Source organism: Brevibacterium sp. LS14 (assembly GCF_012027885.1).
Taxonomy (GTDB): Bacteria; Actinomycetota; Actinomycetes; order Actinomycetales; family Brevibacteriaceae; genus Brevibacterium; species Brevibacterium casei.
This window is the reverse complement of record NZ_SJXG01000044.1, coordinates 169730-227103: the sequence shown is the minus strand read 5'-3', so window position 1 is coordinate 227103 and position 57374 is coordinate 169730. Positions and strand designations below refer to the sequence as shown.

Below are 57374 nucleotides of genomic sequence, written 5' to 3'. Positions count from 1 at the left end.
AGTTCCCGGATGACGCGCAGCAGCTCCCAGCACAGCTTCGCCGGGTTGAGCATCGCGACCTCGCGGGAGTCCCAGAGCGCTCCTTTGTACGTGGGGGAGCGGACGAGGTCGGCGAGCTCCTGCTGCGAAAAGAAGATGAATCCGGCCTCGGGGTCGTGGCCTGCGCGGAGGTCGGCGACCTGGTAGTCCTCGGTCGCGACGTCGAGTTCGCCGGTGCGTTCGAACTCGCAGTCCATGCCGTACTTCGCGACAGCGGCCTCGATCGCGTCGAGGTTCTCCCGGCCGAGCGCGGCGAGGCGCTCGTTCTCCGCCGGCAGGTGGGTCTCACCGTTGTCGTAGCCGTGGGTGAGGCTCGCGGCGCAGAAACCGCCGTTGCGTCCTGAGGCCGCCCACCCGACGGTGTTGGCCTCGACGAGGATGACCCGCCGATCGGGGTCGCGCTCCTTGGCCTGGAGCGCGGTCCACAGCCCGGTGAACCCGCCGCCGACGACGACGAGGTCGGCGTCGGTGTCTCCGGTCAGCGGCGGCAGGGGTGCCGGGCGCTCATCGGTGTCGAGCCAGAACGGAACGGTTGAGGCGTCGGCCAGGGCGGCTTTGACGTCCATGTCACTTCGCTTTCTGCCTTGCGGCAATGCTGGTGCTGGGTGGGTCAGTGGGGTCCCCACCGTCATCCTGCCATCGTCTTGATGATCTCGGTCGAGTTGCTGCCGGCCCTGCGCAGCACGAAGCCGACGAAGGCCAGGGCCGCCAGGGTGAGGACGAACATCACCGTTGAGATCGCCGCGACCTCGGGGCGCAGGGCCACGCGGACGGCGGAGAAGATGTAGACCGGCCACGGGGTGTAGCCGGGCTGCTGGACGAAGCTCGAGAGGATCGTGTTGTCGAGGCTGACGGTGAAGGACATGAGCGCACCGGCGAGGATGCCGGGTGCTGCGATCGGCAGGGTGATGTCGCGGAACCGCCGCCACGGGGTGGCGCCCAAGTCGGCTGCGGCATCCTCGAGCTGGGTGTCGATGCCGGCCAGGCGGGCCCGGACGATGAAGGTGACGATCGCCATCGAGAACATCGCATGGGAGATGATGAGGCGCACCAGGCCGTTGTTGATCGGGGTGATGCCCCAGTCGACGCCGAGGGTGACGAACCACGGCAGGAACGAGATGCCGTCGACGATCTCCGGGGTGACGAGGGTGAGGGCGAGCAGGCCGGTGAGTCCGAGCGCCCACCACGCGCCCTTCGGCGCCCGGGCCAGCGCCACTCCGCCGAGGGTGCCGAAGACCGTCGAGACGATCGCGGCACCGACGGCGGCCTGGAGGCTGGTGACGACCGAGGAGATGATGATGTCGTTGTTCAGCCCCGTGATGTAGGCGTCGAGGCCGAAGCCGCGGAAGGCCGCGAGCACCCGTCCGGTGTTGAACGAGTAGGCGATGATCACGGCGATAGGGATGAAGAGGTAGATGAAGACGAGGATGCCCCAGACGTTGAGTCCGATGTCCGTGGGCGTCCTCCGGGCGAAGGTGTTCTTCTTCGACATGTCATGCCCTCCCGTCGGTGAGCGGAACGCTGTTCAGCTTCGCTGCGATCTTCTGGCCCAGCCACAGCAGCGCGAACCCGATGCCGACGACGGCGAGGGTCGCTGCGATGAGGATGAGCGCCATGGCCGCCCCGAGCGCCCAGTTCTGCGAGGCGTTGAACTGGTTGGCGATGAGCTGGCCGATCATCGACCCGCTGGCCCCGCCGAGGACGGTGGCCGTGACGTAGTCGCCGTTGAGCGGGATGAAGACGAGCAGGCAGCCGGAGATGATGCCTGGCATCGCCATCGGCAGGGTGACCCGGAGGAACGTCGTCACCTTGCCCGCGCCGAGGTCGTAGCTGGCTTCCCGCAGTCTGCTGCCGGAGGCGTCGATGGCGACGAAGAGCGGCAGGATCATCAGCGGCAGGTAGTTGTAGACGACGCCGATCTGCACCGCGGCACGGGTGTAGAGGATGTCGAGCGGGGCGTCGAGGATCCCGATGCCCTGCATCCACTGCGAGAGGAACCCGTCGGGGGAGAGCATGATCTGCCAGCCGAGGGTGCGGACGAGGAAGTTCGTCCAGAACGGGACCATGACCAGCGCCAATGCGAGCGAGCGCCTCGCCGGGGCGACCTTGATCGCCAGCCAGTACGCGAACGGCAGGGCGATGACGAGGCAGAGGAACGTGCCGAGCAGTGAGATCCGCAGGGTCGCGAAGAACGTCGCGATGAAGCTCGCCGACAGTGCTTCTGGGTAGCGGTCGAAGGAGAGCTGATCGGTGGCCACGGCCGTGAACTGGTCGGGTTTGTAGCCGAAGCTGTAGAAGACGACGAGGGCGACGGGGATGACGAAGAAGAACAGCGCGTACGCCCAGGTCGGGAACGACATCGCAGCCGCACCGAAGACCCGGGTGGACAGGCCACCGGACCTGCGCTGCGGTGCCGGCGCCGAGGCGGCCGTGCCGTTCTCGTCGGGACGGTCTGCTGCCGTGGTCGGCTGCTGGGTGGGTGTGCTCATGCTCCGCTCCTTGCCTGGGCGTCGGCGAGGATCGTCGTCCGGATCTGGTCGGCCGGAGTCTGAATGCTCGGCTCCAGTCGGTCGAGGACCTCCTGCGTGGGGAAGATCAGTGCCTGTTCGCTGAGATCGGCGGCCTTCGCCTGCTCGGCGAGGCCCTTCGTCCCGATCGGGTAGCCGATGTAGTCGAGCTGGGCGACCGCGGTCTCCGGCGAGATCATCTGGTTGATGAACGCGTGCGCCGAGTCCGGGTGCGGTGCCCCGGTCGCGATCGCCCAGTTGTCCATCCACAGGTTCGCCGTCGGGGTCGGGAAGACGAACTTCCAGTCCTCGGGGTTCGTCACCTCCGACAGGCCCTGCCGGGCGTCGCCGTTGAACGCCTGGAGGAGCGTGAAGCTGCCCTGGATCATCCCGGTGGCGACGTTGCCGATGTAGGCCTTCGTGTTCGGGGCGATCTGGTCGACGACGACGGCGCGGGCCTCCTCGAGTTCCCTCTCGTCCTCGGTGTTGAGGCTGTAGCCGAGGGTGGCCAGGGCGATCGCCGTGACCTCCCACGGGTCCTCGAGCAGCGAGGTCGTGCCCGCCGCCTCGTTCTGTGCGGTGTCGATGAAGTCCTGCCAGCTGGTGAGCTCCCGGTCGATGGCCGAGGTGTCGTAGACGAAGCCGGTGGTGCCCCAGGCCTTGCAGATCGTGTACTCGTTCTTCGGGTCGAAGTACTGACCGGTGAAGTTCGGATCCATGTTCGAGAAGTTCGGGATGAGGTCGAGGTCGAGCTTCTGGAGAAGATTGTGGTTGAGCATCTGCGGGATGTTCGACCCGGTGGGGACGACGACGTCATAGCCCGAGGTCCCGCGCGTGGTCGAGAGCTTGGCGACGAGCTCCTCGTTCGAGCCGTAGCTGTCGACCTGGACGAGGACGTCGTTCTTCTTCTTGAACGCGTCGATGAGCTCGGGGTTGTCGTAGTCACCCCACGTGTAGAGGTTGAGCTTCGACTCGAGTTCGCCGTCGACCGGGGGAGAGGCCGCCATCTTCGTCGTCTTCCCGCACGCGCTCAGCGCCCCGAGCGAGGCGACGCCGAACCCGGCGAGCACGGCCCGCCGGCTCAGCCGCTTCGCCGCCGCCCGTGGGGCGAGGAAGTGCACATCGGCCACCTCACTCACCGCCTTCCGTGCCGTAGACGGCGACGGCGTCGGCATCCCAGCTCAGGTCCACCTCGGCGTCGGGACCGAGGATCTGGGAACCGGCGGCGGGCACGCGGGCGAGGATCTCGTCGTTGTCGCCGACGACGACCATGTACTGGACGACATCGCCGAGGAAGGACGTCGAGAGCACCCGGCCGCGGGCACCGTTCGTGGTCGGGGGCTGGGAGCCTGCCGGACTCACGCGCATCCGTTCGGGTCGGATGGCAGCACGGACCCGGTCGCCCACGGTCAGGGTGCGGGCCTCGGTGCTCGCCGAGGCGGGACGGAGCTCGGTCACGGCCGTCTCCATCACGGTGTTCGCCGTCCGCAGCCGCACGGTGTCGCCGTCGGCGGCGATCACCTCGGCGGGGACGAAGTTCTGCTTGCCGATGAAGCCGGCGACGAAGCCGTTGGCCGGGTCCGCGTAGATCTCCTCCCCGGAGCCGATCTGCTGGATGACGCCGTCGTACATGACGACGATGCGATCGCTCATCGCCAGCGCCTCCTCCTGGTCGTGGGTGACGAAGACGAACGTCGTGTCGAGCTTCGCGTGGAGGCGTTTGAGCTCGAGCTGCATCTCCTCGCGCAGCTTCCGGTCGAGGGCCGACATCGGCTCGTCGAGGAGGAGGACCTGCGGCCGGTTGACGAGTGCCCGGGCCAGGGCGATGCGCTGCTGTTGGCCGCCGGAGAGCTGCTCGGGTTTGCGGCCGGCGAAGTCCTCCATCCGCACGAGGGAGAGCACTTCGCGGACGCGGTCGGCGATCTCGGCCTTCGGGGTCTTCGACTGCTTGAGGCCGTAGGCGATGTTGTCGGCGATGTTCATGTGCGGGAAGAGCAGGTAGGACTGGAACACCGTGTTGACCGGCCGCTTGTGCGGGGGCAGGGAGACGATGTCGCGGCCGGCCAACAGGATCTGCCCGTCGGTCGGCGCTTCGAAGCCGGCGATCATCCGCAGCAGCGTCGTCTTCCCGCAGCCCGAGGGTCCGAGCAGGGAGAGGAACTCGCCCTGTCTGACGCCGAGGTCGAGTCTCTCGATCGCGGTGTTCTCACCGAAGACCTTCTTCACTCCGCGGATCTCGAGGTGATCGGTTCCGGCCGGGGCGGGGTGGGCCGTGGCGGCCTCAGTCGTGACGGTCATGATGGCCTTTCTTCAGAGGTGGTGTCGTGGACGACGATGCCGCCCGCGATCGTCAGCGCAGTCCGGGTCTCGGAGATGCGGCCGGGGTCGAGGTCGAGGGGGTTGCGGTCGGCGAGTGCGAGGTTGGCTCTCTCGCCGAGGCGGATCCCGCCGTTGGCCTCCGAGCGCAGCAGGTGCGCGGAGCCGGCGGTGTAGGCGCGCAGCGCGGTGGCGACGTCGATGGCCTGCGCAGGCACAAGCGGAGCAGGGTCGCTCGACTCGGGGTGCGAGCGGTTGACGGCGACGTGGATGGCGTCCCACGGGTTCGGCGTCGACACCGGCCAGTCCGAGCCCATCGCCAGATGCGTCCCGGAGTCGGCGAAGCCGCGGAACGGGTACTGCCAGTCGGTGCGCTGCTCGCCGAGGCACGGGATGTTGAGGTCGACCATCTGTTCGTCGCGGCTGGCCCACAGGGCCTGGAGGTTCGCGGTGATCCCGAGGTCGGCGAAGCGGGGGATGTCGGCGGGGTCGACGACCTGGACGTGGGCGATGTGGTGGCGGGCATCGGGTCTGCGGTCCGCGCCGAGGGCGGCGAACGCGTCGAGGGCCGCGCGCACCGCGGCGTCGCCGATCGCATGGCAGTGGATGTCGAAGCCGGCGGTGTCGAGCGCGGCGAAGGCTTCATGGAGGTGCTCTCTCGTGAAGTAGCTCGTGCCGAAGCCTCCGCAGCCACACGTGTACTCCTCGCTCATCGCCGCGGTGCGGGATTCGACGATGCCGTCGAGCATGAATTTCACCGAGGTAGTGCGGAAGGATCCGTCCGTGCGGCGGCGGGTGGTGAGCTCGGCGACCTGGGCGGGGACGTCGTCGACGTCGCGCGGCCACCACAGGCTCCCGACGACCTCGGCGGTGAGCTCGCCGGACTCTGCGGCTCGGACATAGCTGTCGAAGTTCGACCGGTGCCCGCCGTAGTCGCCGACGATCGCGTCCATCCATGCGGTGACCCCGAAGGAGGCGAGGTAGGACTGTCCGGCGAGCAGTCCCGCGCGCAGGTCCTCATCGGAGGAGGGCGGGAGGTGGGAGGAGACGAGGTCCATCGCGGACTCGTGAAGGCAGCCGATCGGCTCGCCGGCCGCGTCCTTCTCGATGACCCCGCCCTCGGGGGTCGGCGTCCGCGCGTCGAGACCGGCCAGGCGCATCGCCGCACTGTTCACCCACGCCGAATGGTGATCGGCGCTGAGCAGGAGGATCGGACGGTCGGCGCTGAGGTCGTCGAGGAGGTCTGCGGTCGGCACGCCGCCGGCGAAGTCGGCCATCGACCAGCCGCCGCCGACGAGCCAGTTCGCGCTTGCCTCGCCGCGGTCGGCGGTCGCGGCGAGGTGGTCGGCGATGACCGCGCGCACCTCGTCCGCGCCGTGGGTCCCGCTGAGGTCGCAGCCGAGCGATTCGAGGCCGCCGAACGTCGTGTGGACGTGAGCGTCGACGAACCCGGGGGTGAGGAGAGCGCCGGCGGCGTCGACGGTGCGGGTGTGAGGGGTCGCCGGGGCAAGTGTGCCGACCGTGGCGATCCGGCCGTCGCGGATGCTCACGGATGTCGCGGCGATGACTTCGGCGCCGTCGAAGACGACGGCATCGACGATGTCGAGATCGGCCGGGGTCGCACCGGCGGGTGCGGCCGTAGTGTCAGGGGTCACTGGGGTCCTCCGACTTCCTTGTCGTCTGGTGTGCGCATCCCGAGCAGGGGTGCACAGGCTGGGGTTGGGGTCGCTCCCGGCGGCTGTGGCGGGGGGCCGGGATCCGCTCGTGTCCCGGAGGTGACCGGGACGGCCCATCACGTCGTGAAGATCGTGTCCTGCCACGCGTGGTGCGGGTCCTCATGCTGGTCGATGAAGACGTGTTTGATCTGCGTGTACTCGTCGAACGAGTACTGGCTCATGTCCTTGCCGAAGCCAGACGCCTTGTACCCGCCGTGCGGCATGTCGGAGACGATCGGGATGTGCTCGTTGATCCATACGCACCCGGCTTCGATGTCCGCGGCCGCCCGCAGCGCCCGGTTCGTCGACCGGGTCCACGCGCTCGCCGCGAGCCCGTACCGGGTGTCGTTGGCCAGCGCGATCGCCTCGTCGTCGGTGTCGAAGGGGACGGCGACGAGGACGGGTCCGAAGATCTCCTCCCGCCACACCTCGGCGTCGGTGTCGATGCCGGTGATGAGCGTCGGAGCGTAGTAGGCCGTCGACTCGGGGTCTCCGGGAAGATCCCCGCCGAGGTGGTCCCGGGTGGGGATCTGCCCGCCGGTGCGGATCGTCGCCCCGGCCTCCCGGGCGCGCTCGACCATCGCGGCGACGCGGTCGCGATGGGTGAGCGAGATGAGCGAGCCCATGTCGGTGGCCGGGTCGGACGGGTCGCCGAGGCGCACGCCGGCCATGAGCTCGGCGACGCGGTCGGTGAAGGCGTCGAAGTGCTCGGCGGCGACGATCGCGCGGGTCGCCGCGGTGCAGTCCTGTCCGGAGTTGATGAGCGAGCCGGCCACGGCGCCGCGGGCTGCGGCTTCGATGTCGGCGTCGGCGAAGACGACGAGCGGGGCCTTGCCGCCGAGTTCGAGGTGGACGCGGGCCCCCTTGCGTGCGGCGAGCTCCATGATCCGCCGGCCCACGGGAGTCGATCCGGTGAATGAGGTCATGACGACGTCGGGATGGGTGACGAGCGCTTCGCCGGCGTCCTGGCCGTCACCGGCGATGACGTTGATGACTCCGGGTGGGAATCCGGCTGCGGTGGCCGCCTCGGCGAGGATGAGGGAGGTCCCCGGTGTCATCTCCGAGGTCTTGAGGACGATCGTGTTGCCCGCGGCGACGGCCGGCAGGATCTTCCACGCAGCCATCTGCAGCGGGTAGTTCCACGGCGCGATCGAACCGATGACGCCGAGGGGCTCCCGACGGATCATCGACGTCGACTGCTCCCAGTAGGTGCCTGCCGAGAGTCCTGTGAGCTGCCGGGCGGCGCCGGCGAAGAAGCGGGCGTTGTCGATCGACCCGGGGACGTCGAACTCGGTGGCCAGCCGGATCGTCTTGCCCGTCTGCTGCGACTCGAGGGCCGCGATCTCCTCGCTGCGCGCCTCGAGCTCGTCGGCGAGGCCGAGGAGGAGGTCGGCGCGCTCGCCAGGGGTGAGCGCCTTGAACGCCGGGTACGCCGCCTTCGCGGCAGCGACGGCCTCGTCGACGTCGTCAGCGGTGGCGAGCCGATACGTACCGGTCGTCGCTGCCGTGGCGGGGTTCGTCAGGGTGAACGGTGCTCCCCGTCCCTCGTGCTGTTCGCCGTTCCAGTGGTGCATGCATATCGGTTCCCGCCTTGTGCGTGTGGACCTGCGCCGGTGATGCGGTGTGGCGCGGGTCACTGTTTCGGATCACAGTAACGGATTTCGCTCGTGAGTTCCACTAGATCCGTCGTATCAGACCGGAAGTGACGGGAGAACGCTTGCCGAAAGCGCGAATGACCTGCTGAAACAGTGGTCCGCCGAGGTGGTGGCGAGGTGAGGGGCCGTGCGCTCGCTCGAGTGGCCGGCGCGCGCCCACCGACGAGTCGAGGACGCTGAGTGTCGATTCCTCAGTCGGAAATCGACACTCAGCGTCCTCTGCTCGTGTTGGAGGCGCTGGCTGCGCGCCGGGAGCGCGGGGCAGCTGCCTTACGCGGGGAAGGACTCGCCGGTGAGCGTCTCGAACGCCTCGATGTAGCGGGCGCGGGTCTTCTCGACCACCTCGGCGGGCAGGGCCGGCGGGGGAGTGTCCGAGGACCTGTCCCACCCGGACTCGGTCGTCAGCCAGTCGCGGACGAACTGCTTGTCGAAGCTCGCCTGCACGGTGCCGGGCGCGTAGGACTCGGCGTCCCAGAAGCGCGAGGAGTCCGGGGTGAGGACTTCGTCGGCGAGGACGATCGTCCCGTCGGGCAGCGTCCCGAACTCGAACTTCGTGTCGGCGAGCACGATGCCGCGCTCCCGGGCGATCTCCTCGGCGCGGGAGTAGATGTTCAGGGTGAGGTCGCGGATCCGCTCGGCCTGGTCGGCGCCGATGGTCTCGACGACCTGCTCGAAGGACACGTTCTCGTCGTGGTCGCCCAGTGCTGCCTTCGTCGCCGGGGTGAAGATCGGCGGCTCGAGCCTGTCGGCCTCGGTGAGACCCGCGGGCAGCTCGACGCCGCACACGGCACCCGTCTCCCGGTAGTCGCTCAGGCCGGAGCCGGTGAGGTAGCCGCGGGCGACGCACTCGACGGGGATCATTGTGAGGTTCTGGACGATGAGCCCGCGCCCGCGCACGGCCGCGGGGACGTCGGTGCTGATGACGTGGTTGCCGATGATGTCGGACAGCTGGTCGAACCACCACAGGCTCAGCCCGGTGAGCACCCTGCCCTTGTCGGGGATCTCGGTGTCGAGGACCCAGTCGTAGGCGGAGATCCGGTCGGAGGCGACCATGAGCAGACGCTCGGCCGAGGCGATGTCTGCTGCATCCTCGGGGATGTAGAGGTCACGGACCTTGCCCGAGTACACATGCGTCCAGCCCGGGAGGACCGGGGCACCAGAGCCGGGCGCTGCGGTGGGAGCGGTGTCACTCGAACCGGCAGGGCCCGCCTCCGCTACTGCCTCGGGGGCGGCATAGATGTCGGCGACCTCGATCGTCCCGGCCGCGGCCGCCTCGGCGATGTCGCTGCGGTGCTGCTCGCCGTCCCAGGAGATCTCGTCGACGGCGGCATATGCCCGGGCCCGTGCCTCGTCGAGGTCGCCGCCGAGGGCGACGACCGAGAGGACGCGTCCCCCGGCGGTGAGGACGTCGCCGGCGACGTCCTCGGACGTGCGGGTGCCGGCGTGGAGGACGGAGACGTCCTCGCGGGCGTCGGCGGCCTCGAGTCCGGAGATGACATCGCCCGTGCGCGGGCTCTCCGGGTAGCCTTCGGCGGCCATGACGACGGTGACCGCGGTGCGCGGATCCCAGTCGAGCTCGCCGACCTCGTCGAGGCGGCCCTCGGCGGCGGCGAGCAGCGTCTGCCCGAGCGGGGTGCGCAGGCGGGCGAGGACGGACTGGGTCTCGGGGTCGCCGAAGCGGACGTTGAACTCGACGACGCGCAGGCCCTTCGAGGTCAGTGCGAGCCCGCAGTAGAGGAGACCGGTGAACGGGGTGCCGCGGCGGGCCATCTCGTCGACGACGGGCTGGGCGACGGTCGTGACGATGTCGTCGACCATGCCCGCAGGTGCCCATGGCAGCGGCGAGTACGCGCCCATGCCGCCCGTGTTCGGTCCCGAGTCGCCGTCGCCGATGCGCTTGAAGTCCTGGGCGGGGGCGAGCGGCACGGTCCGCGACCCGTCGCAGAGGACGAAGAGGGAGACCTCGGGTCCGTCGAGGTAGTCCTCGATGACGACCCGGTCGGAGACCTCGAGGCACGAGTGCGCGTGGTCGAGGGCTGCCTGCCGGTCGGTGGTGACGACGACGCCCTTGCCCGCGGCGAGCCCGTCGGCCTTGACGACGTACGGGGCGCCGAAGTCGTCGATCGCAGCGGCCGCCTCGTCTGTGGTGTAGGCGACGACGGTGCGCGCGGTCGGCACCCCCGCCGCCTCCATGATCTCCTTGGCAAACGCCTTCGAGCCTTCGAGGTGCGCGGCCTCGGCGCTCGGACCGAAGACCGGAAACGAGGCCTCACGCAGGGCGTCGGCGACCCCGGCGACGAGCGGGGCCTCGGGTCCGACGACGACGAGGTCGACGTCGAGGCGTTCGGCGAGCGCGGTCACCGCCTGCGCGTCGGAGGCGTCGAGCGCCTCGGTGTGGGCGATCGCCGCGATCCCCGGATTCCCGGGGGCGGCGATGACGGCGTCGACCTGGGGGTCGCGGCTGAGAGCAAGGACGAGGGCATGTTCGCGGGAGCCCGACCCGATGACGAGAACCTTCACACGACCAGCCTATAAGGTCGTACGCTTGAGTGCGTGAGCCTCTCCACCTTCCATCCCGCCGAGGCGGTCGAGCTCGCCGTCGTCGAGCGCAGCGGATTCGTCGAGTCCCGTCACCTCGGTTCCGCCGTCGTCCTCGACCCTGACGGGTCCCCGGTGCTCAGCCTCGGGTCGCCCACCGCGCCGATCTTCACCCGCTCGAGCCTCAAACCGCTTCAGGCGCTCGCCGCGATGTCGCTCGGCGCCGACCTCACCGGGACCGCGGCGGCGCTCGCCACGGCCTCCCACCGCTCAGAGGCCGGGCACGTCGAGACCGTGACCGCGATGCTCGAGACCGCGGGACTGAGCGCCGACGACCTTCGGTGCCCCTCTGTCCACCCCGCCGACGGGGCCTACCGGCGCAGCCTCGCCGAGGCGGGCGACCCGATCTCGCCCGTGCACTTCAACTGCTCGGGCAAGCACGCAGCCTTCCTCCGTGCCGCCCGCGCCGTCGGTGCGGACACCGCGAGCTACCTCGACCCCGCCCATCCCGTCCAGGCCCGGGTCGCCGAGGTCGTCGCCGCCTTCGCCGATGAAACGCCTGCCGCGGTCGGCACCGACGGGTGCGGGGCTCCCGTGTTCGCGCTCAGTCTCACCGGTCTCGCCCGGGCGATCGGCCGCGTCGTGGGCCTCGGTGCTGATGCGCCCGGGTCCGCGACACCCGGGTCCGCGGCACCCGGACTCGCCGACTTCGCCGACCACGCCCGCACCCTCATCGACGCGGTGTTCGCTCAGCCGTGGGCGATCGAAGGGCACGGGCGACCGAACACGACGGTCATCGAGCGCCTCGGCGTCTTCGCGAAGGGCGGTGCCGAAGGCGTCATCGTCATGGCCACCCGGGACGGTCACGCCGTTGCGCTCAAATGCCTCGACGGCTCGTCGCGGGCCACCGGCCTCGTCGCCCTCACCCTCCTCCGGCGGGCGGGCGCCCTGCCGGAGGTCGGCGACGACGAACTCGCCGAGGTCGCCCGTCTCATCACCGAGCCCGTCACGGGAGGCACGGATTCCGAGGGGCGGACAGCGGTCGTCGGCACCGTGCGCGTGAGCGAAGATGCAGCAGGAGGAGGGAGCTGAAATGGCGATTCGACGACGGATAGACCCCGACGAGGGCAGACGCGCACTCGAGATGTGGGTGGCCCACGCTGATGCCGACGCAGCCCCGGGCGACCGGGCGACACTGGCGACCGCGGTGCGCTACACCCTCGAGGAGCTCGCCTCCCGCGCCGAGGGCAACAGCGTCGAAGTCCGGGTCCCGCCCTTCGGCGTCACCCAGTGCATCCCCGGCCCCCGGCACACCCGCGGCACCCCGCCCAATGTCGTCGAGACCTCCGCCGAGGTGTGGCTCGACCTCGTCACCGGACGCACCGACTTCGCCGAGGCGCTCGCCGCCGGCACCGTCGACGCCTCGGGCACCCGCGCCGACCTCTCCGACTTCGTTCCGCTCTTCACCTCAGCCGAGCTCGAAGGACCGCGATGAGCGCCCAGATCACCCAGACGACCTCGTTCATCGGCGGCCGACACGTGCCCTCGCTGACGACGTACGCGAACATCGACCCTGCCACCGGCGACCACCTCGGCGACGTCTCCCGGGGCGGTGCGGACGAGGTCGACCGGGCGGTCAAGGCGGCGGCGAAGGCACAGCGGGAGTGGAAGCGCTCGAGCCCCGAGCAGCGCTCCCGTCTCCTCGTCACCACCGCCGAGGCGATCCGCACCCACCGCGACGAACTCGCGCGCATCGAATCCGAGGACACGGGCAAACCGCTCACCCAGGCCTACGCCGACGTCGATGTGTGCGCCCGCTACTTCGAGTTCTATGGGCACACCATCGAGGCGTACTACGGCACGACGATCCCGCTGGCCGCGGACATGCACGTCTACACGCGCCGCGAACCCTACGGGGTGACCGGGCACATCGTCGCGTGGAACTACCCGCTCCAGCTCATCGGCCGGGCTGCGGCCACGTCGCTGGCCACCGGCAACTGCGCGGTCGCCAAACCCGCCGATGAGACTCCCCGGTCGACCGTTCGCCTCGCCGAGCTCCTCCACTCCGTCGGGTTCCCCGCAGGGGCCTTCAACGTCGTCACCGGTCTCGGCGCCGAGGCGGGAGCGGCCCTGGCCGCGCATCCCGGCGTCGCCCACCTCGGCTTCGTCGGCTCCACGGAGGTCGGTGCGCAGATCGCCCACGCCGCGGCCGAGAGGGTCGTGCCGACGATCCTCGAACTCGGCGGGAAGTCGGCGAACATCGTCTTCGCCGACGCCGATATCGATGCGGCGATCCCCTCCCTCGTGCGCTCGATCATCCAGAACGCCGGACAGACGTGTTCGGCCGGAGCCCGCCTCATCGTCGCCCGCGACGTCCATGCCGAGGTCATCGAGAAGCTCGCTGCGGCCATGGAGCAGGTGACGATCGGCCACGGACTCGACGACCCGATGCTCGGCCCGCTCATCTCCCCCAAGCAGTTCGAGCGCGTCGAAGGCTTCCTCACCGACATCGGCGACGCCCGCATCGTCACCGGTGGGTCCCGTCCGCAGGGACTGGCCGACGACCTCGGCGGGGGTGCCTTCATCGCCCCGACCCTCGTCGACGGCGTCACCCCGGGGTCGACGATCGCCCAGCAGGAGGTGTTCGGCCCCGTCGTCGTCGCGATGACCTTCGCCGACGACGAGGAGGCCGTGGACCTGGCCAACGGCACCGAGTACGGTCTCGTCTCCGCCCTGTGGACCCGGGACCTCTCCCGTGCCCACCGGATCGCCGCCGAGGTGGAGGCCGGGCAGGTCTTCGTCAACACCTACGGGGCCGGAGGGGGAGTCGAACTGCCCTTCGGCGGGTTCAAGAAGTCAGGGTACGGTCGCGAGAAGTCGATCGAGGCCCTCGACGAGTACACGCAGACGAAGACGGTCGTCATCAGACTGTGACGCCGGCGGTCCTCACCCTGGTGCTCGTCGCCGCGGTCGCCCACGCCGTATGGAACCTCGCGGCGAAGACCGTCGCCGGCAAGGGCTATGCGTTCGTCCTCGCCTACCACGGGCTCTCCGCGATCCTGCTCGCCCCGATCGCGATCTGGCTCGTCGCCACCGGTGCGCAGCCGCTGGACTGGGCGCTCGTCATCGCAGCGCTCGTCTCCGCCGTTCTCCACATCGGGTACTCGATCTCCCTGCAGTCCGGCTACGACCACGCCCCGCTCGGGGTCGTCTACCCCAGCGCCCGCGGGTTCGGGCCGGTGCTCACGATCATCGTCGCCGTCACCGTCCTCGGGGAGAGGCCGAGCGGGTTCGAGATCACCGGGGCCCTCATCGTCCTCGTGGGCATCGCCGTCGTCACGCTCCAGCCGCGCGGGACCACCGGTCAGCCGCGCGGGATCACCGGGCGGGCGGGGTCCGCCGGCGTCGTCCGGGGCCTCGCGTGGGGCGGTCTCATCGGGGCGTTCATCGCCGCCTACACTCTCTGGGACGACTTCGCCGTCAACCACATCACCGGCTCCCCGCTGCTCTACTTCGCCGTCTCCGAGGTATGCGTGGCGGTGGTCATGGGCGCGGGCATCGTCACGCTTCCCGGTGGGGCGAGCAGGCGAGCGGACCTCCGGTCGATCCTCACCGAGCACAGGTGGGCGCTCATCACGGTCGCGGTCCTCTCCCCGGTCGCCTACCTGCTCGTCCTCTATGCGATGCAGCGCGCCCCGGTCTCCCTCGTCGCACCGGTGCGCGAGACGTCGATCATCGTCGGCACCCTGCTCGCGTGGTGGTTCTTCGGTGAGCGGGGTGTGGCCGCGAAGCTCATCGGTGCGATCGTCGTCGTCGCCGGCATCGGCCTCATCGCTCTCGGCTGAGCGGACGATGAGCGGACGACGAGCGGGTCAGCCTTCGGCTGTGCCTCAGCTCTTGGCGGCCTTCTTCCGACGGGGGACGCGGACCACGCGGACGGGGCAGAGCGCATGCGCGAGGACACCCTGCGAGGTCGACCCGAGGAGGGTCGCGGCGAAGCCGCTGCGCCCGCGCGAGCCGATGACCATCTGGTCGGCCGTCTGGGTCGCCGCGACGAGGACCTCCGTGGCCGGGGCGTCGCAGATCGTCCAGCGGACGTCGAGGTCGGGGAACTCGTCGCGCAGGGTCGCGGAGGCGAGTTCGAAACCGGCTGCGGCCTCGTCGTAGAGCTTCGTCAGGTGCTCTTCGCTCGGCAGCCACTCGGGGGAGAGGATGTGGGCGGCGGTGACGCCGACGAGGTGGAGGGGCTTGCCGTAGATGCGGGCCTGCTCGGCGCCGGCGCGCAGCACCGGGCTGTCGGTGTCGAAGGGGTCGAGGCCGGCGACGATCTGCCCCGTGAACTCGGGATGAGCGCCCGTGCCCTTCGAAGCGTCGACCGTCGGGCCCTCCTGCGAGGTGCGCACGGGCGGTTCGATGGGGTTGTGCTCATCGTGCGGCGGGCGCTCGGGCCATGTGGTCGGGATGACGACGGTCGGGCAGTGCGCATGCGCGGGCATCGCGAGCGCCACCGAGCCGAGCAGACGACCGGAGAACCCGCCGTGGCCGCGGGCGCCGACGACGGCGAGGTCGGCGTTCGTCGATGCGTCGATGAGGACGCCGGAGGCGTCTCCGGAGGAGACGAGGGCCGACACGGGGACTCCGGCTTCGGTGACGACGGCGGCGGCCGCCTCGGCGAGCTGCTTCGTCGAGTCCTTGACGGTGGTGTCGAAGTCGGCCGGGTAGACGATGTCGGCCCGGCTCATGTTCACCCCGGGGACCGTGTACGCGGCGATGAGGCGGATCTGCGCGCCGGTGAGCTGGGCGTGGTCGATGGCCCAATTGAGCGCACAGCGGCTGTTGGCGGAGCCGTCGATTCCGACGATGATCGTTTCTGACATGTCCACCCCTTGTGAGAGCCTTCGCGTATCGTCTCCTCAGTCTATGGGATTGCCTGGGAATCGGGGCAGGGCCGCTGGACTAGACTGTGTGCGACTTCGTCGGCCCGGCCGACGCCATCCCCCGCGCAAGGAGATCATGAAGGACCAGATCGACGTCTCGGTGCGTCGCAGCCCCAAGTACGCCGCGTTCATGGCCGTGGGCGCGATCCTCGGCGTCCTCGTCGCCGGACTGCTCACGCTCGTCGTCGATCCCGCACAGATCCCCGCGGAATCGACCGTGGCCAAGGGCGCGGGCCTCCTCGTCGTCTTCCTCGGCATCACCGGTCTCTTCCTCGGCGGGCTCGTCGCCCTCCTCCTCGACTGGCGCGGACGGAGGAAGGCCCGGGAGTACCGGGTCGAGGCGCAGATCGACATGGTCGACGATCCCAAGGCCGTCGCCGCCCGTCGTCTCGCGGAGATGCGCGGTGAGCCGGTCCCCGATCCCGGGACCGAACCCGGCCCCGAGGCGGGCGGTGAGTCCCCGGATTCCCCCGCCGAGGCGGCCCCCGGGACTCCTGCCGACGACACCGGCGACCGGGGTGACCTGGGACGCTCCGAACGGCCGGGTTCCGGCGCCTGAGGCGGCGGTCGGCGGCCCTCCAGCAGTGTGAGACAATTCTTCACGTGGCAAGAGGAGACGGGCAGCTGACCCACGAAATCGACCCCCTGGACCGCGGCCCACAGGACGCCTGTGGAGTGTTCGGAGTCTGGGCTCCGGGCGAGGAAGTCGCCAAACTTTCGTACTTCGGGCTCTACGCCCTCCAGCACCGCGGGCAGGAGTCCGCGGGCATCGCCGCCTCGAACGGCAGCCAGATCCTCATCTACCGGGACATGGGACTCGTCTCCCAGGTGTTCCAGGAGCGCGATCTCGAACTCCTCCAGGGACACATCGCCGTCGGGCACACCCGGTACTCGACGACGGGATCGCCGTCGTTCGAGAACGCCCAGCCGACGCTCGGACCGACCCCGTTCGGCACGGTGGCGCTCGCCCACAACGGCAACCTCACGAACTTCGACGAGCTCGAGGCCCTAGCCGACTCCCGCAGCGACCACGCGCACCGTGTCGTCGCCGAGGCGACGAAGAAGCGCACCCGCACCCGGGCTTTCCGCGACTCGTCCAACGACACCTCACTCGTCACCGAGCTCTTCGCGACCGAGCAGGGCGAGGACCTCACCGACGCCGCGCTCAAACTCCTGCCGCAGGTCGAAGGCGCGTTCTCGCTCGTCTTCATGGACGAGAACACGCTCTACGCCGCCCGCGACCCGCAGGGCGTGCGACCGCTCTCGCTCGGCCGCCTCTCCACTGGGTGGGTCGTCGCCTCGGAGACCGCGGCCCTCGACATCGTCGGCGCCTCGCACGTGCGCGACGTCGAACCCGGTGAACTCATCGCCATCGACGAGGACGGACTGCGCTCGTTCCGCTTCGCCGAGGAGAAGCAGGCCCGCTGCGTCTTCGAGTACGTCTACCTCGCTCGTCCCGACAGCGTCCTCGACGGGCAGATCGTCCACGGCGCGCGCACGGAGATGGGACGCAGGCTCGCCCGGGAGTACCCGGTCGACGCCGACCTCGTCATCGCCACCCCCGAGTCGGGCACTCCCGCCGCCGTCGGCTACGCCGAGGAGTCCGGGATCCCGTTCGGACAGGGGCTGATGAAGAACGCGTACGTCGGACGGACGTTCATCCAGCCTTCGCAGACGCTGCGCGAACTCGGCATCCGCCTCAAACTCAACCCGATCCGCGAGAACATCGAGGGCAAGCGCCTCGTCGTCGTCGACGACTCGATCGTGCGCGGCAACACGCAGCGGGCGCTTGTGCGCATGCTCCGGGAGGCCGGGGCCAAGGAGATCCACATCCGCATCTCCTCCCCGCCGGTCAAATGGCCCTGCTACTACGGCATCGACTTCGCCACCCGTGCCGAGCTCATCGCCAACGGTCTGGGCGTCGAGGAGATCTGCACCTCGCTCGGCGCCGATTCGCTCGGCTACATCTCCCTCGACGGGATGATCGAGGCGACACGGCAGAAGCGCGACCAGCTGTGCACCGCCTGCTTCTCCGGCGAGTACCCGATTCCCGTCAACACCACCCCCGTCGACAAAGGATGCTGAGTTGAGCCACGACGACAATGCTGTGGAGGCTGCCCCGCAGTCCACGACCTATGCCGCGGCCGGCGTCGACGTCGAAGCCGGCGACCGGGCCGTCGAACTGATGAAGTCAGCGGTCGCCGCCACCCACAACGCCAGCGTCGTTGGCGGCGTCGGCGGGTTCGCGGGACTCTTCGACGTCTCCGTCCTCAAGGACTACACGCGTCCGCTGCTCGCGACGTCGACCGATGGGGTGGGCACGAAGGTCGCGATCGCCCAGGCGCTCGACATCCACGACACGATCGGCTTCGACCTCGTCGGCATGGTCGTCGACGACATCATCGTGTGCGGCGCGAAGCCGCTGTTCATGACCGACTACATCGCGTGCGGGAAGGTCCACGCCGAACGCATCGCCGCGATCGTCCGCGGCATCGCCGAGGCCTGCGCGCAGGCCGATGTCGCGCTCGTCGGCGGTGAGACCGCGGAGCACCCGGGTCTCCTCGGCGTCGACGAGTACGACGTCGCGGGCGCTGCGACCGGTGTCGTCGATGCCGAGAACCTCCTCGGGCCCGACAAGGTCACCGCCGGAGACGTCCTCATCGCCCTGCCGTCCTCAGGGATCCACTCCAACGGGTACTCGCTCGTCCGGCACATCATCGCCGAGGCGGGATGGACGCTCGACCGTGAGGTCCCCGAGTTCGGGCGCACCCTCGGCGAGGAGCTGCTCGTTCCCACCCATGTCTACACGGGCGAGCTCAACGCGCTCTTCACCGCGCTGCCCGGTGCCGTCCACGCCGTCTCGCACGTCACCGGCGGGGGACTCTCGGCCAACGTCGCCCGGGTGCTGCCGCCCGGACTCGTCGCCGCGATGTCGCGCGACTCGTGGGAGATCCCCGCGGTCTTCTCCGTCCTCGGCGACCTGGGCGGGGTGCCGCGCGCCGACCGCGAGAGGACCTGGAACCTCGGTGTCGGCATGGTCCTCGTCACGGCCGCCGAGGCCGCCGACGAGGTGCTCGCCGCAAGCCCGGGAGCATGGGTGCTCGGCGAGGTCCGCACCGATGACGGAGCGCTCGCCGGAGAGCTCGACTACGTTCAGGGCGCCAAGGGCGTCGACGGGGGAGCGGCGATCCTCCGCTGACGGGCCACAGCCGCACGCGCGGCGCGCTGCGCACACGGAAGAGGGGCGGAGACCGAAGTCTCCGCCCCTCTCTCAGTGTCTGAGTTCAGCGTGTGTGATCAGCGTCTGCGATCAGGACCGGCGCTCGGAGTAGTCGTCGTCGTCTTCGTCGTCGACGTTGTACTTGTCCGCGTACTCGGAGTAGTCAGGCTCATCGTCGTAGGGATCGGAGGCGCCGGACTTCTGCGAGTCGGAGCCAAGCTCTTCTTGGAGACGATTCAGGTCGGTGTCCGGGCTGTAGTACTTGAGCTTCCGGGCTACCTTGATCTGCTTTGCCTTTGCGCGGCCGCGACCCACTGGCGTGACCCCCTCCGTCGTCATGTGGGGTGTGCTACCCCGGACTAGATCTCTGCTATGCGCTTAAATCCTACCTGTTCGCGGTGGGAAGTTCCATTTCGCGAACCGACCTTGGATAGGGTGATCCCATGTCCTACAGTCGCGAATATCTCGTCTCCCTGCGGATCTTCGAACCCATCGTGGTTCATTCCGAATTGCAAGACAGGCAGGTCGAGGACAACCGTGCGCGCATCGAGGCGCAGGTGGCCGATGACGCGGATCAGCGCCTGATCTCGCTTCCTCCGAGCCCGGTCGCCGAGTCGTTCCGGAACACACCGATCTTCCTTCCCGCGTCTCAGACCCCGGACGGAGTGGATCGGTTCTCGCCCGCGCAGGAGGACATCCGCGGGTGGGAGGCGCTCGAATCGCTCACCGAGCACACGTCGAAGGCGACCCTTGACATCATCGCTCCGAAGTCCGCACGCAGGCGCGCGGCGAGCCTGCGTGCGGAGTGGCTCCAGGACACCAAGGACACGCGGATCTTCGCTCGGGTCTCGGCGTGGGATGTGCCCCCGGCGTGGTGGCTGTTCTTCTCCCTCGGGGAGGACCAGGTGATCACCGAGGAGACCGACGAGGGGCTGCGGGTGCTCATCCGCACCGACATCCTCGCCGCCTCGGCGCGTATGGAATGGGCGTCGGAGACGATTGCGGAGAAGTCGAAGGTCGTCGACATGGTCGAGCAGACGAGCGTGCTCGCGCAGTGGATCGACAGCTTCGACATGAACTCGATCCTCGAACTCGACCTCGGCGGGATGAGCGAGGTGCTCTGGCCCAACGAGGGTCCCGAGCTCGTCGACGCGTGGGTGACGGCGCTGAGCAATGACGACCTCGAATCCGCGACCGCCGCGTTCCAGAAGTACGCGGCCGCGTGGGAGCAGCTCAACCTCTACGCCCGCGGTTCGTGACCGGCCGTCCCCGGCAACACTGCGAGCGCTGAGCAACCCTGCGCCGGGTTGCCCAGCGCCGGGAGGGCTGCCGAGAGTGCGAGATTCCGGCCACAGGTGCCTCGCTTGCTGAGCGTCGGTCGTGACCCGGGACGCTACGATTGTCTCCGAGATCGCCGAGGTGGGACCCCGGCATCACCGTCCGCGCAGCCCAGGTGCCGGACTGAGGGACCGACCGCGGCATGAGAAGGTGAACCCCGCAGCACATGGATGAGAAGAAGCGCCGACTCCTCACGAGCACCCCGCCCGGCGAGCCCCCGACGGACGCCTCCGGAGTGACGGACGCCCCCGGAACCGCGGACGAATCCGGAGCGACAGCCGCCTCGGCGAAGGCAGTGGCCGCGAAGGCCCGCACTGGGAAGTCCCCGAAGCCGATGTCGAGGATCGGCATGGGCTGGCGCATCGGGGCGACGGCGATCGCCCTCGTCATCCTCACGGCGGGGCAGTTCCTCAACACCAACGACTTCTTCCCGCTCGGCTCGCTCACCCAGTACGCGACGGCGAAGGACCTCAACGGTGAGGTGAATTCGACGTGCATCGCCGCGCAGTTCCCCGGCGAGGACGAGCCGACCAAGCTCGCGTTCAACATCGACACGGTCGGCATCGAACGCGGCGACGTCGAGTCCCAGCTGCCGCGGGTCATCGCGAACCCCGAGCTGCTCCAGACGCTCGCGGACTCCTACATCCGCCTCCACCCCGGCCAGCCCGAACCCGAGCGGATGATCCTCTGCCGTACGACCACGCAGCTGAAGAACGGGCGCAGCGTCGGCGAACCGGTGACGAAGGTCCTCGCGGAATGGGAGGTGCGATGAGCCCGACCCCCGCCACAGCGCCCGGCACAGCGCCGGACACCCGCAATGCGTTCCTCCGCTGGTTCATGCCGCAGCTCCCGCTCGCCCGGGTCGCGGTCTTCCGGGTCTTCATCTACCTCTTCATCATCATCGACGTCCTCACGATCTCCGCCGACGTCATCCCGCACGGCTGGACGCCCGAGCTCTACCAGCCGCTGTGGCTGGCCCGGGTGCTCGGGATCCCGCCGGTGAGCGTGCTCGGCGCGCAGCTTCTGCTCGCCGCGATCATCGTCTTCTCCCTCCTCGCCGCCGCCGGCGTCCTCCAGCGCATCAGCGGCTGGGCGGTCGCGGTCACCTTCGGGCTGTGGATGTTCTACACGCAGGGCTACGGGTACGTCGCCCACGATCACATGGCGCTCGTCATCGCCTCCGTCGTCCTCCCCACGGTCGGCGTCGCGCGGTTCCGGGACGGGGGAGTCACCTCGGCGAAGGCGGGATGGGCGCTGCGGGTCGTCCAGATCGCCGTCGTCCTCACGTACTTCTACTCCGTGCTCATGAAGTGGATCGCCTCGGGCAACATCACGCACTGGGCCAACGGCGCGGTGATCATCTGGGCGCTCATGCGCCGCGGCGCGGAGTGGTCGAAGCCGTTCCTCGAGATGCCCGGCCTCCTCATCGCCGCGCAGTGGGCGACGCTCGCCTTCGAGTTCCTCTCTCCGATCGCGCTCTTCCTCAAGGGCAAGTGGCTCTACTTCGTCGTCGCGTTCTTCTGCCTCTTCCACCTCATGACGTACTTCGCGCTCGGCATCCACTTCCTGCCCACCGTCATCTGCTGGGCGGCGTTCCTGCCTCTGGAGAAGCTCGTCCCTCGTCGGTTCGCTTCAGGGCGTCGAGCACGCGCCTGACGGCGACGCGCTCGGCGGTGTCCGGGCGCATGACCGCGACGACCCACCGCCTCGTCTCCACCCCGGTGAGCGGGATGAGGGTGATGCCGGCATTCCGCGGGGTCGTGTATCGGGGGAGGAGCGCGAGCTGGTCCGAGGAGGCGACGATCGCCTCGATGAGGCGGTTGTCCCGGATCCGTTGGACGACGTCGAGGTCGCGACCGGTGACGTGCTCGATCGAGGTGAGAACGGAGTTGAACGGGTAGCCGATCGGAACCCCCACCCACTGCCGGTCGACGACATCGGTCGGGTGCAGTGACGCGCGCCCGGCGAGCGGGTGGGCGTCGGCGACGGCGACGTCGATCGGCTCCCTCGCCAGGGGGACGACGGTGAGTCCCTCGGTGCCCGCCGGCCGGGCCGAGACGAGGCTGTGGGCGATGACGATGTCGACCTCACTCGTCAGCCCTGCGAACTCGTGTTCGGCGAGGTCGACGTCGTGGGTGCGCAGGACGATTCCCGGGTGCGTGTCGGCGAGCTCACGCAGCGCATCGGGCAGGAGGTGGGTGAGCGCGCTCGGCAGTCCGGACAGGGTGATCTCCCCGACCGGTTCGCCGAGGTGGCCCTCCCAGTCCGCCTGCACGCGGGCGATCGCGCGGGCCACGTCTCGCCCGCCCGCGGCGAGCAGTCGGCCCGCGGGAGTGAGCCTGAGTCCGCGGCCGGCGGGTTCGACGAGAGCGTGGCCGAGTTCGCGGGCGGCCTGTCGGAGCTGCTGGGAGACCGCCGAGGGCGTGCGGTGGGTGAGACGGGCGACCTCGGTGACGCTGCCGTGCTCATCGAGGGCGCGGAGCAGTTCGAGGTGCCGCGGATCGAGGGCACGCTGCTCGGAGACCATGAAGTCATGCTACACAGTCGATGAAGAACTTTGCGATTGTGCTCAACAGTGGCGGCGTCGAGGATGGAGGTATGTCCGTCAAGCACTGTCTCCTCGCCGCCTCGGTCGCCGTGATGTGGGGGTTGAACTTCCTCGCGATCGACCTCTCGCTCGAGCAGTTCCCGCCGTTCTTCCTCGTCGCACTCCGCTTCGCCCTGCTCGCGATCCCCACCCTCCTTTTCGTGCCGATGCCGAAGGTGAGGTTCCGCTGGATCCTCGGCTACGGGCTCGGCTTCGGGATCCTCCAGTTCGCGTTCCTCTACTGGGGCATGGCCGCAGGCATGCCGGCGGGACTCGCCTCACTCGTCCTCCAGGCTTCCGGGCCGTTCACGGTCTTCCTCGGGATGACGGTCCTGCGCGAGCGGGTCCGTCCGTCCCAGATGGCGTTCCTCCTCGTCGCGATGGCCGGGCTCGGAGTCGTCGGCTGGCAGCGCTTTGACTCCTCGGCGAGCCTCCTCCCCTTCCTCCTCACGCTTGCCGGCGCCTTCGGCTGGGCGATCGGCAACATCTGCAACCGGCAGGCGCATTCGACCGAGCCGGTGAAGCTGACGATGTGGATGTCCGTCGTCCCGCCGGTGCCGATGCTCATCGTCGCCCTCCTCGTCGAAGGACCCGACAGGATCGGGCAGTCGCTGACGACCGTGACCACCCCGACGGGTCTGCTCGGCCTCGCGGGGCTCATCTACACCGTCGTCATCGCCACCGTCATCGGCTCGGGCGTGTGGTCATGGCTGATGGCGCGCAACCCCGCCGGAGTCGTCGCCCCGTTCTCCATGCTCGTGCCGATCGTCGGGATGAGCGCGGCGTGGCTCGTCTTCGGGGAGACGGTGAGCCTCGGCGAACTCTGCGGTGCCGGCCTCGTCATCGTCGGCGTCCTCGGTGCCGGACTCAAGGCCGCGAAGGGGGCGCGGATCGCCGGTGCCCTCGCCGAGGCGGTGCCCGAGCCGGTGCCGGATGTGCCCGAGCCAGCCGGGGAACCGAACCCCGTGTCCGACGTCCCCGCGCTGACGCGGGAGGAGGACGTCCCCGCGGGGACGGCGACGGGGTCTCACCTCGACGATGGCCGAGTCCGAGGAAACGCCCGATGAGGACCGTCTAGGGTGTGAGCATGTCCGAGAACTCTGCCGATCGCGATGGGCCTGACTCCCCAACCGGCGCCCGCCCCGCCTCCGCGTCCACAGCTCGCCTCACCGTCGACGATCTGCTCGCCTCCCCGCGGGGACGCTCGCTGCTTCACTCGGTCGTCGCTGCCTCGCAGGTGGGCCCGGGGACTGATGAGGTGCCGGTGGACGACAGTGAGGTCGACCCGGTGGACGACAGTGACGTCGAGCCGGTGGACGACAGTGAGGTCGACCCGGCGGACGTTCTCGGCTGGGTTGCCCTCACCGCCGCCGAGACGATCGACAGGGAATGGGCGACCGGAATTCTCCTCTCTGAATCCGGGGCCGACCTCACCGAGGTATATGTGGCCGATGCGGCTGCGGAAGCCATCGGGTTGGGCCGTCGGAGTCCCCGCGTTCCCAGTCAGGCCGAACTTGAGCGTGCGATGGCCGAGGTCATCGCGGGTGCGATGTATTGGCAACCGCCTCATCCCGAAGACGTCATCGCGGCCGACCCCGCGATGGTCGAGGCCCTGCGCCCGTGGGCCGAGGTCATCATCGACAGCGGCCTGCTCGACTCATGGTCGGCTGGTCCCGATTTCGATGACCTCTGGGAACTGACCTGGGACGATTCAGATCACACCGGCGATATTCCGACTCGCCTCAGTGCGGAGCCTGCTGCATTGATTTCGGGAGCTGAAGGCGCACCGCCGTCAGGTGCTGGTGCGGCGGCGCTGCGGGCGTGGTCCGCAGAGGTCGCCTCCAGTGAGAGCGAGTACCGGCAGGAGTTCGCGAAGGATCCACGCATGGCGGCCAGCGGCGAATGGTGGTCGACTCCCGCGCATGAGCTGGTGACGACCACCGGCACCTGGCCGAGCGGAGAGCCGATCGGACTCAGCCTCGTCGAGGACGATTTCGGGCTCAGAAGGGCGCGGGCCTGTCGGCTGCGCCTGCGGGACACATTCGGTGTGTTCATCGTCAACGGGCCGGAACAGTGGGCGGTTCTCTGCCGGAAGTATCCGCTCGACGTCACTGCGCAACGGCGGGAGGTCTGGTTCGAGGCGACGGGACGTCGCGGTCGCTGGGTGATCCCGGATTGGTCGCGGGTGGCCGAGGACTACGACGGTGTCTATGTCAGCCTCGCCGGGTACGTGCGCACAGCGGGTGCCGTCGTCGATGTCGGCGACGGCAGCCTGCTCCCCGAGGCCGGCGACAGGCCGAGCTACGGGGACACCGATGACCGCACCGCGAGCCTCATGGCCGGGTGGAACCCCGACACCACGTACTGGCTCACCGATGCTGTCGCCGGCATCGTCGAGGTCGTCGACTGGGCCATGGACGACGAGACCTGCGCGTGGGCAGCTCACCCCGGCCACGAACGGCCGTAGGTGAGGCGACGGAGGACCACCTCGGCGGGGCCTTTGGAGTTCCTCGACTCCATCCACGTCGCCAGGGCGACGGAGATGACCCACACCCCGATGGCGAGGAAGGACGCCGGGGTCGTGTTCCACGTCCGACCCAACCCGAGGCCCCACGCGGCGAGCAGCGGTGCGAAGACGACGGACTGGAAGAGATAGAAGCTCAGCGAACGTTTGCCGAGGTAGGCGATCGGCAGGAGCAGCCTCGGCGGGTTGTCCTGGAGGCGCAGGCCGATGAGGCCGAAGAGGGCGGCGTACCCGATGCCCGCGCACGCCCCGGTGGCCGTCGAGAGGACAGAGAGCAGCTGGACGGGGCCGGAGTCCTCGGCGACCCAGCCGAGGTAGGCCAGCGCCTGCGGGACGCTGCCGAGCACACCGAGAGGGATGCCGATTCCGGCGACGAGGCCGAGGCGGGGACGACGGGGTGCCAGCGGGTTGCGGGACTCGATCCACCGGTGCCGGGCGGCGAGGCCGCCGAGGATGATGCACAGGGGCACGATGAGGGAGAAGGTGCCGAGCACGGTCGCCATCACCCACACGAGGAGGCGGACGCCGATCGCCGTGAGGTAGTTCGTCTCTCCTGTGCCTTGGGTGAGGAGGGTGTCGGTGATCGCCCCGAACGCCGCGGATTCCTCGGGCGTCATGTCCGCGCCGGTGCCCGAGTCGCCTGCGAGGACGAGGGAGACGACGATGAAGAAGACCTGGACGAGGACGAAGAGCGCAAGGATGCCGGCGAGGATCCAGACGGTGATCCTCAGTGCTCGGTCCCCGGCGGCCTGGATGAGGTAGCCGAGGATGAGACCGCACAGACCGTAGGCGCCGAGGATGTCCCCGCCGAAGAGCAGCGCGGCGTGGATGAAACCGAAGACGACGAGCCAGAGGCTGCGGCGCACGAGCATCGAGGTGATCGTCCGCGGGTCGTCGCCGGCGGCGGTGCGGCTGCGGGTGAACTGGACGATGCCGTAGCCGAAGAGGAACGCGAACATCGGGTAGATGCTGCCGTCGACGAAGAGGATCGTGAGCACGGACAGGGTCGTATCAAGCGGGGAGTCGCTCGTCGGGTGGCCGCTCATCATCGTCGCGGCCTTCGTGCCCCACAGGTACGCCGAGACGTTGGCGATCGCGATGAGGCAGAGCATGAGACCGCGGGCGAGGTCCGGGGCGAAGGCCCGCCGAGGCGCGGGAGTGGGAGGGCCGGGCGCGCGACTGCTGTGCATCATCGGAGCCGGCTGGTGCGGGAAGTCTGGGTGCGTCATGTGATGTTTCGGGTCGAGGACGGTTGGACGGTGTCGGACGGGTGAACGGCGACCGCCTCGGCGAGGATCCGGTTTCAGTCCTGCGGGGCGAGGCTGGGGACCTCGGTGATGCCGAACCGGTGCTTGAGCGCGCGCTGCGCGGCGAACCAGCCGTTCATGCCGTGGACGCCGGGGGCGGGTGGGGTCGCCGACGAGCAGAGGTAGGCGCCGGGCACGCCGAGGCTGTAGTTGTCCCAGTTCGTCCGCGGGCGGGCGAGCATCCGGTAGAAGGTGATGATGCCGGTGGCGATGTCGCCGCCTGTGTAGTTCTGGTTGTGCTCGGACATCTGCGAGGCCGGCACCGACCGGTAGTCGACGATCGTGTCGCGGAAGCCGGGGGCGAAGCGTTCGAGCTGCCGAGTAATGTACTCGGCCGGGTCGATCGGACAGTCGAAGGGGACGTGGCAGTACGTCCACAGCGGCCGCAGGCCGTTGACCTCACGCGAGGGGTCGAAGACCGTCGGGTCGGAGACGAGGCAGACCGGGTGCTCGGGCATCCGCCCGGCGACGACGTCGCCTTCGGCCGCGGCCATCTGCTCCCGGGTCCCGCCGAGGTGGACGGTGCCGGCGCGCGCGACGTCCGGATCCGCCCACGGGACGGGCCCGTTGAGGACGAAGTCGACCTTGGCCGCGGCGTTGCCGTGCTTGAAGGTCCGCAGGGCGCGCTCGACGTGAGCGGGGAGGAGGCCGGAGAAGATGTCCGCGGCATTGCCCGCCGAGGTGTCGAGGATGTAGGCGCGGGCCGCGGGCATGTCGGCGACGTGGTCGACGCGGACCCCGGCCGTCACCCGACCGCCGTGGGCTTCGAGATCGGCGACGAGGGCGTCGGTGATCGCCTGCGAACCGCCGACGGGGGAGGGCCACCCGCCGGCGTGGGCGATGGTGGCGAGCATCGTCGCCGTCGCTGCCGTGCCCATCCCCGGCAGGGGGCCGATCGCGTGCGAGCCGACGCCGGTGAACAGCGCCTGGGTGGTCTCGTGGGAGAGCGGGATGTTCCACGCGGGACTCGCCTGGGAGAGCAGCCGCATCCCGAACTTCACGACGTTGGCGATGCCCGAGGCATCGCGCAGGGTCGGCGGCAGCGACCGCTTATCGCCGAGGGAGAGCCAGATCGTGTCGTCGACGCGCTCGAGGAGGGGACGGAAGAACCGGTCCCATTCCGGTCCCGCCTCGCCGAGGTGCTCGACCGTCTTCGCAAGATCGTGGAAGGCCAGCGCGGCGGGCCGACCGTCGAGCGGCTGGGCGTAGGAGATCTCCGGGGTCGTGAACTCGAGTCCGCGGGCCCGGAGGTCGAAGTCGACGAAGAAGGGGCTGGCGATCGCGAGCGGGTGGACGGCCGAGCAGATGTCGTTGACGATCCCCGGGGCCAGCCCGAGGTCGAGAGTGCGCGAGCCGCCGCCGATCGTCGGCTGGGCTTCGAGGACCTCGACCGAAAGCCCCGCCCGAGCCATGGTGACGGCGGCCGCCAGACCGTTGGGGCCGGATCCGACGACGACGACATCAGGCTGGGTGCTCATGGCTTCAGTCTAGGTCAGACGCCCGAAGCGCGTGCCTCGGGCGTGCGCACGGCGGCCCCCGGCGCCGGGATCAGAACTCGCCGATCCCGTTGTGGAGGATGTCGCGCAGAGCCGAGCGGATGAGGCCGAGCTCTTCGAAGCCGTCGAGCTCGGCGTCACCGAGGACGACCGTGTCCGTCGTCAGCTCCCTGACGCTCACGACGCTGCTCGTTCCCAGCTGGTCGGTGCCGAAGAGGAAGAGGTTCGCGACGATCGGGGTCTCCCCCTCGGGCAGGGCGCGGGTGGCAAGTGCTCCCACCCGCGGGTCGAGGGGGCCGGTCGGTGAGTCGGCGGGGACGAGGGTGCTGAGCTCGGGAAGCGTCTCCCGGGTGAGGCGCGAGGCCTCGTCGTCTTCGTCGAAGCTGTCGATGAGTCCGAGCTCGAGTTCGAACGCCGTTCTCGAGAGGACGCCGGTGAGCAGGTTCTCGTCGAGGAGCGGTGTGCGTCGGGTGTACCACCGGATGACGTCGTCGGCGTCGTTGGTGAGGATGAGCGACCAGACCGCGCTGACATCGACGTCGGCGGGCAGGGGGAGGAAAGCCCAACCGGCGAAGAGGTCCCCGAACGTCGTGACGGGAGGCGGCGGCACTTCGGCCGCCGGGCCGGTCGACTCTGCCGCGGCTGCGGTGGTGCGAGCGTCGCCTGCCGACGCCCCGGCGTCGTCGGCCTCGTCGTCGAAGGGGCTGAAGGAGAGCGTCTCGGCGAAGCGCATCTGCGCGACACGCAGCAGGCCCTCGATGAGTTCACTGCTGACGTCCTCGTTGAGGAGTTCGACGTTGCCGGATTCGAACGGGTCGTCGTCGCAGAGGATGGCGACGTAGCGGCCGGTGGGTTCGTGGCCCTCGGGCAGAGGGTAGATCTTCAGCCGGGACAAGGCCGCCGAGGCCTCCTCGACGAGGACGTCGCCGCTGAGATCGGACAGGGTGCTGTTGACCGGGGCGTCGGCGCTCGTGCCGTCGGTCTCCTCGTCGACGTCGTCGTCGACCCATGCGTTCGCCGACTCGGTCTCGACGAGGAAGCCGGCGATCTGCGAGAGGATCGTCGCATACGACGCGCCCTCGGTGGTCCGTTCGATCCACCCTGTCTCGCCGTCCTCATCCTCCGTCTCGAAGTATCCCCACACCATGGTGGGGAAGAACTTCGGCGGCACGGATTCGATGATGTCGGGGCGGAACAGCCCGAACGGGATCCATTCGGAATCGTGGTCGACGGGGGAATCGTTCATCGGTCAATAGTGCCACGAGCCGGGCGGATCCGCCGACGGTCGGCAGGTGAACAGCCACCCTGCCACTCCGCCGGGCAGGTATAGCATGGCACCGTCCGCACAGCCGGTGGCCGTCGACTGCCCACCGGACCGGCACACGACGCTGACCTGCGAAAGGATCTCCATGAGCGCGTTCTTCGTCTCGCCCACCCCGACCATCAGTGCCCTGCGCGGCTTCGCCCGCGCCCACTCGGACCGTGTGGCCCTCACCGAGGACCCGCTCTTCGTCCGCTCCCGCACCCGGACCCCTGAACGCCGAGTCGGCCTCGTCTCCGGCGGCGGATCGGGCCACGAGCCCATGCACGTCGGTTTCGTCGGGCAGGGCATGCTCGATGCGGCAGTGCCCGGCGAGGTCTTCGCCTCCCCGCACAACGCGCAGATCTACTCCGCCTCGCGCGCCGTCGCCGGAGCAGACGGGGTCCTCCACATCGTCAAGAACTACACCGGCGACGTCATCAACTTCGCCATCGCCGCCGAACGCCTCCAGGCCGCGGGCATCCCGACACGCACCGTCATCGTCGACGACGACATCGCCACCGACAGCGACGAGACCGAGACCGGCCGCCGGGGCACCGGAGCGACCGTCGTCGTCGAGAAGATCCTCGGTGCCGCCGCCGACTCCGGGCTCGGGCTCGACGAACTCGCCGACCTCGGCGCCGAAGTGGCCGACCGTTCCCGCAGCCTCGCCGTCGCCGCCCGCGCCCAGACCGACTCCCACACAGGGAGGCCCGCCTTCGATCTGGCCGAGGGAACGCTCGAGTACGGGGTCGGCATCCACGGTGAACGTGCCGCTTCCTCGATCGACCGGGAGGACTTCGACGCACTCGTGGCGAGGATGGTCGACGAGGTCCACGCCGCCGTCGCAGGCGACCCCGCCGACGGCGACCTCCTCGTCTTCGTCAACGGACTCGGTGCCAGCACGCAGATCGAGCTCTTCAACGTCTTCGACGCCGTCACCCGCGCCCTCGAAGCCAAGGGCGAGAAGGTCGCGGCGTCCCTCGTCGGCGACTACGTCACCGCCCTCGACATGACCGGCTTCTCGATCACGCTCACCCGAATGCAGCCGCAGTGGTTGGACTGGTGGGAAGCCGCCACCTGCACTGCGGCCTTCCCCGCGCCCGTCGCCGACGGCACACCGACCGCATCTATCGCCGAACGCGTTACCGACCAGGGTGGCGCAGACGAGACCGACGTGGGCACACTGCGCACCCGCGCACAGGATCGCAGCACCGACCTCGAGACCGCCGTCGTCATCCGCTTCGCCGAACTCGCCGAAGAGCATCACGGCCACCTCACGCGACTCGACCAGGTCACCGGTGACGGCGACTTCGGCGACAACCTCCGCGGCGGTCTCCGCCATGCGACCCGACTCATGGAGGAGGCCGACGCGGCGGGATTCGCCGCCGCCGAACGTGCCTTCCTCAACGGCGTCGGCGGCACGAGCGGGCCTCTGCTCGGCCTGCTCTTCCAGGAGCTCAACGCCGGATACGCGAAGCTTGGGGACGACGAGCACCCGAGGACCGTCTGGGAGCAGGCGACCGCGGCCGGCTCGGCGGCGATCCGCCGCGTCGGCGGAGCCGAGCCCGGCGACCGGACGGTCATCGACGTCCTCGAACCGACCGCCTCAGCGCTGAGCGGAGGATTCGCCTCGGCCGCCGAGACGGCCGCCGACGCCGCCCAGGCCACGGCCGAACTCCAGGCCAGGCGCGGTCGTGCGAGCTATGTCGACGGGCGCGGCCATGGCACCCCCGACGCGGGCGCGGTCGGGATCTCGCTGCTCTTCACCGCGGCCGCCGAGGTCTACGAACGCTGAGCCCGGTACGCCTCATCGAAGAACGCGCGCTCGAGCCCGACGGCCCGCCCCCACAGCGCGGTCAGCCGCTTTCGGGTCGTGACCGACTCGGCGTCATCACCCCGGGGAAAGACGCGTTCGAGTTCGTCGACGAGGAACTGCACCCACGCGGAGAAGTCCTCACCGCGGTGGAGGTCGATCCAGCCGACGTGGACGGCACGGGTGGGCATCTCCCGCTCGAGCTCACCCCAGTCGAGGTAGAGCCATTCGGCGATGACGAGGACGACGAGGAGATCCGGGTACGACGCCGAGGCGACGGCGGTCCGCATGACCTCGCGGAAGCCTTCTGTCGGAGCGAGGAGGACAGGGTCGGCGTAGTCGTCCTCGGTCACCCCTACCTCGGCGAAGGCGCGGATGAAGTACGAATCCTCATCGGCTTCGAGGAACCCCAGCTGCCGGGCGAAGCGGAGCTTCGCCTCGATCCGGTCGGCATGCGCGACGCACGCGCCGAGCATCGCGAGAAAATCCTCGAAGAACTGGTAGTCCTGGACGAGGTAGGTCGCCATGACGTCGTCAGGCACGGTGCCCGCGAAGAGCTCCTCGACGAACCGGTGGCCGACCGCGGCCGACCAGTCCTCGTCCGCTGAGTCGCGCAGCGCCTCGACGGCGCCGCCCTGGGACACAGTGATCATTCGTCTCCTCCAACTTCCTCCGCCGGCATGATCCGGATCAGGTGTAAGGGTCTGCCTTCGCACTCTCAGCGCCGGGTCAGGCGCTCCCCTGTGGTGGTCTGAGACTATCAGGCCCGGTCAGGGCACGGGAATGCCCGCAACCGCGCCGAGGCGCAGGCTCAACTCCTCGGCGATGCGCGCTGCCGCGGGCTGCCGGCCGGCCGCACGCTCGGCCTCCTCGACGGCCGAGTTGTAGTTCGTGTTCGTGTTGATGTCGTAGACGACCTGCCGGCCGTCGGCGGTCTCGATGAACTCGACACCGGCGAAGTCGATGCCGAGGTCGCGGAGCAGTTCCTCGAGTCGGCCGATGAGCGGGGTCTGTGCGGTGATCTCCTCGCGCCGGGTGAACTGGCTGACCGGCGCCGAGGCGGTGCGCTGGTCCCCGGCGGTCCCAGCGGTCAGGATCTCGCACGCGTCGGCGGGGCAGAGTTCGAACGAGCCGGCAGAGACATCGACTCTCACGGCATAGTGAAACCGGCCGCCGATGAACTCGGCGCGGGTGATGAACGGTGCGGCCGGCTGCAGGTACTCCTGGATGAGGGTGATGCCGTCGATCGGCTCGTCCGCGCCGTCGGGTCCGAAGTCGGCGATCGCCTGCTCGAGGTCGGCGTGGGAGTCGAACCGGCGCACGCCCAGGCCCTTGCCGCCCTGGTTGTGCTTGGTGATGAACGGGGGAGCGAAGTCCGCAGCCGCCTCGGTGATCGCGGTGCTCCCGAACGCGGCGGCGGTCCTGGGGACGTCGAAGCCGTGGGCTGCGAGTTCACGGTGCTGGCGGATCTTGCTGACCTCGAGCTCGTAGACGTCGGAACCGTTGATGACCGTCCGACCGGCGGCCTCGAGCCACGCGAGCACCGCCCGGCCGAAGTCCTTGACATGCGGGTCGGTGCGCGTGTGCGAGGACGCGGAGAGGCGGGACCAGAAGAGGGCCTCGGGCGGCTCGGCGGCCAGGTCGATCGTCGCTCCGGGCAGCAGCCATTCGACGTAGTCGACGCCCTGGGACTCGAGCGCCTCGGCGAAGGGGGTGATCCACTCCGGGTTGTCGTGGATGATGTAGACCGCGGGCCTGTCGGCGACGGGCAGCTGCTGGGTGCTCATGGAAGGCCTCTCGATGTCGTGTCGGAACGCTGGACGTATTGCTCAACAATCCTACGGGTCCGGGGATTCCCGGCCGAAGCCGTTCACCGCGTCCGTCCACCGGCGTAGACTCAGGCTATGGCTATCGCAAAGCAGCCCGTGATCGTTCTCGACGCTCCGGATGCTGGTGAGCTCGCCCGCTTCTCCGGCGACCTCCTCGACTGGCAGGTCCGCGTCGACGACGACGGCACGTGGGCTGAGATCACATCCGACTCCTGGCCGCCCATCTGCTTCCAGCAGGTCGAGGACTACCACGCCCCGAGCTGGCCCAGCCAGGAGCATCCGCAGCAGATGCACATCGACGTCATGGTCGACGACCTTGACACCGCAGAGGCACAGGTCATCGAACTCGGTGCCGGCAAGGCCGCGGTGCAGCCGGGGGAGACCTTCCGCGTCTTCCTCGACCCCGCCGGCCATCCGTTCTGCCTCTGCGTCAGCTGAGGCGGTGCCGGCCGACTGAGGCGGCGCGGGCCAGCCGTGACGGCGCCCGCGTCTACGATGGCGAGCATGGACCTCATCGCGTCGTTCGACGACATCGCACCGAGACCGTGGGCCAATGGCGCAGGTGAGACGACCGAACTCGTCTCACTCGACGAATCCGCGCGCCTAACCCAGGATCGCCGCCGGTGGCGGCTGAGCATCGCCCGCCTCGATCGTCCGGGTCCGTTCTCGTCCCTGCCCGGACTCGATCGGATCTTCTGTCCCACCGCCGAGGTGGTCCTGTCGATCGACGGCACCCTCCACCGGGCGGGCCCCGGGCGTCCCCTGCGTTTCAGCGGCGATGCCGACGTCGCTCTCACCGAACTGCGAGAGTCCTGCTTCGCGATCAACCTCATGACCGAGCGCGAAGGCGACCACCCTGCCCTGACGATGCTGCCCGCACCCGCCGAGCGGCCACGATTCGTCCTCACACTCGAACCGGTCGAGGGATGGGGGCGGTTCACCCTCCTCGAACTCGACGGTTCCGAGGAGCTGCCGGGCCGCCTCGGCGTCATCGAGATGAGCTGAGGAGGGGGAGGCTCCGGTCGCGCCCACACGGAAGCGAATCCTGAGGAAAACGTGCGAGTCGGGTGTACCGGCGGTCACAGGTCGAGGCGTCGTTGCTGGTCATCAGCGGAGTCGTCGGCCGGGCGTCCAGGAGGCTCCCAGGCTCGGGTGGGCCCGGTCAGGGTCTCTGGACTTCCACGGAGAATACTGGGAGCTGACACACGTTCTGGGAGGTACTTTGGCGTCGCAACAGAGAGACCCGCACAACTCGTCCGATCCCGCAGGCGCGAACGGCGCCGCGGGATCGATGCCGCAGCCGACCCCTGGTGCCCAGCCGACCCACGGCACCCAGCCGTCACAGACGCTGCCGCTCATCACCGAGGAGATGACAGCGGCGCATCCGGCGACGACCCCGGTCATGCCGCCCAACCCCATTCGTCATGATGCCCAGCCCGCGGCAGCGCAGCCGACGGCCGCCCAGCCGACGGCAGCGCAGCCCGCTGCGGGGCATACCGAGTCCACGGCTGTCGCGCCCACCGTGGCACAGGATGCTCAGATCGGCGAGGACCAGGACGGCGAGAAGAAGGAGAAGTCCGGGAACGGGATGTCGGCCACCCAGCTGCTGGCCGGCGCCGGTGCGGCAGCGACGTCATCGGTCATCGGCGGACAGCTCGGCGTCGCCGGCACCGTCATCGGCGCAGGCATCGCGAGCATCGTCACTGCGGTCGCCGTGAGCCTCTACAGCAAGAGCCTTGAGAAGGGCAAAGAAGCGGTCAAGGAGGTCGGCGCAAAGCTCGCCCCCGCGGTGAAGAAGGGTGCAGGTCTGCCGCTTGCCGGAGGCGGAGCTGCCCTCGGTGGGGCGGCCGCGGCCGCCGGTCCCCAACTGCGCACCCCTGACGCGAACCCGGACGCGAACCCTGACGCCACCGCCGTCTACGGAACGACCTCGCCGACCGACGGCACTGCCCCTGATGAGACGGCCGTCCACGGAGCCGTGGGCGACGGCGATCGCAGCGACACCGCGTTCGGCAACCTCGACGAGGCCGAAGCGGACGCCGAGGCCGCGGCCGGCACGAACACCGACGACGAACCGAAGTCGTGGTGGCAGAAGCTCAAGCGCAAGCGCGTCCTCTACCCTGTGACGATCGGCGTCGCGGCCTTCGGCATCGGCCTCGGCGGAGTCGTCATCGCCGAGAACCTCACCGACGCCGACATCTCTCCGGGCACCTCAGAGATCTCGAAGTCGGTGACGGGCGGCTCCGGTGGCGAGGAATCCGACACTTCGCGCGAGGGCGGCAGCGACGGCGGTTCGGGTTCGTCGAACTCCAGCGCGAACGGTGAGCAGGCCAACACCAGCAGCAACAGCAGCTCGTCGACGACCGGTGAGAGCGACCAGAGCTCGACGTCGACCACCCAGGGCGACCAGACGGGCACCGAGCAGGGAACGGACTCGAGCAGCGACACGAGCGGGACGTCCTCGGACACCTCGGGATCGAGCAGTTCGGGCTCGGACTCCTCGACCACCTCGGACGGATCGGGCAGCACCTCCGGCAGCGATTCGGGTACGTCCGGCTCCGGCAGCAGCTCCGAAGGCTCGGGATCGAGCGGCAGCGGTTCCGGTGGGAGCGGAAGCGGATCGAGCGGCTCCGGCGGTTCAGGCTCCGGCTCCGGTTCCGGTGGTGCGGGCAGCGGCTCCGGTTCGGGAAGCTCGGGTTCCGGCGGCAGCGCAGCCACCTCTCAGGGCTGAGCCGGCGCCCAGCTGAGCCACCCCGGCACCATTCACCTCTGCGTCGGGCGGTCACCGTGACCGCCCGACGCTTTGCTGTCCGCGGCCGGGATCGTTAGCCTGAGAGCGTGAGCACACCAGAAGCATCCAGGACCGGGCTGTCGGCACGCCGATAGCCCGATAGACCTCAGCGCGCACGTCTCAGCCGCACACAGGCCCGGCATCGGCAGTGCCCTTCGGAAGAATCCATTCACTGCTCATCCGAAAGGCCGGCTCATGCCTGCTCTGCTCTATTTCCTTGCCCTTGCCGTCTTCGCGCAGGGCACCTCCGAATTCGTCCTCGCCGGGCTGCTCACCGATATCGCCGCCGACCTCGGCATCACGCTCACCGAGGCGGGACTGCTCACCACGGCGTTCGCCCTCGGCATGGTCCTCGGCGCCCCGGCCATGGCGGTCCTCGCCCGCCGGTTCTCCGCGCGGACGGCACTGACCTCGTTCCTCGTCGTCTTCGTCGCTGTCCACATCGTCGGAGCGCTCACCGACTCCTTCACCGTTCTGCTTCTCACCCGCGTCGTCGCGGCCGTCGCCAACGCAGGCTTCCTCGCCGTCGCGCTCGCCCTCATCGTCCGCATCGTCGAACCGCACCGTCAGGCGAGAGCCGTCGGCGTCGTCCTCGCCGGGACGACCCTGGCCCTCATCGCCGGAGTGCCGGCGGGAGCGGTCCTCGGTGCATCCTTCGGGTGGCGAGCGGCGCTGTGGGCCATCGCAGTCCTCTGCGTGCCGGCCCTCCTCGCCGGCCTCACCGCGCCGACGGGTGCAGGCGGCGGCACCGGTGGAGCACAGCGGCCGCCGCTGCGCACCGAACTTGCCGTCCTCCGCTCCCGCACTGTCCTCGGCGTCATTGCGGTGGCGGTGCTCGTCAACGCGGCGACGTTCGGTGCGTTCACGTATCTCGCGGTCATCGCCGAGGCGGGGCTCGGTCTTCGGCCCCTCGCCGTGCCCGTCCTGCTCGCTCTCTTCGGCGTCGGCGCCTTCGTCGGGGTCACCGTCGCCGGCCGGTACGCCGATCGGCACTGGGCTCGGATCATCGGTCTGCTCGGTCCCTGTCTCGTGCTCGTCTGGGCGTCGCTCACGGTGGTGGTCGCAGGGGCCGGCCCAGGGGCACGCGGTGGGGGCGACCACCTCGGCGTGGGGATCTTCTGGGTGCTCACCCCCGTAGCCGGGGCCCTCTCCTTCGCTCTCGGCAGCACTCTCATCGCCCGGATCGTCTCCGAGGCGAGGCACGCGCCGAACCTCGGGGGAGCGTTCGCGACGGCCGCCCTCAACCTCGGTGCCGCACTCGGGCCGGTCGTCGCGGGACTTGCGCTCAGCCGCCTCGGCGAGGTCGGACCCTTCGCGGTCGCAGCGGTCTGCGTAGGATCTGCCGTCGGGATCTGGGTGCTCATCCGTCGGGCAGGACTCCTTGCGCCCGGCTGAGCACGGGCCATACTGGGGGTATGCCGGAACTGCCCGAAGTCTCAGCGCTCGTCGAGTTCCTCCGGCCCCGTGTGGTCGGCGACTTCATCGCGCACGTCGACATCGCCGAGCTCGCGCTCCTGCGCACCGCGGACCCGCCGCTCGATGCGGTCATCGGGCTCGAGATCACCGGCGTCACGCGGGTCGGCAAGGCCCTCATCCTCGAGTTCGAGGGACTCTTCCTCGTCTGCCGCTTCGCCCGTGCAGGCTGGCTGGTCTGGCACGATGCTGTGCCGACCGGGCCGGTGCGGATGGGCAAGGGCCCGCTGGGGATGCGGGTCGGCCTTGCCTCCGGTGCCGGTTTCGACCTCACCGAGGCGGGGACGAAGAAGAACGCGTCGGTCTCCCTCGTCCGCGACCTCAGCGAGGTCGAGGCGATTGCGCAGGCCGGACCCGATGCGCTCGAGCTGACGGCCGACGAGTTCGCCGAGGTGCTCGCGGGAAGTCGGTCGCGGATCAAGACGGTGCTCGAGGACCAGTCGCTCATCTCCGGGATCGGCAATGCGTTCTCCGACGAGATCCTCCACACCGCGAAGGTCTCACCCTTCGCCACCGCCGAGAAGGTCGATGCCGCGGTCGTCCACGATGCGATGGTCGCGGTGCTCACCTCAGCGCGGGAGGCGCTCGTCGGCCTGCCGCCGGCGAAGGTCAAGGCCGCGAAGAAGAAGCTCCTGCGCGTCCACGGGAGGACGGGGGAGACGTGCCCGGTGTGCGGGACGACGATCGCCGAGGTGTCCTTCGCCGACAAGTCCCTCCAGTACTGCCCCGGCTGCCAGACGGGCGGCAAGCGGCTGAGCGATCGCCGGATGGACCGGCTGCTCAAGTAGGAGCCTCTCTGGCTGAGCGGTCCGCGTCAGCGGTGGAGTCGCTCACCGCTCTCGCCGCAGATCGTGCGCAGCAGCTTTCGTCAGCCGGATGAAAGCGGATTGCAGCGCACTGGGCGCCCGGTCGTCGCTGTCAGTGTGCGTCCGCCATGCAACGGCTAGCCCGATCGTGATCTCTTCGGCAAGCGGCCTGATGACGATCGGACCGTGCAGCGGCTGTCCGGACGGCCCGGGCATCAGAGCGACACCGAGGCCTGCGCTCACCATGGCGATCAGCGTCGAGGTCTCAGTGGCCGTCTGCTGGATCCGCGGCCTGAAGCCGGCCTGGCGGCACAGTTCCCACACCACCGACGCCACGGATGAGGCATGCGGGTAGCTGACGAGGCCGGAGTCGGCCAGATCGGAGACCAATAGCGGTTCTCCCGATTTCGCTCCGACTGCCAGCGGATGCCACGACGGCAGCACCGCGACGATCGGCGTCTGTTCGAACTCGTCGAGTCCGATCTCTCCCGACCGCACAGGCGGTCGCAGCACGGCGATGTCGATCCGATTCTCCAGGAGCGCAGTCTCCATCTGCGGAGTGAGCATCTCTCCGAAGATCTGCAACCTGACATTGGGCATCTCGATCTCTGCCCGCCTGACGATCTCGGGCATGAGGCGGTAGGTGGCCGTTCCGGAGAAGCCGATGCGAAGGACTCCGGCCGCACCGCGACCGACCTCAGCGACGTCGAACTCAGCTGACTCGAGGTCGGTGAGGATCTGGCGTGCGCGGTCGACGAGAAGCAGTCCCGCTTCGGTGAGCTCCACTCTGCGCGTTGTCCGATTGAAGAGGGTGGTGCCGAGCTCGGCCTCGAGCTGTCTGATCTGGCTCGAGAGCGGAGGCTGAGCCATGTGGAGGCGCTCTGCCGCTCGCCCGAAGTGCTTCTCCTCGGCAACAGCGAGGAAGTAGCGAAGGTGCCGGAGCTCCACGGTCACACCTGCTTTCGGGTGGATCCTCGATCACTGTGGCATCGTCACCTTCACTCATATGTCTGAAGTATGAAAAGCCCGAGAATGAGTACTTCTGTATCTGGATAGCCGACTCTACAGTGATTGGGATCACCCCGCATGCGCGAGGTGGATCGATGCAGAGAATGACCAGGGAGAGACCATGACCGACGCAAAGGCGCATGAATCGGCAGAGGTCGGCACGGCGGTGTCGGGCGACAGTCCTGACTCACCGGATGCCGCGCCGACACATCGATGGTGGCTCCTCGCTCTGGGACCGGCAGCCGGGTTGTTGCTCGCACTTGTGCTTCCCGAGTCGCTGTCGTTCGAAGGACGGGCGGTTGCCGCCTGCGCGCTGTGGATGGCGCTGTGGTGGATGACGGAGGCTGCTCCCATTCCCGTGACCTCGCTGCTGCCCCTTGTCCTGTTCCCGCTCTTCGGTATGGCGGAGATGAAGGAGGTCGCTGCCCCGTACGCGGACCCGGTGATCTTCCTGGTGCTCGGCGGCGTGATTCTCGGTTTGGCGACAGAGAAGTCGGGTCTGCACCTCCGCGTCGCACTGCTGACCATCCGGGTCGTCGGAACCAAACCGTCGCAGATCGTACTGGGCCTGATGATCGCCTCGGCCTTCGTCTCCGCATGGGTGTCGAATACGGCGACTGCCGTCATCATGGTGCCGATCGCCGTCTCGATCCTCAACCTCGTGCGATCGATCGACGAGAAGGCGGCCGGTCGCAGGTTCGCCGCCTCGCTGCTGCTCGGCGTCGCCTATGGCGTGACCATCGGCTCGACGGCGACGCTCATCGGTCAGCCGCCGATGGCACTGATGAAGGGGTACCTCAACGAGGCCTACGGATTCGACATCGGCTTCGGCACATGGATGCTCATCGATGTTCCGTGGGCTGTGGTCATGCTCGTGATCGCGTGGGTGGTGCTCACCAAGATCGTCTATCGTCCGGAAGTCGATCGGCTGCCCGGAGGGGACGATCTCATTCGCAATGAGTTGGCGAAGCTCGGCCGAATGTCGACCTCGGAACGCCGTGTCGCTGTGATCTTCCTCGTCGCGATCTTCTTCTGGGTCGTCGTGCCGTTCATCGCGCAGATTCCGTGGGTCGCCGAGAATGCAGCCGTCCTCGGTTCTGTCGACGACTCACAGATCGCCGTCGCAGCTGCGATCGCCTGTTTCGTTGTTCCGGCCGGCCGTCGCGGCGAATCTTCCCGCCGGGGTGCACTCCTGCACTGGTCGGACTCGAAGGAGGTGCCGTGGGGTCTTCTCCTTCTCTTCGGTGGTGGGCTCTCACTGTCGGCGATGTTCACTGCCACAGGATTCTCCGAATGGGTCGGTGAGCAGGTCTCCGGACTCACGGATCTTCCTCCGTGGCTGATCATCGTCGCCGTCATCGTCGTGGGTCTCGGGCTGACGGAGCTCACGTCGAACACCGCCACAGCAGCCGCCTTCCTCCCGATCTTCGGTGCGGTCGCTGTTGGTGTGGGCATCGATCCGCTGTTCATGACGGTCGCCGTCACCCTGGCAGTCTGCTCTGCCTACATGCTCCCTGTTGCGACGCCATCGAACGCCGTGGCATTCGGGTCGGGCGAGATCACGATCAAGCAGATGATGCGGGCCGGACTGTGGCTGAACCTCATCTCACTGGCGCTCATCATGGTCGTCATGTACACCCTGGTGCCCCTGGTCTTCGGGGTATCCCTCTGACCGCTCGACTGCTCACCTCTGCCGCACCAGCAGCGGACGCATCGCGAGGAGACCGAGCACAGGCCCGGGCAGGAGGAGCCACAGGGCCATCGGGCCGAGGGCTGTGAGCACGCTCTGGAGGAGGACGATGCTTCCGACGCTGACGGCGAAGCCGATCGCATTCATCGCCGTGAGCCCGGTGCCGGTGAGATCGTCGGGGGCGAACCGTGAGGCGAGCTCGGAGAACTGCGGGGAATCGGCGACGACGAAGAATCCCCAGAGGACGAGGGCGACGAGCAGGAGAACCGGTGCGTCGGGCAGAAGAGGGAAGAGCAGGCACATGAGGCCCGACCCCGCGAGAGCGGTGGCCGCGACGCGGGCGCTGCCGAGGCGCCGGCTCGCCATTCCGCCGAGGACGCACCCGAGCGTGCCGACGGCGATGACCGCGAAGCTCGCCGCCGCGATGCCGGTGACATCGGCGCTGCGCGCGAGAACACCCAGCGCCAGCACGGGCACGACGGCCCAGAAGGCGTAGAGCTCCCACATGTGCCCGACGTAGCCGAACACCGCCGCCCGGTACTTCCGGTCGGCGAAGAGCCGGCGCAGTGCCGAGCCCGCCCCCGCGCCCCGTGCGGGCCGGCTCGATGATGGGGACGCAGCCGTCGCCTCGGCGGGGGTTCCGGTTCCGGCGATCGCCGCGATGAGCACCGCCCCGACGACGGCGAGGCCCGTCGACCCCCACATGATCGACTGCCACGGCAGCGCAGCGCCCACGGTCGCGAGCAGCTGCGGCATCGCCGTGCCGAGCACGAGCATCCCGACGAGCCAGCTCAGCGCCTGCGCCGAGCGCTGAGGCGATCGCTTGACGATCATTGTCATGCCCATGGGGTAGACGCCGGCCAGACACACTCCGACGGCGAACCGGGCGAGCCACACGAGCACGAGGTTCGGCGCGAAGAGCGTCCACGCGAGGTTGAGCGCGGCCCCAAGCAGGCTCGAGACGATGAAGATCCGCTCGGGCGGGAAGCGGTCGGCGAGCCCGGTCGTCGCGCTCACGAGGGTGCCGACGATGAAGCCGATCTGGGTCGCGGCGACGATCCACCCGAACTGCGCCGCGGTGGCGTCGAGCCAGTCGGCAAGGCCCGCGGCCGCCCCGCTCGGGCTGAACCACAGCGACGTGCCGAAGCACTGGGCGATGACGATGATGCGCGCAGACGAACCGCGGCGTCCGTCCGTGTCGGTCAACGCTTCTCCTCCGCGGTGAGGCAACGGGTCGGTCGAGCCTCATCCTAGCGAGTGCTCACCCCAGACAGCGCTCACCCCTGACAGCAGTGTCCTCCGGACTCAGGCGCGGGAACGTCGAGGACGGGCGAGCGGTCGAAGAATCCCTCGGGCCGCAGCGTGAATCCGACGGTGTCGACGGGCATGATCGGCCAGTCCTCGATGCGCGGGAAGTGCGTGAGGCCGAAGGTATGCCAGACGACGATGTCCTCACCGTCGATGTCGCGGTCCGCCTGCGTCCACGTCGGCAGACCGCCGTGGCCGGCGTGCTGGTTGGGGAAGTCCCCGGTCGGGTACCGCTCGTCGACGGCGTACTGGCTCACCCACAGCGCCTTCGACGCGAACGTCGCCCGCCGGTTCACCGAGGAGTCCTCCGCGGCGAGCATCGTCGGCAGTCCGGTCGGGTGGAGTTTGTACGCCACCGGTTCGCCGAGGCGGTTGATCGACTCCGGGTTCGACACCACCCAGGTCCGGGCGACCGACTGGTCGGCGTCGCGCTGGGCCGCGAGCTCGGTGGGCAGCAGGGTGCGTCTGCGGGTGAAAGCGTTGCCGCGCGGGTTCGTCTCCGAGAAGGGAAGTCTGACGACGTCCTCCTCCTCGACGCGGCAGCCGCCGCCGTCGAGGGCGAAGTCGAGCCGGGCGCCGAAGAGGTGCTGGTGGAAGGGGGCACCGAGGCCGGGCGCGATCTCCGAGGCGAAGTCGCTCGACCCCTCAGGCAGTGCCGAGGTGAAAACGATGCCTGTCGCCTTCGCCTCGAACTCGATCGTCCCGTCGAGGTAGAGGTACCAGTAGAACCCGTAGTCGTAGTTGCCCACCGTCGTGAAGAACGAAACGACGAAGCGGCGGTTGCGCCGGGTGTAGGCGACCCCCGACCACAGGTCGGTGTGCTTGGTGAGGACGCCCGCGTCCTCCTCGTGCATGCAGATGCCGTTGCGGATCTGCCGGGGCTCGCCGAGGTTGTTGACGACCCACGGGGAGAGGTAGGTGATGTCGCCGAGGCAGTCGCATCCGAGTTCGAGCGAGTTCGCCCACTGTCCGACGAGGTACTCGCCGGTGTCGAAGTAGTTCTGCCACGACCGCACGGGGGAGGGGTCGCCGTAGGGGACGACCATCTCCGCGATCGCCGCCCGGTCGAGGATCATCCTCGTCTCGTCACCGTCGGCGAAGGCGATGTTGTGGAGGATGAGGCCCTCGCGCATGTCGAAGCCGACGTCGAAGGACCATTTCTCCCACTCGATGTGGTTGCCGTCGGTGACGGTGAAGCTCGGGCCCTCGGGCTGGGTGATCTCGATCGGCTTCTGGCTCGTGCGCAGCGGGCCCGTGAGCGCAGGGTCGGTGTAGTTGCCGTGCTCGGCGGGCACCGGCATGACGCCTAGGTCGATGACTTGGTCGACGGTGCGGTGGGTGACGTCGACGTAGGCGACGAGGCCGTCGAGCGGGTGTGCCCACGCACTGTCGCTCGCGTGCTGCTGGTGGAAGGCGAGGCCGCGGAGGATCCGCCGGCCCTGCTCCTCTGGGTACTCGAAGACCCCGGCCGAGAGCGGGGCGACACGGACCTCGTCGAGCGGGATCTCCCGCTTCGCGATCGCCTCCTGCCAGGCGGGATCGGCGGCGAGGACCTCCTCGACGACGGCGAACTCCTCCTCCATGACGGGGAACTCGCCGGCGAGCGAAGAGTCCACCTCGGTGACGGATTCGACGGTGCCATGGGTGGCGGAGACGACGATGTCCCGGGCGGTGCCGGCGGTCTTGTCGAGGACGAAGGTGCGGAAGCGGCGGTCGACGTTCGTCGTCGTCCGGGGCTCGCCACGGACGGGATCGAGGAGGCCGAGGTAGGCCATGCGCGCCGAGGCGGGGAAGAGGCCGGCGTCGCGGAGCACCTCGGTGACGGTCGTGATCTCAGCCTCGGTGGCCAGGGAGAACGGGGTCGTGCGGACATCCGCGGTCGCGCGGACGTCCGTCGTCGGGGATGGGGTGTGAGCGGACATGAGGCACCTTCGCTTCTGTTGTCGGCGTGAGCCGGATCACGCTAAAATCTACATGCGTAGAGAATAAAGTCAAGACCGCGGAGGACAGATGCCCAAGATCGTCGACTATGCCCAGCGCCGTCGCGACCTCGTCGAGGCGACGACGCGGATCATCGTCCGGCAGGGGCTTTCGGGCACGACGATGCGCGACATCGCCGCCGAGGCCGGCTTCGCCAACGGCGTCGTCAAGTCCTACTTCGGGTCGAAGGCCGATCTCCTCGCCGCGACCTATGTCGACGTCTACGAGGCGACGAACGCCCGGGTGGCGCTGGCGACCGAGGGGCTGAGGGGGATGGCCGCCCTGCGCGGATTCGCCGCCGAGGTCGTGCCCACGACGCCGGCTCTCCATGACGAGGCCCGCGTCGTCCTCTCCTTCCTCGCCGAGGTGGCCCAGGACCCCGACCATGCCCGCGCGGTGAGCGCGACGATGGCGAGGTGGCGCGGATGGATCCGCGGGTGGCTGGCCGAGGCGGCGGCGGACGGGCAGATCAGCGCCGCGGTCATCGTCGAGACCGAAGCCGACACGTTCCTCACCTACCTCCTCGGGGCGCAGACGACGGCGATCGTCGGCGGGGAGGGCTTCGACTTCACCGGGATGCGGGCCCAGCTCGACTACCTCATCTCCCGGATGCAGACTGGGATGAGCGCCGACACCGACGTCGGCGAATGAGCTGAGGAGAGCGATGATGCTTCTGGACGGCACGGCCGCGGACTTCGACGAGTGGCGCAGCCTCGTCTCGGACTCCTTCGTCCCGCTCGAGACCGAACCCCAGCGTCGAGGCGGCTTCACGGGCAGGATCAGCGCCCGCGACTACGATGCCGTCGTCATGTCCCACATCGCCGCCGACCCGCACGCGGTGCTCCGCACCCCGGAGCTCATCGGGCGCGGAGACCGTGACTACTACAAGGTGTCCCTCCAGCTCAGCGGGCACGGGCTCCTCATCCAGGACGGTCGCGAGGTCGCGCTCGCGCCGGGCACGCTCGCGATCTACGACACCTCCCGGCCGTACACGCTCAGCTTCGACGCGGACTTCTCCTCCTACGTCATGATGTTCCCGCAGGCCCGGGTCACCCTCCCCGCCGACACCGTCGCCCAGCTCACGGCGACCCCGATCGGAGCCGACCACGACCTCGGCGAGGTCGTCACCGGGGTCATCGCCCGGGCCGGGGCGATGCTGCCGACGCTGACCCGGTCGGTCGGGGTGCGGTTGGCCGGCAATGTCGTCGACCTGCTCACGACGGTCATGGCCGATGAGCTCGACACCGGCGCCGAGGCAGCGGATGAGCGATCGCGACTGTGGGCTGAGGTCATCGCCCACATCGACGCGCACCTGGCCGATCCGCAGCTGAGTCCGGGGTCGATCGCGGCCGCGCACTTCATGTCGGTCCGCGCTCTCCACCAGCTCTTCGAGGGCGGTCAGAGTGTGGCCGGCGAGATCCGCCGACGCCGGATCGAACGGTGCCGCACCGACCTCGCCGACCCCCTGCTCGCGCATGTGCCGGTCGCCGCGATCGGGGCCAGGTGGGGCCTGAGCGATCCCGCGCACTTCTCCCGCCTCTTCCGCCGGGTCGTCGGCGAACCACCCGCGCTCTACCGGCGGACCGCGCTCGGCGGGGCTGTGTCCTCTGGGACTGCGGCGCGCTGAGCTCTGTTGTGTGCTGAGCTCAGCGATGAGTCTTGCGCTCGGTTCAGCGCCGCGCTGAGCCCTGCGCTCACGGTCAAGGGATCTGCTCCCAAAGCCAAGACGCCGGGGACGGGCCTGGGGCATCCTGGCTGGGACATCGTCGTCTGTCAGGGGGATCACATGAGCGCAGATATGGGGCAGCGTACGGAAACGACCCCCACCTCGGCGAGCCTGGAAGGGCGACGGATCGGGACCGCCTCCCTCGTCTTCATGATCATCGCCGCCTCGGCGCCGCTGACCGTCGTCGCCGGGGGAGTGCCGAGCAACGTCGCGGTCACGGGGCTGTTCGGGATCCCGCTGTCGTTCCTCGTCCTCGGCGTCGTCCTCATCCTCTTCGCGATCGGGTATGCCGCGATGAGCAGGCACGTCCACAACGCGGGGGCGTTCTTCGCCTACATCGCGAAGGGGCTCGGGAAGCCGGCGGGTGTCGGGGCCGCGCTCACCGCGCTCGTGGCCTACAACGCGATGCAGATCGGGATCGTCGGGATGTTCGGCTTCGTCCTCTCCTCGATCCTCGATGCGCTCTTCGGGCTCACGGTGCCGTGGGCGGTGTGTGCGCTCATCGCGTGGGCGGTCGTCGGGCTCATGGGCATCGCCCGAGTCGACTTCTCCGCGAAGGTCCTCGGGGTCATCGTCACCGCAGAGTTCCTCGTCGTCATCGTCTTCGACCTCATCGGACTCGTCCAGAGCCCCGAGGGCGTCACCGCCGACGGACTGCTGCCCGATCAGCTCTTCGCTCCCGGGATCGGGGCGGCGCTCGCCTTCTCGATCGCGGCGTTCATGGGCTTCGAATCGGGGGCGATCTACAACGAGGAGGTCAAGGACCCGACGCGGACGGCGGGGCGGGCGACGATCGTCGCCGTCAGCCTCATCGCCGGGTTCTATGCGCTCTCGGCGTGGGCGATGGTCGTCGGCGTCGGACCCTCGCAGGTCATCGGGCAGTCTCAGGAGCTCGGTCCCGACCTCATGTTCGCCTTCCTCGCCGACCATGCGCCGGTCTGGTTCGTCGACCTCGCGAACCTCCTCTTCCTCACCTCGCTGCTCGCGGCGCTCGTCGCCTTCCACAACATCGTCGCCCGGTACTTCTTCGCGCTCGGCCGGGACCGGGTGCTCCCGACCTTCCTCGCCCGCACCTCGCGGCGCTCGGGTGCGCCGGTCGCGGGCTCGCTCACGCAGTCGGGACTCGCCTTCGTCGTCCTCCTCATCTTCGCGATCGCCGGAATCGGGAGCACGGATCCGCTCTTCCCCGTCGTCACGCTCTTCACGTGGCTGACGAACATGGGGGCGTTCGGGCTCGTCCTCCTCATGGGACTGACGGCGCTCGCGGTCATCGGCTTCCTCCGCACCCGCAGGGACGAGTACTCGACATGGACTCGGATCATCGCGCCCGGCATCGCCGCGCTCGGACTCTTCGCCCTCTTCGTCGCCATCGTTGCCAACTTCGACGTCCTCATCGGGGCGAGCGAGCCGACCGTGCTCTCGTGGCTGCTGCCGGCGATCGTCCTCGTCCCCGGCCTCGCCGGCACCCTGTGGGCGCTCACCCTGCGCCGCCGAGACCCGCACCTCTATGCAGGGATCGGTTCCGGTGGAAGTCTGGGATGAGAAGGACATACCCCCTGACCCCAACTTGCCGCCCACAGCAATCCGCCGGCCGCCACAACCCGCCTCCCACCGCAACCTGCCTTCCACTGCAGCCCGCCACCTGTCACCCGCGGCAACCCGCCACCACATCAAGGAGAATCATGACCACCCACGAGACCACTGCTCCGGCCGACGCTTCCCAGTCCTCCGGCGCGGCCGCTGACCTCACCACCTTTGACGGACTGCTCGCCGCGGTCACCGACCCGACCGGTCGGGAGATCTTCGATCCGGCGACCGGCGCGGTCGTCGGGCGCACCCGCGAAGGCAGTCCTGCCGACATCGACGCCGCTGTCCTCGCCGCTGCCGCCGCGCAGCCGGCGTGGGCCTCGCGTCCCGTCGAGGAGCGCAACGACCTCCTCAACAAGGCGGCCGATGCCATCGAGGCGTCTGCCGAGGCGCTGGCCGAGCTGCTCTCCCGTGAGCAGGGCAAACCGCTCAACGGACCGAACGCCCGCTTCGAGGTCGGTGCGTGCGCGGCGTGGCTGCGCGCGAACGCCGCCTTCGCCCTCGAGCCCGAGGTCCTCGTCGACGAGGACGGCACCCATGCGGAGCTCCACTACGCACCGGTCGGCGTCGTCGGGGCGGTTGGGCCGTGGAACTGGCCGATGATGATCTCCGTCTGGCAGTTCGCACCGTCGCTGAAGATGGGCAACACCGTCGTCCTCAAGCCCTCCGAGTACACGCCGCTGTCGGTCCAGGCCCTCGTCGCCGTGGTCAACGAGGTGCTCCCTGCCGATGTGCTCACCGTCGTCCCCGGTGACGGGAAGGTGGGTGCGGCGCTGACCGACCACGACGGCGTCGACAAGGTGATGTTCACCGGCTCGACGGCGACGGGCCAGGCGATCATGCGTGCGGCAGCCGACAATCTGGCCAGGCTCACCCTCGAGCTCGGCGGCAACGATGCAGGCATCGTCCTCGAGGACGCCGACCCCAAGGCGATCGCCGCCGACCTGTTCTGGGGTGCCTTCATCAACACCGGTCAGACGTGTGCGGCGATGAAGCGCCTCTATGTCCCCGATTCGCTCTACGACCAAGTGTGCGAAGCACTCGTCGAGGTCGCCGGGCAGATGCCGATGGGTGTGGGGCTGGAGGAGGAGAACGTGCTCGGGCCTCTGCAGAACCGGCAGCAGTACGACATCGTCGCGGGTCTCGTCCAGGCGGCGAAGGACGGCGGGGCGACGATCCTCCTCGGCGGGGATCCGGATGAGGATCAGCCCGGGTACTTCTACCCGACCACGCTGGTGGCCGACATCGACAACGACAATGCGCTCGTCGCCGAGGAGCAGTTCGGTCCGGTGCTCCCGATCGTCAGGTACTCCGATCTCAACCAGGCGATCGTCTGGGCGAACGAGCTCGAAGTCGGCCTCGGCTCCTCGGTGTGGGGGACCGACCTTGAGGAGTGCAAGAAGGTCGCGTCACGCCTCGAAGCGGGCTCGACGTGGATCAACAAACACGGCGCGGTCGACCCCCGCGTCCCCTTCGGCGGCGTGAAGAAGTCCGGCTACGGCCTCGAGTTCGGCCTCGAGGGCCTCAAGCAGGTGAGCGTCCCCCACGTCATCAGCTGGTAGGAGCGCGCGATGGCTGCGGTCTGCAGATGAGCCTGCCGCCGGTGAGCCGCCCGCCGAGGCGGTGTGACAGAAGATGTTAGGGTAACCTATGTGCCGCTGACTCCCTCCTCCGGCGCGGCGCTCCTGCGACGCGCGGCCCGCCGCCGTCTCCGCCTCCTCGTTCCCGGGGTCATCGCGATGTCGCTGTGGCAGGTGTGCGAGGCGCTCGTACCGGTGGCCATCGGCATCGTCGTCGACGTCGCGATCATCCCGCGCTCGATCCCGATGCTCAGCGTCTCCATCGCCGGTCTCCTGCTCCTCTTCACCGTCCTCAGCTACGGCTACCGCTTCGGCGCGCGGTGGTGCAACGCCGCCCGCGAGCATGAGGCGCATGCGCTGCGGGTCGAGATCACCCACGCGGCGCTCACCTCGGCGAACCTGCCCGCCGACCGCGCCTCGGGGGAGGTCCTCTCGATCGCGTCGGCCGACGCCGACACCGCCGCGCAGTCGTTCTCGCAACTCGGTCGCGGCATCGCCGCGGTCCTCGGGATGATCACGGCAGCCGTCTTCCTCCTCGTCGCCGATCCCGTCACCGGCCTCGTCGTCCTCATCGCCGTCCCGATCGGCTTGGCCATCGTCTCGCTGCCCGGCCGGTCAGTCTCGGCGAAGGCGAGTGCCCAGCTCGAGGCCGTCGCGCAGGCCGGCCGCTCGGCCGCCGACCTCATGAGCGGGCTGCGCGTCATCAAGGCCCTCGGCGGCGAACGGTGGGCCGCCGAACGCTACCGCGCCACCTCGGATGCCGCCGCCGAGGCGGGTGTCGCCACCGGTGAGCGCACCGGACGCCTGGCCGGCCTCGGCGCGCTTGTCATGTCCGTCGTCCTCGCGATCGTCCTCGTCGTCGCCGGGCTGCGCCTCATCGACGGCCAGCTGAGCATAGGGGCGCTCATCGGCATCCTCGGCATGACGGCCTTCCTCACCGAGCCCATGCGCGCGCTCGCCGACATCGTCGGCCTTTTCGCCCAGTCTCACGGCGCCGCAGCCCGGATCTCCCGCTTCCTCACCGACATCGAACACGTCGACCAGAACGGCACCCCACCGAATCGCGCCGGTGCCGCCCACATCGACCACGCCGGTGCCGCCCAGGTCGACCGCGCCGGCGATGCTGCCGCCGACCGCGACCCCGCCCACGTCGACCCGGCCGACCGCGACCCCAACGCCGTTACCTCCACCAAGGCGACCGGCCCCACACCGACCGACGATCCGGCCCATCCCACAGGCCAACTGGGTCCCGCAGACGTACAGCGTCCTGCGGACCCCCAGCGTCCTGCAGGCCCACAGAGTCCCCGACACCCACAGCGCCCTGCAGGACTACAGCGTCCCGCGGAACCCGAGGTCCACCTCGGCGAGGCCGGTCTGACGGTGCGGAACTGGACGGTGGGAGAGAAGGGGACGTGTGCGTTCAACGCGCCGGTCGCTACGTTCACGTGCCTCGTCGTCGAGGACCACGCGCACGCGTCCGCGTTGGTGACCGCGCTGGTGACCCACGCGCGGGGGCGCACGACCGAGGACATCGTCGTCGCCCCGCACGCGGTCGACCTGTTCGAGGGGACGATCCGCTCGAACATCACCATGCTCCCCGGTGAGCGCGCCGCTGAGGTCGATGTCGAGGTGCTCACCGCCTCGGGCACCGACGAACTCCTCGACCTCGTCGAGGACGGGCTCGACCATCGGATCCTCGAGCTCGGCGGCAACCTCTCGGGCGGTCAGCGCCAGCGCATCGCTCTGGCCCGCGCGCTCCACGCGGGGCCGCAGCTGCTCGTCCTCGACGAACCGACGACCGCGGTCGATGCCGTCACCGAGGCGCGCATCTGTGCGGGACTGACCCGCCTGCGCCGCTCGTCCGAGACGACCGCGACACTCCTGTTCACGAGCTCCCCGGCCTTCCTCGCCGCCGCCGACACCGTCGTCTTCGTCCCGGCCTCCGGCCGTGTCCGCGTGGGCGCGCACGCGGATCTGCTCGACGTTGACGCCTACCGGACGGCGGTGACCCGATGAGCGCGACCGCGACCCCGACCACCCTGCCGATCGCGACGAGACGCGAGGCCTTTGCCCGCCTGGGTCCGCTGCTGCGTGCCCGCGGCTGGTTGATCGTCCTCCTCGTCGTCGCCGGGACCGCGAATGCGGCGGCCGGACTCGTCGGACCGTGGGCGATCGGTCGCCTCGTCGACGAGCTTCCCCGCGGTGCCGGCGCCGAGGTGGTGTGGCAGAGTGCGATCGCGGTGGCGATCGCCGGTGTGGTCATGGCGTTGGGGACGTGGATCGGGGCATGGGCGCTCGCCCGGATCGCGATGCCCGTCGTCGCCGAGCTGCGCACCGAGGTCGTCGATTCGGCGCTGTCCCTCGAGGCGCAGAAGGTCGAACGGACGGGCACCGGCGACCTCGTCTCCCGAGTCGCCGACGACTCCCGGATGATCAGCGAGGCCGCCGCGCTGGTGCTGCCGATCATCGTCGAATCGCTTCTCGTCGTCATCGTCTCGGCCGTCGGCATGGCCGCCATCGACTGGCGGCTGGGGATCGTCGGGCTCATCGCGCTGCCGATGTACTGGCTCACGCTGCGCTGGTATCTGCCCAGGTCGGAGCCCATCTACCGGGAGCAGAGGGCCGCGTTCGGCAGGCGAGCCGGGCGCCTCCTCGGCGGGTTGACCGGAGCGGGGACGCTGCGTGCCTTTCGCGCCGAGGCGGGGGAGCTGCGCCGCATCGATGCGGCCTCCGGTGAGGCGCGGGACCTGTCGATCGGCGTGTTCCGCTTCCTCACCCGGGCGTTCAGTCGGAACAACCGCGCCGAGGCGGTCGTGCTTTCCCTCATCCTCATCGCCGGTTTCGCGCTCGTGTGGTTCGGGGAGTCGACCGCGGGTGCGGTGACGACGGCGGCGCTCGTCTTCCACCGTCTGTTCAACCCGATCGGGGCGCTCGTCGGCCTCTTCGACCAGGTGCAGTCCGCCGGTGCGTCCCTGACCCGGATGGTCGGTGTCATCATCGAAGCCGAATCCTCGCCGAGGCGGGAGGCCGGGGTCGATCGTGCTGCCGGTGGCGCGGACGGCCTCAGTGTCTCCTCGGGCTCTTCGGTCCGACCCGGCCCGACACTCGTGCTCGAGGACCTCTGGTTCACCTATGACAAGGATCCCGCCTCGGCCCATCAGGTGGTCAGAGGAGTGAGCCTGCGCATCGAACCCGGTGAGGTCGTCGCCGTCGTCGGCACGACCGGAGCCGGGAAGTCGACGCTGGCGCGGACCGCCGCCGGCTTGTCGGTGCCGACGCGGGGCCGAGCCGAACTCGTCGTGTCGGGCGGCGATCCCGGCGCAGGTGAGACATCCGAATTCCGCGTCTCCTTCGACACGCTTCCCGAACCGGTGCTGCGCTCGCACATCGCGATGGTCGCGCAGGAAGTCCACACCTTCGCCGGAACCGTGCGTGACAATGTCGCCCTGCCGGTGCCCGGCGCCGGGGAGGACGAGATCGCCTCGGCTCTGCGGGCAGTCGGTGCGACGTGGGCGTTCGAGCTGCCCGACGGGCTCGAGACCGAGGTCGGCGACGGAGGGACACGGCTGAGCCCGGTCCAGGAGCAGTCGTTGGCGCTGGCGAGGCTGGTGCTCGCCGATCCTGATTTCGCGATCCTCGATGAAGCGACTGCCGAGGCCGGGTCCGCCGGAGCCCATGTCCTCGAACAGTCGGCCAGTGCTGCACTTGAAGGCCGCGGTGCCCTCGTCGTCGCTCATCGTCTCAGCCAGGCCGAAACGGCCGATCGGGTTCTCGTCATGGAACATGGCCACATCGTCGAAGAGGGCACGCATGCCGACCTGGTGGCGTCGGGTGGTCGGTACGCCCGTCTGTGGGAGGCGTGGTCGGGTTAGGTTGCTCGTGCGGATCACATGGACGTGTGCAGATCACGTGGACGTGTGCAGATCACTTCGCAGATCGCATGAGGAAGGGAATCAGAACGGCGGTGGTCCGCCGGGATCCCAGACCCAGCGCTTCTTCCGCGGCTTCTTGTAGATGATGTTGCCCTCCGCGGGGACCCATCCGGCCGCTCCGTCTCCGCCTGCGGGCTCCGGGCATTCATCGGCGAATCGTTCGTCGCCCGGTGACGGCGGCGGTTCCTGCCCATCATCCGAGTCGATCGGATCTGTGACGATGGCCTGCATGAGGCGGGCCTGCTCGACGTCGACAGGGTTGTCCCCTGGAGAGAAGATCGCTTCCACACCGTGGGCGAACCGGTATTCGAGCACACCGGGACAGTCCATGCGCACCGCGTATCTGCAGTCGGTCTTCGCCTGGTGGTGGAGTTTGCACAGCGGGTGGAGGTTGCCGAAGACGGTCAGTCCTCCCGAGGCCGGATTATCGTGGTCGAACGGGATGATGTGGTCGACTTCCGACGTCTCTGCTCGACGCCGGCATCCGGGCACACTGCACCATTGCCATTGGGCGACGAGCGTCTGCCTCACCTGAGCGGGAATGTAATAGGACATCGCCTTCGCATCGATCGGGGTGCCGGTCGCAGGATCGGTGAGGATCCGCGTCCACGTCGAACATTGGCCGGCGATCGCCCGAGCCATCTCCGGCGGGATGGGCGAACCGTCGGAAAACGTGCCGGGCAGATCAGCGAGGCCGGCGAGCGAGATGAAGGGCACCGTGGTGATCATCTTCGACTGGCCGCCGAGCCAGAACGGCGTCGTCGGCATCGTCAGACCCAGGTAGAACGCGTATCGGCCCTGTTCGTCTGGATCGGAATCCTCGATCCGGGTCATTTCCCCCTGCCTTGCGTCCGGAGAGCGAACGGAACCATCCGGTCCATCGTCATCCGTCGATCGAGCACCTCCGACCGTCCGGTTCTCCGTGTCGGGACCAGTGCAGTCGACTACGGGCGCACCGCCGACGGGTACTGCGTCGTCGACAGGAATGACATTGCCGAACGAATCGGTGGCTGCTGCCTGGGCAGGAGCAGCTGTCGGTGCGTCGTTGAGACTGCCGGCCGTCGGGGCGACGGGATCACCTTCGTCGACATGGACGCCGCCGAGGCTGCTGGGGTCGATTCCGACGGATCCGACGGCAGTGCCGATCGCCTCGGCGATGTCATGGACGGTGCGGGCATTCTCCAGGTCGAGAGGGATGTCGCGGCTCGAGTTCTGCCCGGTGTCGGTGTCGTGTGCGCGGATGTGGATGCGAGCCTGCGGGATGGTGCGGGTGATGATGTCGAACATCAGGGCGTCGATGCTGCGGTCGTCGTCGATGATCGCTCCTGCGGGCATCTGGTCGGTGAACGCCGCAGTGTTGCCGTTGCGGATGGCTCTCGCGAAGGCCTCGATGCGCAGGTAGCACGCTTGAAGTTCGGCTGACGGTCCGGTGAGCGTCAGGCACGCGGTGCCGTCGGGGAAGGTGGTGATGCCGACTCGACGACGCTCATGGGCCGCCTCGGTGCGCTCTTCCTCGGGCTGGACGATCGAGACCTTGAGAGACAGCGACTTCCTGAAGGTCTCGACTGTGATGTCGGCTCGCCGCTCCTCGAGGTAGCAGTCGATGACGGGGAGGCGCTGGAGCTGGAGGTCCTGGCACATGCGGGTCGCGGCGATCGCATGCTCGATGGTGAACTCGCCGGCGAGGCAGCGAGCGTAGAACTTGGGCAGCCCGTGAACGAGGGTCATCGCCGCAGTGACGTGAGCGTAGGTCGCGGGGATCGTCGAGCCGCGGATCGCCGAGAGCTCGGCGATGTCCTCGGCATGGGAGAGGGAATGGACCCACCCGTAGATGGTCTGGGTCTCCCGGAACTTCGGAAACCCAGGGAGGGGTGCCGGGACAGTGAAATCAGACGCCGAGGTGGGGGCGGCTTCGGGATCCCCGGCAGCGGGTGAAGGAGCCGGGTCGGGATCGACCTCGGAGACCCAGTCGGCCTCGGAGCCGTGTGCCCGGGCGTGACGGCGGGCGGTCTCGGTCAGCGATGCGTGCCGGTACGGGGATTCCGGAGAGGGGTTGAGGAGATCGAGGTGAGCGATGACATCGTGGAGGAAGAGGGATGCGGTCGTCTCCCACGCGGCCAGCTGCGCGCGATCGCAGGCGCTGTAGACGGAGAGCGCATCAGCATAAGGGGAGTCAGGATCTATGCGGAGGCGGCGAGGATCGGGAGGCTCGTCATCGGCGGCACCGCAACCGGCCCCTAGGGGGTCCGAAGGATCCTTCATCGCCGTTCACCTGCCTTTCCACGTCAGTGTGGATCGTTACCCTTAGTGTAGACCGCATCACAAATCGTGTCAATACATATTTCGAAACTGATCCGAACGAAAATTTGGTTGAACTCATTATGCTCATCGAAAATCGCAGGCTGACTCTCGTGAGATCGGGCTGCGTTTGGGACCGCGATCGAGGGCTGCGTTCGGGGCCTCGATCGGGGGCTGCGATCGGGCACGCCGGACGTTCGGCCACGCCAGAACCGCTCGGCACGGGCGCACGAGTACGCTCGGCACGCGCGCACGAGAACGCCCTCCCACCTCGGCGAGCGAGGGGAGAGGGCGGTGGAACCGGCCGCAGGGGAGGCGGTCAGTCCTCCTGGTAGGCGTTGTCGATGGTCTCGGGCATGCCGTCGATGACGTCGACCTCTTCGACGCCGTCGTCAGCGAGGGCGTCGACGTCGAGGTCGTCGCCGCTGAGTTCGGCGACCTCGGAGTCGTCGTCGCCGTAGGAGACCATCTCGTCGCCGTCGCGATTGCCCTGCTCTGCGGCGGTGATCGGGTCGGTGTCGAGGTCGCCGTCGAGCGCGGGGGCGTCCTGTTCGTCGTCCCAACCCGCATCGTCGATGAGCGCATCGTCGGCACCTTCGATGCCGGTGCCCTCGGGACCTTCGGCGCCGGGTTCGATGTAGGGCTCGTCCTCTTCTTCGGAGTCGGCTTCGAAGTCGGGATCCTCGGCGTCGGCCTCGGCCGCGTCCGCGGTCTCTTCGAGTCCGTCGAGGTCGACGCCGGTGGGCTCGGCGTTGTCCTCTTCCGTCTCCTCCGCATCGAATTCGTCGTCCTGCGTGAGGAAGTCGGCGTCGTCGGTGGGATTCTCGCTCATGATCGCTCCTTGAATCGGGTCGGTTTCACCTCATTGTCGCACTGTTCCCCGCACGTGCACATGGGTGCTCTCGCCGGTCGCAGCGGTCGGCGCGATGGCAAACCATCGGCAGTGTGGGTTGCCGTTCGCAGCGGCCCGGGCTGCCGTTCGCGGTCGCTCGGCTGACTTTCCCCCGTCCGCGATTGTCTGGGCTGACTCCCACTGTCCGCTGCGGCCTGGGCCGTCGTCCGCGCTGGCTGGGCTGCCGTCCGCGATTGCCCGGGCCGTCGTCCGCGCGGCCTGGGCTGTCGTCCGTGTGAGCCCGGCTCGTCGAACAGCGCAGCCGCATGAGTCCCGCGTTCGTCGGTGCGAAGCCGCACGCGTCGAAATAGAACTCGCGGAGGTGATCGTCGAAGTCGACGTGGAGCCACTCGCAGCCGGCCGCGGTCGAGTGCTCGCGCGCGATCTCGATGAGTCGGCGTCCGATGCCTCGGCGACGGGCGCGCACGGCGACCGCTGTGTCCTCGATGAACGCGTGGACGCCGCCGTCCCAGATGATATTGACGAAGCCGACGAGCCCGACGGCGTCGCGGGCCGTCACCCAGCCGAGGCTGAGCGCCTCGAGGTGGGTGAGCCAGTCGTCGTCGAGGACCCGGTGCTCGAACGCCTCGGCGTGGAGGATGTTGATCTCGTCGTTGGTCACCTCGCCGCGCCACTCGAAGGCGAGAGACCGATCTGTGACAGGGGCAGAGCCGTCAGGAGTGGTCATTGCATGGGCCCTTCTCGATCGGTGCGTTCATGAGCGCATGCTAGCGCCACTGCGCGAAGTCCGGGACAGCGTTGAGCGAAGTCCGGGATTGTGCAGCGCAGATCGCGGCACTGCGCAGCACACGTCCGCGAACCCCGGCGAGTCAGCATCGGCATGATTCCCGCGGCATGCGGCGAGCCCCGCGAGGATCCGCGGGGCTCGCCGTCGGTGGCAGTGAGGCTGGTTCAGGCGCTCAGCCCACTCACACCACCGCCCGGTCTGATTCGATCGTCGCCCGCTCCGGCGCGTCGGTCGCCCGCTCCGATGCGGCGGCTGCCTGGTTCGGTGCAGCGGCAGCGCCGCTCCGCGCGGCCGACGTGTTCTGCGCGGCCGACCCGCTCTGCGCGGCCGACTGCGGTGAGGCGAGGATCGCATCGAAGACGCGGTTGAGCTCGTCGGCGGCGTCGGCCACGGAATCGATCGACCGGTAGGCGACGTAGCGGTCCGGGCGC

The 57374-nt window shown here is 69.1% G+C and carries 48 protein-coding genes and 1 riboswitch (2 of these 49 running past the window's edge); of the genes, 25 read left to right on the top strand and 23 right to left on the bottom strand.

Going from position 1 to position 57374, the window contains the following annotated elements:
• The 8 genes from EZE58_RS07695 to purD form a co-directional block, all read right to left on the bottom strand.
• Nucleotides 1–605 carry the 5' portion of an FAD-dependent oxidoreductase gene (locus tag EZE58_RS07695; protein WP_009377588.1) on the bottom strand. Its footprint begins 811 nt before the window's first position, so 605 of the gene's 1416 nt are visible here — the first part of the coding sequence; its start codon is at nucleotides 603–605; the stop codon falls past the left edge of the window.
• A 62-nt stretch (nucleotides 606–667) separates the two neighbouring features.
• Entirely contained in the window at nucleotides 668–1531 is an 864-nt protein-coding gene (locus EZE58_RS07690; RefSeq protein ID WP_009377599.1) for an ABC transporter permease, read from the bottom strand.
• Nucleotide 1532: 1 nt separating this feature from the next.
• Nucleotides 1533–2528: an ABC transporter permease gene (locus EZE58_RS07685; protein WP_009377601.1), complete on the bottom strand. Its 996-nt coding sequence runs from the start codon at nucleotides 2526–2528 to the stop codon at nucleotides 1533–1535.
• Nucleotides 2525–3685 carry a spermidine/putrescine ABC transporter substrate-binding protein gene (locus EZE58_RS07680; RefSeq protein WP_009377602.1) on the bottom strand — a complete coding sequence of 387 codons (1161 nt, stop codon included), beginning with the start codon at nucleotides 3683–3685 and terminating at the stop codon, nucleotides 2525–2527. The genes EZE58_RS07685 and EZE58_RS07680 overlap by 4 nt, the downstream gene beginning before the upstream one ends.
• Entirely contained in the window at nucleotides 3678–4844 is a 1167-nt protein-coding gene (locus EZE58_RS07675; RefSeq protein ID WP_009377603.1) for an ABC transporter ATP-binding protein, read from the bottom strand. Before EZE58_RS07675 ends, EZE58_RS07680 begins: the two co-directional genes overlap by 8 nt.
• Nucleotides 4841–6517 (bottom strand): amidohydrolase, encoded by a 1677-nt coding sequence (locus tag EZE58_RS07670; RefSeq protein ID WP_009377604.1) that lies wholly within the window; start codon nucleotides 6515–6517, stop codon nucleotides 4841–4843. Before EZE58_RS07670 ends, EZE58_RS07675 begins: the two co-directional genes overlap by 4 nt.
• 137 nt (nucleotides 6518–6654) lie before the next feature.
• Nucleotides 6655–8151, bottom strand: coding sequence for an aminobutyraldehyde dehydrogenase (locus tag EZE58_RS07665; protein ID WP_009377605.1), 1497 nt, complete (start codon nucleotides 8149–8151; stop codon nucleotides 6655–6657).
• 351 nt (nucleotides 8152–8502) lie between these two features.
• Entirely contained in the window at nucleotides 8503–10752 is a 2250-nt protein-coding gene (gene purD, locus EZE58_RS07660; protein ID WP_009377606.1) for a phosphoribosylamine--glycine ligase, read from the bottom strand.
• Between the two features lie 33 nt (nucleotides 10753–10785).
• Between purD and EZE58_RS07655 the strand changes: the two genes are divergently transcribed.
• From EZE58_RS07655 to EZE58_RS07640, 4 genes are read left to right on the top strand one after another with little or no spacing between them, the layout of a single operon-like run.
• Nucleotides 10786–11862, top strand: coding sequence for an asparaginase (locus EZE58_RS07655; protein ID WP_009377607.1), 1077 nt, complete (start codon nucleotides 10786–10788; stop codon nucleotides 11860–11862).
• A gap of 1 nt (nucleotide 11863) precedes the next feature.
• Nucleotides 11864–12265, top strand: a complete 402-nt coding sequence (locus tag EZE58_RS07650) for a sterol carrier family protein (RefSeq protein WP_009377610.1) — start codon at nucleotides 11864–11866, stop codon at nucleotides 12263–12265.
• Complete coding sequence (locus EZE58_RS07645) at nucleotides 12262–13704, top strand: aldehyde dehydrogenase family protein (RefSeq protein WP_009377612.1); 1443 nt, start codon at nucleotides 12262–12264, stop codon at nucleotides 13702–13704. Before EZE58_RS07650 ends, EZE58_RS07645 begins: the two co-directional genes overlap by 4 nt.
• Nucleotides 13701–14615 carry an EamA family transporter gene (locus EZE58_RS07640; protein WP_009377614.1) on the top strand — a complete coding sequence of 305 codons (915 nt, stop codon included), beginning with the start codon at nucleotides 13701–13703 and terminating at the stop codon, nucleotides 14613–14615. The genes EZE58_RS07645 and EZE58_RS07640 overlap by 4 nt, the downstream gene beginning before the upstream one ends.
• 45 nt (nucleotides 14616–14660) lie before the next feature.
• Here EZE58_RS07640 and EZE58_RS07635 read toward each other — a convergent pair whose 3' ends face one another.
• Entirely contained in the window at nucleotides 14661–15647 is a 987-nt protein-coding gene (locus EZE58_RS07635) for a universal stress protein (RefSeq protein ID WP_009377616.1), read from the bottom strand.
• A 136-nt stretch (nucleotides 15648–15783) separates the two neighbouring features.
• Between EZE58_RS07635 and EZE58_RS07630 the strand changes: the two genes are divergently transcribed.
• The 3 genes from EZE58_RS07630 to purM are packed head-to-tail and all read left to right on the top strand — an operon-like array spanning nucleotide 15784 to nucleotide 18906.
• Nucleotides 15784–16266: a hypothetical protein gene (locus tag EZE58_RS07630; RefSeq protein WP_009377618.1), complete on the top strand. Its 483-nt coding sequence runs from the start codon at nucleotides 15784–15786 to the stop codon at nucleotides 16264–16266.
• A 44-nt stretch (nucleotides 16267–16310) separates the two neighbouring features.
• On the top strand, nucleotides 16311–17792 hold the full coding sequence (gene purF / locus EZE58_RS07625; RefSeq protein WP_040341654.1) for an amidophosphoribosyltransferase: 1482 nt from the start codon (nucleotides 16311–16313) through the stop codon (nucleotides 17790–17792).
• Between the two features lies 1 nt (nucleotide 17793).
• Complete coding sequence (gene purM / locus EZE58_RS07620; RefSeq protein ID WP_009377621.1) at nucleotides 17794–18906, top strand: phosphoribosylformylglycinamidine cyclo-ligase; 1113 nt, start codon at nucleotides 17794–17796, stop codon at nucleotides 18904–18906.
• A 111-nt stretch (nucleotides 18907–19017) separates the two neighbouring features.
• On the opposite strand, the gene EZE58_RS07615 is transcribed toward purM, so the two are convergent.
• The gene (locus EZE58_RS07615) at nucleotides 19018–19242 is read right to left on the bottom strand and encodes a DUF3073 domain-containing protein (RefSeq protein WP_009377627.1); all 225 of its coding nucleotides are present in this window, start codon (nucleotides 19240–19242) and stop codon (nucleotides 19018–19020) included.
• Nucleotides 19243–19370: 128 nt separating this feature from the next.
• Between EZE58_RS07615 and EZE58_RS07610 the strand changes: the two genes are divergently transcribed.
• The 3 genes from EZE58_RS07610 (at nucleotide 19371) to EZE58_RS07600 (ending at nucleotide 21921) form a co-directional block, all read left to right on the top strand.
• Nucleotides 19371–20186 carry a hypothetical protein gene (locus EZE58_RS07610; protein ID WP_009377628.1) on the top strand — a complete coding sequence of 272 codons (816 nt, stop codon included), beginning with the start codon at nucleotides 19371–19373 and terminating at the stop codon, nucleotides 20184–20186.
• Between the two features lie 245 nt (nucleotides 20187–20431).
• The gene (locus EZE58_RS07605) at nucleotides 20432–21037 is read left to right on the top strand and encodes a hypothetical protein (RefSeq protein WP_009377629.1); all 606 of its coding nucleotides are present in this window, start codon (nucleotides 20432–20434) and stop codon (nucleotides 21035–21037) included.
• On the top strand, nucleotides 21034–21921 hold the full coding sequence (locus EZE58_RS07600; protein ID WP_240388912.1) for a hypothetical protein: 888 nt from the start codon (nucleotides 21034–21036) through the stop codon (nucleotides 21919–21921). Before EZE58_RS07605 ends, EZE58_RS07600 begins: the two co-directional genes overlap by 4 nt.
• On the opposite strand, the gene EZE58_RS07595 is transcribed toward EZE58_RS07600, so the two are convergent.
• A complete protein-coding gene (locus EZE58_RS07595) occupies nucleotides 21842–22792 on the bottom strand; it encodes a LysR family transcriptional regulator (protein ID WP_040341655.1) in 951 nt (316 codons plus the stop codon). The genes EZE58_RS07600 and EZE58_RS07595 overlap by 80 nt on opposite strands.
• Before the next feature lie 71 nt (nucleotides 22793–22863).
• Between EZE58_RS07595 and EZE58_RS07590 the strand changes: the two genes are divergently transcribed.
• Entirely contained in the window at nucleotides 22864–23919 is a 1056-nt protein-coding gene (locus EZE58_RS07590) for an EamA family transporter (protein ID WP_009377635.1), read from the top strand.
• A gap of 20 nt (nucleotides 23920–23939) precedes the next feature.
• On the top strand, nucleotides 23940–25319 hold the full coding sequence (locus tag EZE58_RS07585; RefSeq protein ID WP_063250318.1) for a hypothetical protein: 1380 nt from the start codon (nucleotides 23940–23942) through the stop codon (nucleotides 25317–25319).
• On the opposite strand, the gene EZE58_RS07580 is transcribed toward EZE58_RS07585, so the two are convergent.
• The 3 genes from EZE58_RS07580 to EZE58_RS07570 form a co-directional block, all read right to left on the bottom strand.
• Nucleotides 25295–26605 (bottom strand): DUF418 domain-containing protein, encoded by a 1311-nt coding sequence (locus EZE58_RS07580; protein WP_167560184.1) that lies wholly within the window; start codon nucleotides 26603–26605, stop codon nucleotides 25295–25297. The genes EZE58_RS07585 and EZE58_RS07580 overlap by 25 nt on opposite strands.
• 74 nt (nucleotides 26606–26679) lie before the next feature.
• Nucleotides 26680–28161, bottom strand: a complete 1482-nt coding sequence (locus tag EZE58_RS07575) for an NAD(P)/FAD-dependent oxidoreductase (protein WP_101624191.1) — start codon at nucleotides 28159–28161, stop codon at nucleotides 26680–26682.
• 70 nt (nucleotides 28162–28231) lie between these two features.
• Nucleotides 28232–29425, bottom strand: a complete 1194-nt coding sequence (locus EZE58_RS07570) for a hypothetical protein (RefSeq protein ID WP_095376167.1) — start codon at nucleotides 29423–29425, stop codon at nucleotides 28232–28234.
• A gap of 163 nt (nucleotides 29426–29588) precedes the next feature.
• Between EZE58_RS07570 and EZE58_RS07565 the strand changes: the two genes are divergently transcribed.
• Complete coding sequence (locus tag EZE58_RS07565; RefSeq protein ID WP_095376166.1) at nucleotides 29589–31277, top strand: dihydroxyacetone kinase subunit DhaK; 1689 nt, start codon at nucleotides 29589–29591, stop codon at nucleotides 31275–31277.
• Here EZE58_RS07565 and EZE58_RS07560 read toward each other — a convergent pair.
• Both EZE58_RS07560 and EZE58_RS07555 read right to left on the bottom strand, forming a co-directional pair.
• Nucleotides 31265–31948, bottom strand: a complete 684-nt coding sequence (locus EZE58_RS07560) for a TenA family protein (RefSeq protein ID WP_095376165.1) — start codon at nucleotides 31946–31948, stop codon at nucleotides 31265–31267. The genes EZE58_RS07565 and EZE58_RS07560 overlap by 13 nt on opposite strands.
• Nucleotides 31946–32048: riboswitch (TPP riboswitch) on the bottom strand. Its footprint overlaps the gene before it by 3 nt.
• Nucleotides 32049–32065: 17 nt before the next feature.
• Nucleotides 32066–33082 carry an alpha-L-glutamate ligase gene (locus tag EZE58_RS07555; RefSeq protein ID WP_167560182.1) on the bottom strand — a complete coding sequence of 339 codons (1017 nt, stop codon included), beginning with the start codon at nucleotides 33080–33082 and terminating at the stop codon, nucleotides 32066–32068.
• 117 nt (nucleotides 33083–33199) lie between these two features.
• Between EZE58_RS07555 and EZE58_RS07550 the strand changes: the two genes are divergently transcribed.
• The 5 genes from EZE58_RS07550 to EZE58_RS07530 all read left to right on the top strand — a co-directional run bounded on the left by EZE58_RS07550 (nucleotide 33200) and on the right by EZE58_RS07530 (nucleotide 38176).
• On the top strand, nucleotides 33200–33562 hold the full coding sequence (locus EZE58_RS07550) for a VOC family protein (RefSeq protein WP_095376163.1): 363 nt from the start codon (nucleotides 33200–33202) through the stop codon (nucleotides 33560–33562).
• Nucleotides 33563–33628: 66 nt separating this feature from the next.
• Entirely contained in the window at nucleotides 33629–34129 is a 501-nt protein-coding gene (locus EZE58_RS07545) for a HutD family protein (RefSeq protein WP_167560180.1), read from the top strand.
• Between the two features lie 217 nt (nucleotides 34130–34346).
• Nucleotides 34347–35855: a hypothetical protein gene (locus EZE58_RS07540; RefSeq protein ID WP_167560178.1), complete on the top strand. Its 1509-nt coding sequence runs from the start codon at nucleotides 34347–34349 to the stop codon at nucleotides 35853–35855.
• 255 nt (nucleotides 35856–36110) lie between these two features.
• Nucleotides 36111–37310, top strand: coding sequence for an MFS transporter (locus EZE58_RS07535; RefSeq protein ID WP_167560176.1), 1200 nt, complete (start codon nucleotides 36111–36113; stop codon nucleotides 37308–37310).
• A 20-nt stretch (nucleotides 37311–37330) separates the two neighbouring features.
• Nucleotides 37331–38176 (top strand): DNA-formamidopyrimidine glycosylase family protein, encoded by an 846-nt coding sequence (locus tag EZE58_RS07530; RefSeq protein ID WP_167560174.1) that lies wholly within the window; start codon nucleotides 37331–37333, stop codon nucleotides 38174–38176.
• A gap of 42 nt (nucleotides 38177–38218) precedes the next feature.
• On the opposite strand, the gene EZE58_RS07525 is transcribed toward EZE58_RS07530, so the two are convergent.
• Nucleotides 38219–39142: a LysR substrate-binding domain-containing protein gene (locus EZE58_RS07525; protein ID WP_167560172.1), complete on the bottom strand. Its 924-nt coding sequence runs from the start codon at nucleotides 39140–39142 to the stop codon at nucleotides 38219–38221.
• Nucleotides 39143–39323: 181 nt separating this feature from the next.
• Between EZE58_RS07525 and EZE58_RS07520 the strand changes: the two genes are divergently transcribed.
• Nucleotides 39324–40874 carry a DASS family sodium-coupled anion symporter gene (locus EZE58_RS07520; RefSeq protein WP_167560170.1) on the top strand — a complete coding sequence of 517 codons (1551 nt, stop codon included), beginning with the start codon at nucleotides 39324–39326 and terminating at the stop codon, nucleotides 40872–40874.
• Between the two features lie 12 nt (nucleotides 40875–40886).
• On the opposite strand, the gene EZE58_RS07515 is transcribed toward EZE58_RS07520, so the two are convergent.
• Nucleotides 40887–42098, bottom strand: a complete 1212-nt coding sequence (locus EZE58_RS07515; RefSeq protein WP_167560166.1) for an MFS transporter — start codon at nucleotides 42096–42098, stop codon at nucleotides 40887–40889.
• 71 nt (nucleotides 42099–42169) lie between these two features.
• Nucleotides 42170–44122 carry a primary-amine oxidase gene (locus EZE58_RS07510; RefSeq protein ID WP_167560164.1) on the bottom strand — a complete coding sequence of 651 codons (1953 nt, stop codon included), beginning with the start codon at nucleotides 44120–44122 and terminating at the stop codon, nucleotides 42170–42172.
• Nucleotides 44123–44210: 88 nt separating this feature from the next.
• Between EZE58_RS07510 and EZE58_RS07505 the strand changes: the two genes are divergently transcribed.
• From EZE58_RS07505 to EZE58_RS07475, 6 genes are all read left to right on the top strand, one after another.
• Nucleotides 44211–44831, top strand: coding sequence for a TetR/AcrR family transcriptional regulator (locus tag EZE58_RS07505; protein WP_095376158.1), 621 nt, complete (start codon nucleotides 44211–44213; stop codon nucleotides 44829–44831).
• A 13-nt stretch (nucleotides 44832–44844) separates the two neighbouring features.
• Nucleotides 44845–45807 carry a helix-turn-helix domain-containing protein gene (locus EZE58_RS07500; RefSeq protein ID WP_167560162.1) on the top strand — a complete coding sequence of 321 codons (963 nt, stop codon included), beginning with the start codon at nucleotides 44845–44847 and terminating at the stop codon, nucleotides 45805–45807.
• 159 nt (nucleotides 45808–45966) lie between these two features.
• A complete protein-coding gene (locus EZE58_RS07495) occupies nucleotides 45967–47448 on the top strand; it encodes an APC family permease (protein WP_051995537.1) in 1482 nt (493 codons plus the stop codon).
• A gap of 140 nt (nucleotides 47449–47588) precedes the next feature.
• Nucleotides 47589–49055 (top strand): aldehyde dehydrogenase family protein, encoded by a 1467-nt coding sequence (locus EZE58_RS07490; protein WP_009377671.1) that lies wholly within the window; start codon nucleotides 47589–47591, stop codon nucleotides 49053–49055.
• A gap of 90 nt (nucleotides 49056–49145) precedes the next feature.
• Entirely contained in the window at nucleotides 49146–51089 is a 1944-nt protein-coding gene (locus EZE58_RS17205; RefSeq protein WP_009377672.1) for an ABC transporter ATP-binding protein, read from the top strand.
• On the top strand, nucleotides 51086–52945 hold the full coding sequence (locus tag EZE58_RS07475; protein ID WP_009377673.1) for an ABC transporter ATP-binding protein: 1860 nt from the start codon (nucleotides 51086–51088) through the stop codon (nucleotides 52943–52945). Before EZE58_RS17205 ends, EZE58_RS07475 begins: the two co-directional genes overlap by 4 nt.
• Before the next feature lie 81 nt (nucleotides 52946–53026).
• Here EZE58_RS07475 and EZE58_RS07470 read toward each other — a convergent pair whose 3' ends face one another.
• The 4 genes from EZE58_RS07470 to EZE58_RS07455 all read right to left on the bottom strand — a co-directional run.
• Nucleotides 53027–55267, bottom strand: coding sequence for an HNH endonuclease signature motif containing protein (locus EZE58_RS07470; RefSeq protein WP_009377674.1), 2241 nt, complete (start codon nucleotides 55265–55267; stop codon nucleotides 53027–53029).
• A gap of 355 nt (nucleotides 55268–55622) precedes the next feature.
• A complete protein-coding gene (locus tag EZE58_RS07465; protein WP_009377676.1) occupies nucleotides 55623–56135 on the bottom strand; it encodes a hypothetical protein in 513 nt (170 codons plus the stop codon).
• 25 nt (nucleotides 56136–56160) lie between these two features.
• Nucleotides 56161–56883, bottom strand: coding sequence for a GNAT family N-acetyltransferase (locus EZE58_RS07460; RefSeq protein WP_009377677.1), 723 nt, complete (start codon nucleotides 56881–56883; stop codon nucleotides 56161–56163).
• A 241-nt stretch (nucleotides 56884–57124) separates the two neighbouring features.
• Nucleotides 57125–57374 carry the 3' portion of an FAD-dependent monooxygenase gene (locus EZE58_RS07455; RefSeq protein WP_009377678.1) on the bottom strand. 1685 nt of this gene lie beyond the right edge of the window, so the window shows 250 of its 1935 coding nt (coding positions 1686–1935); its start codon lies off the right edge, out of view; the stop codon is at nucleotides 57125–57127.

Bases quoted from the DNA above. Each gene is read 5' to 3' on its own strand.
- EZE58_RS07595 (WP_040341655.1), bottom strand. From the start codon at position 22,792: ATGGTCTCCGAGCAGCGTGCCCTCGATCCGCGGCACCTCGAACTGCTC.
- EZE58_RS07565 (WP_095376166.1), top strand. From the start codon at position 29,589: ATGAGCGCGTTCTTCGTCTCGCCCACCCCGACCATCAGTGCCCTGCGC.
- EZE58_RS07585 (WP_063250318.1), top strand. From the start codon at position 23,940: ATGTCCGAGAACTCTGCCGATCGCGATGGGCCTGACTCCCCAACCGGC.
- EZE58_RS07645 (WP_009377612.1), top strand. From the start codon at position 12,262: ATGAGCGCCCAGATCACCCAGACGACCTCGTTCATCGGCGGCCGACAC.
- EZE58_RS07690 (WP_009377599.1), bottom strand. From the start codon at position 1,531: ATGTCGAAGAAGAACACCTTCGCCCGGAGGACGCCCACGGACATCGGA.
- EZE58_RS07665 (WP_009377605.1), bottom strand. From the start codon at position 8,151: ATGCACCACTGGAACGGCGAACAGCACGAGGGACGGGGAGCACCGTTC.
- EZE58_RS07465 (WP_009377676.1), bottom strand. From the start codon at position 56,135: ATGAGCGAGAATCCCACCGACGACGCCGACTTCCTCACGCAGGACGAC.
- EZE58_RS07550 (WP_095376163.1), top strand. From the start codon at position 33,200: ATGGCTATCGCAAAGCAGCCCGTGATCGTTCTCGACGCTCCGGATGCT.
- EZE58_RS07510 (WP_167560164.1), bottom strand. From the start codon at position 44,122: ATGTCCGCTCACACCCCATCCCCGACGACGGACGTCCGCGCGACCGCG.
- EZE58_RS07535 (WP_167560176.1), top strand. From the start codon at position 36,111: ATGCCTGCTCTGCTCTATTTCCTTGCCCTTGCCGTCTTCGCGCAGGGC.
- EZE58_RS07560 (WP_095376165.1), bottom strand. From the start codon at position 31,948: ATGATCACTGTGTCCCAGGGCGGCGCCGTCGAGGCGCTGCGCGACTCA.
- EZE58_RS07635 (WP_009377616.1), bottom strand. From the start codon at position 15,647: ATGTCAGAAACGATCATCGTCGGAATCGACGGCTCCGCCAACAGCCGC.
- EZE58_RS07610 (WP_009377628.1), top strand. From the start codon at position 19,371: ATGTCCTACAGTCGCGAATATCTCGTCTCCCTGCGGATCTTCGAACCC.
- EZE58_RS07470 (WP_009377674.1), bottom strand. From the start codon at position 55,267: ATGAAGGATCCTTCGGACCCCCTAGGGGCCGGTTGCGGTGCCGCCGAT.
- EZE58_RS07505 (WP_095376158.1), top strand. From the start codon at position 44,211: ATGCCCAAGATCGTCGACTATGCCCAGCGCCGTCGCGACCTCGTCGAG.
- EZE58_RS07630 (WP_009377618.1), top strand. From the start codon at position 15,784: ATGAAGGACCAGATCGACGTCTCGGTGCGTCGCAGCCCCAAGTACGCC.
- EZE58_RS07685 (WP_009377601.1), bottom strand. From the start codon at position 2,528: ATGAGCACACCCACCCAGCAGCCGACCACGGCAGCAGACCGTCCCGAC.
- EZE58_RS07590 (WP_009377635.1), top strand. From the start codon at position 22,864: ATGTCCGTCAAGCACTGTCTCCTCGCCGCCTCGGTCGCCGTGATGTGG.
- EZE58_RS07475 (WP_009377673.1), top strand. From the start codon at position 51,086: ATGAGCGCGACCGCGACCCCGACCACCCTGCCGATCGCGACGAGACGC.
- EZE58_RS07555 (WP_167560182.1), bottom strand. From the start codon at position 33,082: ATGAGCACCCAGCAGCTGCCCGTCGCCGACAGGCCCGCGGTCTACATC.
- EZE58_RS07545 (WP_167560180.1), top strand. From the start codon at position 33,629: ATGGACCTCATCGCGTCGTTCGACGACATCGCACCGAGACCGTGGGCC.
- EZE58_RS07460 (WP_009377677.1), bottom strand. From the start codon at position 56,883: ATGACCACTCCTGACGGCTCTGCCCCTGTCACAGATCGGTCTCTCGCC.
- EZE58_RS07570 (WP_095376167.1), bottom strand. From the start codon at position 29,425: ATGAACGATTCCCCCGTCGACCACGATTCCGAATGGATCCCGTTCGGG.
- EZE58_RS07490 (WP_009377671.1), top strand. From the start codon at position 47,589: ATGACCACCCACGAGACCACTGCTCCGGCCGACGCTTCCCAGTCCTCC.
- EZE58_RS07600 (WP_240388912.1), top strand. From the start codon at position 21,034: ATGAGCCCGACCCCCGCCACAGCGCCCGGCACAGCGCCGGACACCCGC.
- EZE58_RS07675 (WP_009377603.1), bottom strand. From the start codon at position 4,844: ATGACCGTCACGACTGAGGCCGCCACGGCCCACCCCGCCCCGGCCGGA.
- EZE58_RS07530 (WP_167560174.1), top strand. From the start codon at position 37,331: ATGCCGGAACTGCCCGAAGTCTCAGCGCTCGTCGAGTTCCTCCGGCCC.
- EZE58_RS07500 (WP_167560162.1), top strand. From the start codon at position 44,845: ATGATGCTTCTGGACGGCACGGCCGCGGACTTCGACGAGTGGCGCAGC.
- EZE58_RS07605 (WP_009377629.1), top strand. From the start codon at position 20,432: ATGGATGAGAAGAAGCGCCGACTCCTCACGAGCACCCCGCCCGGCGAG.
- EZE58_RS07520 (WP_167560170.1), top strand. From the start codon at position 39,324: ATGACCGACGCAAAGGCGCATGAATCGGCAGAGGTCGGCACGGCGGTG.
- EZE58_RS07575 (WP_101624191.1), bottom strand. From the start codon at position 28,161: ATGAGCACCCAGCCTGATGTCGTCGTCGTCGGATCCGGCCCCAACGGT.
- EZE58_RS07580 (WP_167560184.1), bottom strand. From the start codon at position 26,605: ATGACGCACCCAGACTTCCCGCACCAGCCGGCTCCGATGATGCACAGC.
- EZE58_RS07495 (WP_051995537.1), top strand. From the start codon at position 45,967: ATGAGCGCAGATATGGGGCAGCGTACGGAAACGACCCCCACCTCGGCG.
- EZE58_RS07650 (WP_009377610.1), top strand. From the start codon at position 11,864: ATGGCGATTCGACGACGGATAGACCCCGACGAGGGCAGACGCGCACTC.